Source organism: Cupriavidus neocaledonicus (genome assembly GCF_000372525.1).
Lineage (GTDB): Bacteria > Pseudomonadota > Gammaproteobacteria > Burkholderiales > Burkholderiaceae > Cupriavidus > Cupriavidus neocaledonicus.
In genome coordinates this window covers 170,820-227,675 of sequence record NZ_AQUR01000102.1, presented here as the reverse complement: position 1 = coordinate 227,675, position 56,856 = coordinate 170,820, and the positions used below count along the sequence as shown (strand labels likewise).

General features: G+C 69.3%; 47 protein-coding genes (2 of these 47 running past the window's edge). 17 read left to right on the top strand and 30 right to left on the bottom strand.

The genetic code is table 11. The features are described 5' to 3' along the window. From A3AG_RS0121140 to A3AG_RS0121125, 4 genes are all read right to left on the bottom strand, one after another. Positions 1-3,390 carry the start of an LWXIA domain-containing protein gene (locus A3AG_RS0121140; protein ID WP_018007350.1) on the bottom strand. It extends 7,296 nt beyond the left edge of the window, so 3,390 of the gene's 10,686 nt are visible here — the first part of the coding sequence; it begins with the start codon at positions 3,388-3,390; its stop codon lies off the left edge, out of view. A gap of 180 nt (positions 3,391-3,570) precedes the next feature. Beyond that, on the bottom strand, positions 3,571-4,374 hold the full coding sequence (locus A3AG_RS0121135; protein ID WP_018007349.1) for a putative hydro-lyase: 804 nt from the start codon (positions 4,372-4,374) through the stop codon (positions 3,571-3,573). A gap of 119 nt (positions 4,375-4,493) precedes the next feature. After that, complete coding sequence (locus A3AG_RS0121130) at positions 4,494-5,453, bottom strand: LysR family transcriptional regulator (RefSeq protein ID WP_018007348.1); 960 nt, start codon at positions 5,451-5,453, stop codon at positions 4,494-4,496. A gap of 141 nt (positions 5,454-5,594) precedes the next feature. Beyond that, entirely contained in the window at positions 5,595-6,200 is a 606-nt protein-coding gene (locus tag A3AG_RS0121125; RefSeq protein WP_018007347.1) for an SRPBCC family protein, read from the bottom strand. A gap of 542 nt (positions 6,201-6,742) precedes the next feature. Between A3AG_RS0121125 and A3AG_RS0121120 the strand changes: the two genes are divergently transcribed. Together A3AG_RS0121120 and A3AG_RS0121115 are read left to right on the top strand one after the other, a co-directional pair. After that, complete coding sequence (locus A3AG_RS0121120) at positions 6,743-8,035, top strand: MFS transporter (RefSeq protein ID WP_026164357.1); 1,293 nt, start codon at positions 6,743-6,745, stop codon at positions 8,033-8,035. Between the two features lie 383 nt (positions 8,036-8,418). Beyond that, positions 8,419-9,405, top strand: a complete 987-nt coding sequence (locus tag A3AG_RS0121115; protein ID WP_018007345.1) for a helix-turn-helix transcriptional regulator — start codon at positions 8,419-8,421, stop codon at positions 9,403-9,405. A 241-nt stretch (positions 9,406-9,646) separates the two neighbouring features. Here A3AG_RS0121115 and A3AG_RS0121110 read toward each other — a convergent pair whose 3' ends face one another. From A3AG_RS0121110 to sctV, 13 genes are all read right to left on the bottom strand, one after another. Then, positions 9,647-10,681, bottom strand: coding sequence for an EscU/YscU/HrcU family type III secretion system export apparatus switch protein (locus A3AG_RS0121110; protein ID WP_018007344.1), 1,035 nt, complete (start codon positions 10,679-10,681; stop codon positions 9,647-9,649). 26 nt (positions 10,682-10,707) lie between these two features. Further along, entirely contained in the window at positions 10,708-11,583 is an 876-nt protein-coding gene (gene sctT, locus A3AG_RS0121105; protein WP_018007343.1) for a type III secretion system export apparatus subunit SctT, read from the bottom strand. Continuing rightward, positions 11,516-12,028 carry a hypothetical protein gene (locus A3AG_RS0121100; protein ID WP_018007342.1) on the bottom strand — a complete coding sequence of 171 codons (513 nt, stop codon included), beginning with the start codon at positions 12,026-12,028 and terminating at the stop codon, positions 11,516-11,518. The genes sctT and A3AG_RS0121100 overlap by 68 nt, the downstream gene beginning before the upstream one ends. After that, on the bottom strand, positions 12,025-13,407 hold the full coding sequence (locus A3AG_RS0121095) for a FliI/YscN family ATPase (RefSeq protein WP_018007341.1): 1,383 nt from the start codon (positions 13,405-13,407) through the stop codon (positions 12,025-12,027). The genes A3AG_RS0121100 and A3AG_RS0121095 overlap by 4 nt, the downstream gene beginning before the upstream one ends. Before the next feature lie 17 nt (positions 13,408-13,424). Beyond that, entirely contained in the window at positions 13,425-14,033 is a 609-nt protein-coding gene (gene sctL, locus A3AG_RS0121090) for a type III secretion system stator protein SctL (RefSeq protein WP_018007340.1), read from the bottom strand. After that, complete coding sequence (locus A3AG_RS0121085) at positions 14,015-14,881, bottom strand: hypothetical protein (protein ID WP_035849371.1); 867 nt, start codon at positions 14,879-14,881, stop codon at positions 14,015-14,017. The genes sctL and A3AG_RS0121085 overlap by 19 nt, the downstream gene beginning before the upstream one ends. Next, positions 14,878-15,675: a type III secretion system inner membrane ring lipoprotein SctJ gene (gene sctJ / locus A3AG_RS0121080; protein WP_018007338.1), complete on the bottom strand. Its 798-nt coding sequence runs from the start codon at positions 15,673-15,675 to the stop codon at positions 14,878-14,880. Before sctJ ends, A3AG_RS0121085 begins: the two co-directional genes overlap by 4 nt. Further along, positions 15,672-16,148 (bottom strand): hypothetical protein, encoded by a 477-nt coding sequence (locus A3AG_RS0121075; RefSeq protein ID WP_018007337.1) that lies wholly within the window; start codon positions 16,146-16,148, stop codon positions 15,672-15,674. Before A3AG_RS0121075 ends, sctJ begins: the two co-directional genes overlap by 4 nt. A 58-nt stretch (positions 16,149-16,206) precedes the next feature. Next, positions 16,207-16,407: a hypothetical protein gene (locus A3AG_RS0121070; RefSeq protein WP_018007336.1), complete on the bottom strand. Its 201-nt coding sequence runs from the start codon at positions 16,405-16,407 to the stop codon at positions 16,207-16,209. 105 nt (positions 16,408-16,512) lie between these two features. After that, complete coding sequence (locus A3AG_RS0121065) at positions 16,513-17,649, bottom strand: hypothetical protein (RefSeq protein ID WP_018007335.1); 1,137 nt, start codon at positions 17,647-17,649, stop codon at positions 16,513-16,515. Then, positions 17,649-19,421 (bottom strand): type III secretion system outer membrane ring subunit SctC, encoded by a 1,773-nt coding sequence (gene sctC / locus A3AG_RS0121060; RefSeq protein WP_018007334.1) that lies wholly within the window; start codon positions 19,419-19,421, stop codon positions 17,649-17,651. The genes A3AG_RS0121065 and sctC overlap by 1 nt, the downstream gene beginning before the upstream one ends. 53 nt (positions 19,422-19,474) lie before the next feature. Further along, positions 19,475-19,741: an EscS/YscS/HrcS family type III secretion system export apparatus protein gene (locus tag A3AG_RS0121055; protein ID WP_018007333.1), complete on the bottom strand. Its 267-nt coding sequence runs from the start codon at positions 19,739-19,741 to the stop codon at positions 19,475-19,477. 1 nt (position 19,742) lies between these two features. After that, a complete protein-coding gene (sctV, locus tag A3AG_RS0121050; protein ID WP_018007332.1) occupies positions 19,743-21,911 on the bottom strand; it encodes a type III secretion system export apparatus subunit SctV in 2,169 nt (722 codons plus the stop codon). Positions 21,912-22,114: 203 nt separating this feature from the next. On the opposite strand from sctV, the gene sctQ reads away from it, so the two are divergent. After that, positions 22,115-23,308 carry a type III secretion system cytoplasmic ring protein SctQ gene (gene sctQ / locus A3AG_RS0121045; protein ID WP_018007331.1) on the top strand — a complete coding sequence of 398 codons (1,194 nt, stop codon included), beginning with the start codon at positions 22,115-22,117 and terminating at the stop codon, positions 23,306-23,308. Between the two features lie 43 nt (positions 23,309-23,351). Next, a complete protein-coding gene (sctR, locus tag A3AG_RS0121040) occupies positions 23,352-24,011 on the top strand; it encodes a type III secretion system export apparatus subunit SctR (RefSeq protein ID WP_012356083.1) in 660 nt (219 codons plus the stop codon). Positions 24,012-24,116: 105 nt separating this feature from the next. On the opposite strand, the gene A3AG_RS0121035 is transcribed toward sctR, so the two are convergent. From A3AG_RS0121035 to A3AG_RS31840, 4 genes are all read right to left on the bottom strand, one after another. Then, complete coding sequence (locus A3AG_RS0121035) at positions 24,117-25,694, bottom strand: DUF1254 domain-containing protein (protein WP_240619909.1); 1,578 nt, start codon at positions 25,692-25,694, stop codon at positions 24,117-24,119. A gap of 18 nt (positions 25,695-25,712) precedes the next feature. Further along, a complete protein-coding gene (locus tag A3AG_RS0121030) occupies positions 25,713-27,239 on the bottom strand; it encodes a DUF1254 domain-containing protein (RefSeq protein WP_018007329.1) in 1,527 nt (508 codons plus the stop codon). Between the two features lie 269 nt (positions 27,240-27,508). Continuing rightward, on the bottom strand, positions 27,509-28,027 hold the full coding sequence (locus tag A3AG_RS0121025; RefSeq protein ID WP_018007328.1) for a GNAT family N-acetyltransferase: 519 nt from the start codon (positions 28,025-28,027) through the stop codon (positions 27,509-27,511). A gap of 65 nt (positions 28,028-28,092) precedes the next feature. After that, positions 28,093-28,743, bottom strand: coding sequence for a TetR/AcrR family transcriptional regulator (locus A3AG_RS31840; protein ID WP_018007327.1), 651 nt, complete (start codon positions 28,741-28,743; stop codon positions 28,093-28,095). A gap of 33 nt (positions 28,744-28,776) precedes the next feature. Here A3AG_RS31840 and A3AG_RS0121015 point away from each other — a divergent pair, with 33 nt between their 5' ends. Then, positions 28,777-30,288: a phytoene desaturase family protein gene (locus A3AG_RS0121015; RefSeq protein WP_240619908.1), complete on the top strand. Its 1,512-nt coding sequence runs from the start codon at positions 28,777-28,779 to the stop codon at positions 30,286-30,288. A gap of 133 nt (positions 30,289-30,421) precedes the next feature. On the opposite strand, the gene pgaD is transcribed toward A3AG_RS0121015, so the two are convergent. The 6 genes from pgaD to A3AG_RS0120985 form a co-directional block, all read right to left on the bottom strand. Further along, on the bottom strand, positions 30,422-30,856 hold the full coding sequence (gene pgaD, locus A3AG_RS0121010; RefSeq protein ID WP_018007325.1) for a poly-beta-1,6-N-acetyl-D-glucosamine biosynthesis protein PgaD: 435 nt from the start codon (positions 30,854-30,856) through the stop codon (positions 30,422-30,424). Continuing rightward, the gene (gene pgaC / locus A3AG_RS0121005) at positions 30,856-32,190 is read right to left on the bottom strand and encodes a poly-beta-1,6-N-acetyl-D-glucosamine synthase (RefSeq protein WP_018007324.1); all 1,335 of its coding nucleotides are present in this window, start codon (positions 32,188-32,190) and stop codon (positions 30,856-30,858) included. Before pgaC ends, pgaD begins: the two co-directional genes overlap by 1 nt. Further along, positions 32,187-34,205, bottom strand: coding sequence for a poly-beta-1,6-N-acetyl-D-glucosamine N-deacetylase PgaB (gene pgaB, locus A3AG_RS0121000; protein WP_018007323.1), 2,019 nt, complete (start codon positions 34,203-34,205; stop codon positions 32,187-32,189). Before pgaB ends, pgaC begins: the two co-directional genes overlap by 4 nt. A gap of 15 nt (positions 34,206-34,220) precedes the next feature. After that, positions 34,221-36,728, bottom strand: a complete 2,508-nt coding sequence (gene pgaA / locus A3AG_RS0120995) for a poly-beta-1,6 N-acetyl-D-glucosamine export porin PgaA (RefSeq protein ID WP_240619907.1) — start codon at positions 36,726-36,728, stop codon at positions 34,221-34,223. 774 nt (positions 36,729-37,502) lie between these two features. Then, positions 37,503-38,813, bottom strand: coding sequence for a sensor histidine kinase (locus A3AG_RS0120990; protein ID WP_018007321.1), 1,311 nt, complete (start codon positions 38,811-38,813; stop codon positions 37,503-37,505). Next, on the bottom strand, positions 38,810-39,550 hold the full coding sequence (locus A3AG_RS0120985) for a response regulator (protein WP_018007320.1): 741 nt from the start codon (positions 39,548-39,550) through the stop codon (positions 38,810-38,812). Before A3AG_RS0120985 ends, A3AG_RS0120990 begins: the two co-directional genes overlap by 4 nt. Before the next feature lie 236 nt (positions 39,551-39,786). Between A3AG_RS0120985 and A3AG_RS0120980 the strand changes: the two genes are divergently transcribed. The 3 genes from A3AG_RS0120980 to A3AG_RS0120970 all read left to right on the top strand — a co-directional run bounded on the left by A3AG_RS0120980 (position 39,787) and on the right by A3AG_RS0120970 (position 42,638). After that, positions 39,787-40,500 carry a cytochrome c biogenesis CcdA family protein gene (locus tag A3AG_RS0120980; protein ID WP_018007319.1) on the top strand — a complete coding sequence of 238 codons (714 nt, stop codon included), beginning with the start codon at positions 39,787-39,789 and terminating at the stop codon, positions 40,498-40,500. A gap of 3 nt (positions 40,501-40,503) precedes the next feature. Further along, entirely contained in the window at positions 40,504-41,034 is a 531-nt protein-coding gene (locus tag A3AG_RS0120975; RefSeq protein WP_018007318.1) for a thioredoxin family protein, read from the top strand. Between the two features lie 272 nt (positions 41,035-41,306). Beyond that, positions 41,307-42,638 carry a nucleobase:cation symporter-2 family protein gene (locus A3AG_RS0120970; RefSeq protein WP_018007317.1) on the top strand — a complete coding sequence of 444 codons (1,332 nt, stop codon included), beginning with the start codon at positions 41,307-41,309 and terminating at the stop codon, positions 42,636-42,638. Positions 42,639-42,658: 20 nt separating this feature from the next. Here A3AG_RS0120970 and A3AG_RS0120965 read toward each other — a convergent pair whose 3' ends face one another. Next, the gene (locus tag A3AG_RS0120965; RefSeq protein ID WP_026164353.1) at positions 42,659-43,234 is read right to left on the bottom strand and encodes a M23 family metallopeptidase; all 576 of its coding nucleotides are present in this window, start codon (positions 43,232-43,234) and stop codon (positions 42,659-42,661) included. 147 nt (positions 43,235-43,381) lie between these two features. Between A3AG_RS0120965 and A3AG_RS0120960 the strand changes: the two genes are divergently transcribed. Next, entirely contained in the window at positions 43,382-43,699 is a 318-nt protein-coding gene (locus A3AG_RS0120960; protein WP_018007315.1) for a TFIIB-type zinc ribbon-containing protein, read from the top strand. A 59-nt stretch (positions 43,700-43,758) separates the two neighbouring features. Here A3AG_RS0120960 and ggt read toward each other — a convergent pair whose 3' ends face one another. Beyond that, complete coding sequence (ggt, locus tag A3AG_RS0120955; RefSeq protein ID WP_026164352.1) at positions 43,759-45,375, bottom strand: gamma-glutamyltransferase; 1,617 nt, start codon at positions 45,373-45,375, stop codon at positions 43,759-43,761. Positions 45,376-45,754: 379 nt separating this feature from the next. Between ggt and A3AG_RS0120950 the strand changes: the two genes are divergently transcribed. Further along, positions 45,755-46,552: an AraC family transcriptional regulator gene (locus A3AG_RS0120950; protein ID WP_018007313.1), complete on the top strand. Its 798-nt coding sequence runs from the start codon at positions 45,755-45,757 to the stop codon at positions 46,550-46,552. Positions 46,553-46,561: 9 nt separating this feature from the next. On the opposite strand, the gene A3AG_RS0120945 is transcribed toward A3AG_RS0120950, so the two are convergent. Beyond that, positions 46,562-48,199 carry a hypothetical protein gene (locus tag A3AG_RS0120945; protein ID WP_018007312.1) on the bottom strand — a complete coding sequence of 546 codons (1,638 nt, stop codon included), beginning with the start codon at positions 48,197-48,199 and terminating at the stop codon, positions 46,562-46,564. A 146-nt stretch (positions 48,200-48,345) separates the two neighbouring features. On the opposite strand from A3AG_RS0120945, the gene blaOXA reads away from it, so the two are divergent. The 7 genes from blaOXA to pgi all read left to right on the top strand — a co-directional run. Further along, positions 48,346-49,185 (top strand): OXA-1206 family carbapenem-hydrolyzing class D beta-lactamase, encoded by an 840-nt coding sequence (blaOXA, locus tag A3AG_RS0120940; protein WP_018007311.1) that lies wholly within the window; start codon positions 48,346-48,348, stop codon positions 49,183-49,185. Positions 49,186-49,453: 268 nt separating this feature from the next. Further along, on the top strand, positions 49,454-50,722 hold the full coding sequence (locus tag A3AG_RS0120935) for an ROK family protein (protein ID WP_018007310.1): 1,269 nt from the start codon (positions 49,454-49,456) through the stop codon (positions 50,720-50,722). A 127-nt stretch (positions 50,723-50,849) separates the two neighbouring features. Then, positions 50,850-52,313, top strand: coding sequence for a sugar ABC transporter ATP-binding protein (locus tag A3AG_RS0120930; RefSeq protein WP_240619914.1), 1,464 nt, complete (start codon positions 50,850-50,852; stop codon positions 52,311-52,313). 79 nt (positions 52,314-52,392) lie between these two features. Then, positions 52,393-53,406: an ABC transporter permease subunit gene (locus A3AG_RS0120925; RefSeq protein ID WP_018007308.1), complete on the top strand. Its 1,014-nt coding sequence runs from the start codon at positions 52,393-52,395 to the stop codon at positions 53,404-53,406. Between the two features lie 92 nt (positions 53,407-53,498). Then, a complete protein-coding gene (locus A3AG_RS0120920; RefSeq protein WP_026164350.1) occupies positions 53,499-54,434 on the top strand; it encodes an ABC transporter substrate-binding protein in 936 nt (311 codons plus the stop codon). 55 nt (positions 54,435-54,489) lie between these two features. Continuing rightward, a complete protein-coding gene (gene zwf, locus A3AG_RS0120915) occupies positions 54,490-55,986 on the top strand; it encodes a glucose-6-phosphate dehydrogenase (RefSeq protein WP_018007306.1) in 1,497 nt (498 codons plus the stop codon). Positions 55,987-56,009: 23 nt separating this feature from the next. Then, positions 56,010-56,856: the 5' portion of a glucose-6-phosphate isomerase gene (gene pgi, locus A3AG_RS0120910; RefSeq protein WP_026164348.1), read on the top strand. The gene runs 800 nt beyond the window's last position; the window shows 847 of its 1,647 coding nt (coding positions 1-847); its start codon is at positions 56,010-56,012; the stop codon falls past the right edge of the window.

Genomic DNA, 56,856 nt, shown 5'->3' with positions numbered 1-56,856 from the left:
CACGCTCATCTCGCTGCCATGCTCGGCGAACATGGCGGCCTGCTGCAGGGTCTGCACGCCGCCGATGCCGAAGCCCACGCCGTTGAGCACGCGGCTGGCGCTGCCGTAGTGGCCGGCGCTGTGGGTCAGCATGCCGCCCGCCATCTGGCGCAGCGGGTTGGTGCTGCCGGCCAGCCGGGTGCCGGCGTTCATCGCCAGCGCGCCGGTCTTGGCCAGGCCCATGCCGCCCATGCCCGCCAGCGAGCCGGCGACGTTGAGCCACTGCGCCATCGCTTCCTGGCTGGCAAAGGGATTGACCGAGCGGCCATGGTCCGAAATATTGTCCAGCGCGGCCCACGAGGTGCCGACGCCGTAGCCCATGCTGCCCACCATGCCGACCCACGCCGCGGCCACCAGGGGCGTCAGCGTGCCGCCCGAGGCCACCGCCAGCACTCCGCCGGCGACCGCGCCGACCGCGGCCACGCCCAGGTTGACCCAGCCCCACACCTTCTCGCTGGTGGTGACGATATGCGCGTCCATCGCGGCGTAGTCGACATGGCCGTCGCGGCCCAGGTCCAGGTTCTCGGCGAAGTAGACCGTGCCCTTGTCGGAGAGCAGGTTGTTCTCCTGGAAATCGCGCTTCGCGTCCAGTTCCTCCTTGCCGTAGACCGCACCCTGGTCGTCCACCCACAGGGTCTTGCCGTCCTTGCCCTCGAACTCGAACACCGCGGTCTGGTACGGCACCCCGCCGGGGCCGGCCACGTACATCGGGATCGCCCTGACCGTGGTGCCGGCCTTGGCGTCGGCGGCGATCTGCTCGCGGATCGCGCTGGCGTCGCCCTGCGGCGCGCCCAGGGCGATGGCTTCGGACAGTCCCTTCTCGTCCGAGGCCTTGGCGCTGAGTTCTTCCTTGCGCATCGCCAGGCTGTCGAAGGTCTGCCGCAGGATCTCGTCCTTGTCGAGCTCGAAGCGCTGGTTGGCTTCCTTTGCCTGGTCGGTGCCGGCGTAGTCCTCGCTGCCGCGCTGCACCGCATTGCGCAGGTAGACGTCGGACATCACCGGCGCCTCCTTGCTCGACTTCAGCGCCTGCTCGAACGCGGCCGACAGCCCGATATGGCCCTTGGCGGCCGCGTCCTGGGCGCCGCCGTAGATGCGTCCCTGGCGCGACGACCCGGCCTGGTTCGCCATCATCAGCATGCTGACCTCGTTGTCGCGATCGGTCAGCCAGCTGGCCGTGCTGGTCGCGGCCGGGGCCGTGCCGGGCTGGGCCTGCGGGTTGCGCGCGTAGTAGCCGGCATCGGCCGCATCGACCACCGCCGACAGGCCATGGTAGAAGTCGTCCCAGTCGTTGTACCCCGGCGACTGGCTGTTGTTGCGCCCGGTCCAGTCGTTGCTGTATTCGGCCTTCACCGTATCGAGCAGCGTGCCGGCGTCTTCCTCGATCAGGTGCGGCGCCACTTCCTGCAGGTAGACGCCGACCTTGTCGGCGTACATCTTCTCCTGGCCGATGATGGGCCGGCCCTCGTCGTCGTGGGTCTTGTTCTTCAGGTCCTTGTCCATCGACGCTTCGATCTGCGCCTTGAACAGGTCGTCGCTGAAGCGGTCGTCGTGCACGTCGACGTAAAGTTCGCGCTCCTCGGGCGTCTGCGCGGCATCGGCGCCGGCCTTGCGGATCTGCAGCGCGCCGGTGACGTCGCCGCTGTCCAGCTTCTGCGCGATGCCGCGGGTCATGGCGTCCACCCGCAGCGGTACCGAGCCCTCCATGTAGCCGAGCATCCGGTTCAGGCCGTTGGCCGCCTGGTCGCGCTCGGCCTGGCTGAGCTTGGGATCCTCGCTGCGCGCCTTGAGCTGCTCGACGGTATAGCCGAGCAGGCCTTTCTCGGCGACGCCCTTGTCGTAGGCGATCCGGGCCGGATCGGTCGCTGGCAGGTCGGCGGCCGGAACCAGGCCGTCCGCGCCCAGCGCCTTGAACATGACGTAGCCGGCCGGGTTGTGTTCCATCAGCGCGCGCTCGGCCTGCGGCAGGTCGCGCGGCGTGGTGGCGTTGGGATCGGTCCTGGCCTGGGGATCCAGCGTCAGCCCCTGCGCCTGCGCCATCGCCAGCGTGGTCGGGTCGTTCTGCGCCAGCTTGCGCTCGAAGTCGGTGGATGGCGTGAGGTGCGCCATCTCGCCGGCGATGCGCCCGCGCAGGTCGACCCGGTCGATCAGCTGGCCCATGCCGCCCTCGGTGCCGTAGCGCGCCTTCAGGTCCTGCACCGCCTGCTGCCGATAGCTGTCCGGCACCTTGATGCCCTTTCCCGACGCCAGCGCCTGCAGCTGAGCGTCGGCGTCGCTGACCTTGCCGTTGGCCAGGGTCAGGTCGTACGAGCGGTCCGCCATCGAGAGGGTGCGGTCGTGCGGCTCGTTGCGCAGGTCCTTCAGCGCCTGGTCGGCGTCCTGCTTGTAGCCGTTCGCCGCGACCGTGTCGATCTCTTTCTGCATGGCGCCGAGGAAGGTCTCCTCGGCCTTTACCCGTTCCTGCTGGGCCTGCTCATGGGCGTCGCGCGCGGCGACGAGTTCGTCGTCGGCCTCGGGCTCGAAGCGCCGGATGCCGCCGGGAATCTTCAGGTACGCGGCCTGTTCCGCGTCGACCCTGGCGGCGGCCTGCTGCTCTTTTTCCTGCGCCAGCACCACGTTGAAGCGCGCGCCCTGGGTGTCGCGCGCCTGCTGCGTGCTTTCGTTCTTCAGGAATTGCGTCTTGGTCTCTTCGATATTCAGCGCGACGTTCGGATCGTCATAGCGCTTGCGGATCTCCTCGGCCTTGGCCTCGACCGCGGCCTTGACGTCCCCGCCGGTGGCCGCGGCGTTGTTGGCGGCCACGCGCAGCTCGTTCTGCGCGCCGCCCATCACGTTGCCGTACTTCAGTCCCAGCGGCTGCCACTCCTTGTCGGTCATGGCGCGGCCGTCGAGATCGGCCACCACCTTGTCATAGGCGTCCTGCGCTTGCTGCTGCCAGCCATCGGTCAGCGCCTTCGCATCGTTTTCCTTCTTCTTGCGCGCTGCCTCGGCGGGGTCGGTCTTGGGCTTCTCGGGCGCCGGCGCATCGACCTGCATGGCCTTGGGCGACTGCGCGCCGGTGGCATTGGCGGTGTAGAGCGCCGGCGTCACCACCACCGCCTGCGGCTTGTCAGGCTGGTCCGCAGGTCTGGCCTGCTGATTTTGTTGGGTTTGTTGCGACTGTTGCGCCTGCTGCGTGTTCTGGGTGTCTTGCTGGCGCTGGGTTTCGCGCGCCTCGGCGGCGCGCTGGGCGCGTTCGGCGGCTTCGCGGGCGGCCCGCTCGGCGGCCTCGCGCGCGGCTTCGGCGGCGGCACGGGCCGCGGCCTCGGCGGCCGCGCGCGCGGCAGCCCGGATGGCATCCATGAAATCCAGCATGACGCAAGTCTCCTGGCGACGCCGGCGCCTGCCGGCAGGTCAGACGGTTGCCGATGCCCTGGGTGGCCGGGGCCACGCGCAAGCAGCGGACAAGCCGCGGGCATCATGCGCGCCGATTCTGCGCGCGCCGGCGGCGCAGGCCAACTATGGGAATTCGTAGGGCCCGCAAGGACAGCCTGGCTACAGGCGGTTGTTGTCGAGGTCGGTCACCAGCATGCAGCCCGGCGCATGAGTGATGCAGATCGCGGGCCGTGCCTCGCGGATCACCGCCTGCGGCGTGACGCCGCAGGCCCAGAACACCGGGATTTCATCGGCGTCGAGCGGGACCGCATCGCCGTAGTCGGGCGATTCGATATCCTCGATGCCGATCAGCCGCGGGTCGCCGATATGCACGGGCGCGCCGTGCACATCGGGATAGCGCGCGGTGATCTCGGTGGCCAGGATCGCGTCGGCGGCCTTGAGCGGGCGCATCGATACCACCAGCTTGCCCGACAGCCGGCCCGCCGGGCGGGTCTCGATCGCGGTGCGGTACATGGCGACGTTGCGGCCCAGGTTGATGTGCTTGAGCGGCACATTGGCCGCCAGCAGCGCCTGCTCGAAGGAGAACGAGCAGCCGATCGCAAAGGCGACGAAGTCGTCGCGCCACAGCTCGGTGATGCCGGTGGTCTCGTGGTAGGCGTTGCCATCGCGGTAGACCCGGTACATCGGCACGTCGGTGCGGATGTCGACATCGCGACCGAGGTTGCGGAACACCGGGTCGCCCGGATCGGTCACGTCGATCAGCGGGCAGGCCTTGCGGTTGAGCGCGCAGAACTGCAGGAAGTCATAGGCCCAGTCGCGCGTCAGGATCACGATATTGGCCTGCACGTGGCCGCGCGCCAGGCCGCTGGTGTGACCGCGGTAGCGGCCCGCGCGGATCAGCTGGCGCAGTGCGGCGGGGTCTTCGGGCAGGAGCGAGGCGGCGTGCTGGAGCGGCTGGTTCATGGTCGGCAGGCGGGCGCCGGGCGGCGCGCAAAGTCGGGTTGACCTGCCGATTCTGGGCGCCCGCCGGCGCCGGCGTCCAACAAATCTTTCGGATCGAGCGCGATAAAGGAATCCGATGACTACGAGCCCGCGTGGGGTGCCGCCGACGCCGCCGCCGGCGGCTGCACCGGCACCGCCATGTCCTCGCCGACCTCGGCGCAGAATTCCGCCACCACGCCGGTGGCCAGCCCGACGATCGACTCGTTGACCTCCAGCCCCGCGCCGATGCGCCACGAGGCGACGATATCGAGCGCGGGCGGATGGTTCTCCACGTCCACCACCGACAGCGTGCCGTCGGCCAGCTCCTTGCGCACCAGTGCCGGCGGCACCGCGCCGATGCCGAAGCCGTCGCCGATCAGCCGTGTCATCGCCGCCACCGAGTTCACGCAGTTGATGCGCGGCGAGGCCACGCCGTTCAGGTGGAACAGGCTCAGTATGTCCTGGTGCGGGCGCGAATTCTTGACGAAGGTGATGACGCGCTCGGCGGCCAGTTCATCGAGCGAGGCATAGGGCCGGTCACAGGCGGAGCCGGTGGCGACGATCCAGCGGATCGGGTAGCGCGCCAGCTCGACATTGCGCACCGTTTCCAGCCGCAGCAGGTCGGTCTGGAAGATCACGTCGAGATAGCCCTTCTGCAGCTGGTCGCACAGGTTCAGCGCGGCATCGGCGGTCAGCTCGATTTCGAGCGCCGGATAGGCCTGCATGGCGCGCTTGACCACGGTCGACAGCCAGGTATGGATCACCGAGTCCATCGCGCCGATGCGCACCCGCCCCGCGATGGCGCGCGAACGGTCGAGCGACTGCCGCATATGGTGCATGGTGTTGACCATCTTCTCGGCATACTCCAGCACGCGCTGGCCCTCCGGCGTCAGCGTGACGCCGCGCGAATCGCGCAGGAACAGCTTGACCCCCAGGTCTTCCTCCAGCACGGCGATGCGGCTGGAAATCGAGGCCTGCGTGCTGAACAGCTTCTCCGCGGTCAGCCGGAAGCTGCGCAGGCGGGCCACCCAGACAAAGGTTTCGAGAAAGCGCAGGTTCATGGGCGATGGATGCGGGCCGGGCGCTGCGGCGTCGGCATGGTGAGCGACAGAATCTACGCGATCACACGGTGGCAAACAAGCGTTTGAAAGCGGCGCCCGGGCGCGTGCCCCGCCGCGGTGCGGCATCGGGACCCGCCGCGCTCACGCCCCCAGCGGCGACGGCTGCGACGGCGTCGGGGCCTGGCGCGGCGGGATCAGCGCCGGGCCGCGCGCGGCCGCTTCCTCGGCTTCTTGCTGCGCGGCTTCCGCCTGCGCCTTCATGCGCTGCAGCGCGGCAAGCAGGTCGTCGCCCAGCGCAGCCGGGTACTCCGCGCGCGCGCCGTCGGGCACCGCCGACGGGTCCAGCCACACCTGCCAGGTCACGCGCGTGGTGCCCACGTCCGGCCCCGGCGTGGCCTGCAGCCGCCCGCGCGTATGGCTGGAGAGCTTGCGGTAGCTGTAGGAGTACGGCCCCCTGTCGGTCAGCACGTCGACCGCCGGCAGGCCGCCGGCCCGGTGGGCCATGCGGCGCACCGTGCCCGGGCTGCCGCTGCCCAGCACCACGCGGCAGTCCTTGTAGACGGTGTCCCAGTCCGGCACCGCGCAGTAGCCGCCGGCCAGGTCCCAGACGCGTGCCGGATCCGCCTGCACCTCGACCGAGCGCTCCACCGGGATCAGCTGCGCGTGCGCAGGCGCCTGCCACGCGAGCAGCAGCGCAGGCACGGCGAGCCGGAGCGAGGACAAGGTCAGGCGGGCAAGGCTGGGCATCGGCAAGGCGGCTCGCGCAGGGTCGGGACAATGGCTGCAAGCCTAGCCGAGCGCGGCGGCGTATGCCATTACCGAAGGCTCGTAGCCGCCGTGCGCGCGCGGCCCGCCCTACGGGTTTCCGTAGGCCCGCGGCCAACCCGCATGCGCTGGCGCGCCGTATGCTTATGCCCTCGCGGGTGCGGCCCGCGCGCCGCCGCCGCATCGGGGAAAACCCGCGGGCCGTGGCGATGGCGCCACGGGCCAGGCCCGCGCCAGCCGCGCATTGACGGGCTTTCAGCACAGGAATCAATTTTTCTTATCGGCCGCCGCCCGAAAAACTAGTTGGACGCGGGCTGCCGTGCCTTTCAAGAATGCAGTCAGCGGGCGCACCGCAGGAGGCGCTGCAACCGCGTGCCGCCGCGCCATCGATACCCGCCATCGATATGCGCCAGCGGTAGCCGGCAACGCATGCCGGCACCACAAGGCAAGCGCCGCGCAGCGCGCGCTGCCAGGCCGAGCCAGACATCGCACGAGAGGAATGCATGGAAACGCAGATCGGCAGTATCCAGAGCCCCCAGCCATCGTCACCCGCCAGCAGCGAGGCCGCCCCTTCGCGCGGCTTCTTCTCCTGGTACCGCGACATCAGCGCCAATGAGCGCCGCACCTTCTGGAGCTGCAAGGTCGGCTACGCGCTCGACGCCATGGACACGCAGTTCCTGAGCTTCGTCATCCCCACGCTGATCGCCACCTGGGGCATCAGCCGCGCCGACGCGGGCTTTATCGGCACCGCCACGCTGCTGACCTCGGCCGCGGGCGGCTGGGTCGCCGGCATCCTGTCCGACCGCATCGGCCGCGTGCGCACGCTGCAGCTGACCATCCTGTGGTTTGCCTTCTTCACCTTCCTGTGCGGGCTGGCGCAGAACTATGAACAGCTGCTGGTGGCGCGCGCGCTGATGGGCTTCGGCTTCGGCGGCGAATGGACCGCCGGCGCGGTGCTGATCGGCGAAGCCATCCGCGCGCAGGACCGCGGCAAGGCCGTGGGCATGGTGCAGGCCGGCTGGGCCGTGGGCTGGGGGCTGGCGGCGCTGCTCTACGCGCTGGTGTTCTCGCTGCTGCCCGCCGAGACCGCGTGGCGCGTGCTGTTCCTGATCGGGCTGCTGCCGGCGCTGTTCGTGATGGTGCTGCGCCGCCTGGTCAAGGAGCCCGAGGTCTATACCGAGCACAAGGCCCGCGAAGCCCAGGCCAGCGAAAAGACCTCGTTCGCCGCGATCTTCTCGCCGCGCCTGCTCAGCATCACGCTGCGCGCGGCGCTGCTGACCACCGGCGCCCAGGGCGGCTACTACGCCATCACCACCTGGCTGCCGACCTTCCTCAAGACCGAGCGCGGCCTGACCGTGCTGGGCACCGGCGGCTACCTGGCGATGGTGATCGTCGGCTCCTATATCGGCTATGTCACCAGCGCCTACCTGACCGACCGCATCGGGCGCAAGCGCAACTTCATCCTGTTCGCGCTGGGCTCGATGACGATCGCGCTGGCCTACACGCACATCCCCGTCAACGACACCGTGATGCTGCTGCTGGGCTTTCCGCTGGGCTTCTTCGCCTCGGGCATCTTCGCCGGCATGGGCGCGTTCCTGACCGAGCTGTTCCCGACCAGCGTGCGCGGCTCTGGCCAGGGCTTCTGCTACAACGTGGGCCGTGCCATCGGCGCGTTCTTCCCGTTCCTGATCGGCCATGTCAGCCAGCAGATGTCGCTGGGCCACGCCATCGGCATCTTCGCCGCGGCCGCGTATGGCGTGCTGATCCTGGCCGCGCTGACGTTGCCGGAAACGCGCGGCAAGGCGCTGGAAGCTTAGCGACGGCAAAAACCCTACGCGCGGCAGGGATGCCGCCGCCGGAAATCGACAGAAGCCGGCGACAACTGCCAGCATGACATCGCCGCGGTCCGGCGCCGCGGCGCGCAAAAACAACAACAATCAAGGCGGCCCCACGCGGGCACGCCAGTCCTTCCGACGGGATTCGGGTCAGCAGTATGTCGGGCTTGCCAGCTCGACGGCAATGCAGCGCAGCCGCGATACGCGCTGGCGATGGCCGGCCGCCGTGCAGCATCGGCGGACCGCCACGACCGGCACGACGCGCCGCGCCCCGCAGTGCCGCCGCGCAGGCCAGCCCCGTTTGCGCGCGTGGACCGGCTCACAAGGCCGTGGTCGCACGCCAAGACTCGTTGTCGGAGGCCTACATGATCAAAGATGTGGAAGTCGTGCCGTACCGTGACGCGGGGGCGTCCGGGCATGGCACCGCAGCAACCACCGCACGCCCCACGGCCCGCCCGGCCCCCGCTCCCGGCATCGCGCCGGCGCTGGTGGCCAACAACGGCATCAAGGTATTCGGCGAGCGCCACCTGGTGCCGGTCAGGCAGCGCGTGCGCCACGGCGCCACCCCCGGCCTGGTGACTGCGCTGCAGGCCGAGCCCACCCACGAAGGCCGCAGCGCCGTGATGCAGTCCGCCATCCGCGCGATCGGCTTCGACTGGCTGGGCTACGCCACCGCCGCCCATGTCGGCGGCCAGCTGCAGCCGCGCACGTTCTTTGAAAGCTATTCCCCGCCGGGCTGGCGCGAGCGCTATTTCCGCGAGCGCTACTACGAGATCGACCCGCGCACGCCGCAGCCGGGCACGTTCTGCCTGCCCACCGTGTGGGATGCCGACGACCTGGCGCAGACGCCGCTGGGCAACGTGCCGCCGCTGCGCCGTCGCCGCTTCCTGGAGGACCTGCGCGATGCCGGCGTGCGCAGCGGCATCTTCCTCAACCTGCCGATGCCGGGCAACAGCGAGTTCGTGCTGATCAGCTTTATGTCAGGCATCGAAAGCCGGCGCTGGATCGGCGATTCGGTGGTGGGGCAGGCGCTGGCGATGGGGCTGGCGCTGCATGAGTTCCTGACCTGCCACGTCGAGATCCCCGCATTTGCCGGCCGCCATCGCGAAGGCCTGTCCGACGTGCAGCGCGATATCCTCGCCTGCCTGGCGCAGGGCCTGTCGGACAAGGAGATCGCGCGGCGCATGGACATGTCGATCTTCAACGTGGATTACCACATGCGCCGGCTGCGCAGCCACTTCGGCGTGCGCAACCGCGTGCAGCTGGCCAGCGCGGCAACGCTGCTGCGGCCGCCGGGGGTACCGCTGTCAGTGGACAGGGAGAAGGATGCGGCGGGGGTGATTGCGGCTTAGTTTGATGGTTTTGGCTTGAGTTTTGGCCGAACTTTGGCTATCGCCTTAGCCTTGGCTCGACCGACTGCGTACCCCCTCTCCCGCTTGCGGGAGAGGGTTGGGGTGAGGGCCGGAGCATCAACGAAGTGAAGGCCGTCGCTATTGCCAACGCCCGCCCTCACCCCCGCCCCTCTCCCGCAAGCGGGAGAGGGGAGAAAACCCGCAGCGTGGACATGCCCGATCCACCCCAACCCACCCCAACTCACTCCCCCTTCGCCCACCGCATCAACTCCGCCACCCGCTCGAACAAGGTCCGGTCGATAAACCGGTCCAGCGGCACGTTCAGGTACAGCCGCTGCGCCAGGTCCGAATCGAACGCCGACGGCACCAGGTAGTCCGCCGCGGCCTGACGAATGCGTGCCGCCACCTGGCCGCTGCCCTTGGCCACCACCCGCGGCAGCGTACCGGGCCCGTCGTAGCGCAGCGCCACCGCGTACTGGGTGGAATACACCACCGCGGTCGACACCCGCACCCGTTCGCTGACGCCGAAGAACGCGGCCTCGAAGAACGCCGCGCGGCGGCGCCCGGCCATGATCGGGTCGCCCTGGGTCTCCTTGTATTCGCGGCGGTACTCCTCGACGCTCATGCGCTGGCGCTTCATGAACTGGTGGCGCTCGTGCACGTAGTCCACCACCGCCATCACCAGGTAGATCACGGCGGCCCAGCAACACATGCGCAGGATGATGTAGGCGACCAGCAGCAGGATTTCCGCCGGGCGGGCATAGCCGGTGCGCACCCCATCCTCGATCGCGCCCAGTGCCAGCACATAGACCAGCCCGGCCAGCAGCAGGATCTTGACCAGGATCTTGGCCAGGTTCACCAGGTTGCGCACGGCGAACATGCGCTTCAGGCCCTCGGCCGGGTTCAGCCGCGCCAGGTCCGGCTTGATCTGCTCGAACGCCACCAGCGGTCCCACCTGCAGGAACGCGCCGACGATGCCGCACACCAGCGCCAGCGCCACGATCGGCAGCACGCCCATCAGCAGCAAGCGCGCCGCGGCCTCGCCCAGCACCAGCATCTGCTGGTCGGCCAGGTGCTGCGGCACGCTGCCCATGGCGCTGTGCCACAAGGCCTGGAACAGCCGCACGAAATACCGGCCCAGCAGCCACAGCCCCGCCAGCACGCCGAGAAACACCACCGCCGAGGTGACGTCGCTGCTGCGCGGCACCTCGCCGCGCTTGCGCGCCTCGTCCAGCTTGCGCCGGGTCGCCTCGAGGTTCTTTTCGCTGTCGCTCATTGGGTCTGGATATGCCGCCGCCTATGCTAGCGTGCCGCGCCCCGGCGCAGCATCTCGATCAGGATATTGTCCGGGCGCAGGAAGCCCTGCAGCGTATCGACCATCACCGCCAGCATCAGCACCAGCATCAGGAACGCCACCGAGATCTTGACCGGCTGCGCGAACTGGAACACGTCGAACTGCGGCACGAAGCGCGCGATCAGCGCAAAGCCAAGCTCGACGATCACCAGCAGCAGGAGGATCGGCGCGGCCAGCTTGACTACCCACGAGAACAGCGTGCCGGCGTAGAGGTTGGCAAAGCCCATCGACGCCAGCGACATCTCCGGCCCGAACGACATCACCGGCCAGAACGCGAACGACTCGACGGTCACCCCGGCCATGGCGATAAAGCCGCCCAGCGCCGCAAACAGCGCGATGCCGAAGTGCGACAGCAGGTTCTCCATGGGCCCGTCCTCCTGCTGCGTCACCGGGTCGAAGAAGGTGGCATTGCCCGAGCCGGTCTGGAAGTCGATCAGCTCGCCGATCATCTGCAGCGCGACGAAGAACAGCCCGAACGCCATGCCCAGCAGCAGCCCGATAAAGGCCTCCTTGAAGATCAGCACCAGCCACAGGCCACCGGCGACGGCGTCCAGGTCGATGCGCGCCCCCGGCGACACGAACAGCGCGATCGCCAGCACGATGCCGTTGCGCGCTACCCCGGGGATGGCCTGCTGCGACAGGAACGGCAGCACCGTAAACGCCGTCAGCAGGCGCGGCATCACCATCACGATGGGCATGATGACCTCGCGTCCCCACTGGAACAGCAAGGCAGGATCGAGCAGTTCGGCCTGCATCTCAGGCGTGCCGCGCGTCGTGCCGGCCAGCGTGCCAGGCGCGCGCCGCGGCTTCGTCGATGGCTTCATCCTCGCGCCGCCCGGCGCCGGCGCGCAGCGCGCGGCGCTCGCGCAGCGCCAGTTCGCGCGCGCCGTCCAGCCGCGCCTGCGCGCGCAGCAGTGCGTGGCGGGCCTGGTCGAAGGCGGCACGCCGCCGGGCCACCTCGTCGAGCACCGTGGCCAGGTTGGCATTGGCGCGGGCGATGCGGGCGTCGAAGGCGTTCTGCCAGCCCTGCGCATCGAGCAGCCCCGACACCGACACCCCGCCCTGCGAGGCGCCCTGCCGCAGGCGTTCGATGAACGCCGCGCGCTCGGCCAGCGCGCCTTGCACCGCCTGCTGCGCGGCCTCGGCCTGCCGCAGCCCGGCCATCACCTGCGCGCGGTGCTGCTGCAGCGCGCGCAGCGCCTCTTCGTGGCGGCGCTGGCGCACCGCCTCGAGCTGGCCCAGGCGCGGGTCGGCGCCGCCGGCCGTCATCGCGCGGCTCCGGCAAGCGGTGCGGGCTGGCGCACGCGCAGCGCCTGCGCCAGCTTGTCGACGGCGCCGGCAAAGGTGTCGAGCCGCGCCGCCGGCTGCGCCAGGTAGGCGCGGATATCCGGCATCGCCGCCACCGCCGCGTCGGCGACGGCATCGGCGCCGGGCCGGTATTCGCCGATCTGCAGCAGCATCTCCAGCTCCTGGTACCGGGCCAGCAGCTGGCGCAGCCGCGCCGCGTCGCGCGCGTGCGCGCCGGCCGCCACCTGCGGCATCACCCGGCTGACCGACTGCAGCACGTCCACCGGCGGATACTGGCCGGCACTGGCGAGCTTGCGCGACAGCACGATATGACCGTCGAGGATCGAGCGCACCTCTTCGGCGATCGGGTCGCTGTCGTCCTCGCCTTCGGTCAGCACGGTGTATGCCGCGGTGATCGAGCCCTGCACGCCGGTGCCGGCGCGCTCCAGCAGCTGCGGCAGCATCGAGAACACCGAGGGCGGATAGCTGCGCCGCGTCGGCGGTTCGCCGCTGGCCAGGCCGATCTCGCGCTGCGCGCGCGCCAGCCGCGTCAGCGAGTCGACCAGCAGCAGCACGCGCCGGCCCTGGTCGCGGAAGTGTTCGGCAATCGCGGTGGCGGTATAGGCGCAGCGCACGCGCTCCATTGGCGAGCGGTCCGAGGTGGCAACCACCAGCACCGTGCGCGCCATGCCGTCGGGACCCAGGTTGTATTCGATGAACTCGCGCACCTCGCGGCCGCGCTCGCCCACCAGCGCGACCACGTTGACATCGCTGGACGCGCCGCGCGCCAGCATCCCCAGCAAGGTGCTCTTGCCCACGCCCGGCGGCGCGAAGATGCCCACGCGCTGGCCCTCGCCCAGCGTCAGCAGCCCGTCGATGGCGCGCACACCGGTGGCCAGCGGCTCGCGGATCAGCCGGCGCGTGAGCGGGTCGGGCGGCTCGTTGTCGACCGGCACGCGCGCCACGCCATCGAGCGCGCCCTTGCCGTCGATGGGCTCGCCCAGCGCGTCGAGCACGCGGCCCAGCAGCGCGGCGCCGGCCGGGCACTGGTGGCCGTGGGCGGTGGGGATGACCTCGGTCAGCGCCGACACGCCGGTGGTGCGCCCCAGCGGCGTGAGCAGCGCGGTCTGCTGCACGAAGCCGACCACCTCGGCCAGCAGCGGCGGCTCGCCCGGCGTGACCAGCTGGCACAGCTCGCCCACATGGGCCTGGATGCCGGTGGCGTTGATCAGCATGCCCACCGCCTTGCTGACGCGCCCGCGCATCGCCACCGGCGTGAAATGCTCGAACGCGCGTTCCAGGTCGGCGGCGGCATGCTGCAGCGCGGCTTCGATATCGGTGGCAGGGAGTTCTGTGGACATGTCGTCGGCCTCGGGAATCAGCCCGCCCTCAACCGGCGTGCAAACGCTTCGAGCTGGGCCTGCAGGCCCACTTCCATGGTGCCCGAGGGGGTCTGGATGCGGCAGGCATCGGGTTCCAGCCCCGGCTCGACCACCACGTTGGCGCGGCGCGGCCACTCCTGGGTCTCGGCCAGGCGGTCGAGCAGGCTGCGCACGGCCTGCTCGCGCCCCAGCGGGATCTGGATGGTGATGAAGGGCTCGGCCCGCACCAGCGCCTCGACGCGCTGCAGCGCCACCTCCAGGATGATGTCGGGGTCAAGCTCGCCGGCAATCTGCTGCACCGCCTTCATCACGATCTCGGCCATGGTGCGGCGCATCGCGCCGAGCTGCCGTTCGGCCTCGGCGGCGGTGCTGACCTGCGCCGCGGCGTGGTCGGCGTGGGCGCGCGCCCAGCCTTCGCGGTAGCCGTGCTGGCGCCGCTCCTCGGCCTCGCGCTGGGCTTCCGTGCGGATCCGCATGGCCTCGCTGCGCGCCGACTCGATCACCGCGGCGGCGTCGAGCAAGGCGGCATACTCGGCCTCCTTGAGCACCTTGCGCTCGGACAGCAGCTGCAGGTTTTCGCTGGTGATCAGAAAAGCCAGTGCCATGCCGGGAACCGTTCGGGGATCAGGTTGAGCAGCAGCAGTTCGCGCAGCTGCGCGGACTGCGCCGGGGCCAGCGGAGCCGGCGACAACGCCGCCAGGCGCCGGGGAAACTTGCGCCGCAGCGCCTGCAGCAGCGGCGCCGCATGCTCCGGGTGCGGCGCCTCGACGGCCAGCACGCCGCACAGCAGCCCGCACAGCAGCCGGTAGCCGCGCTCGGCCATCAGGCGGCCGGCGCCGGCCGGGTGCTCTCGCAGCGGCGCCAGGTTCATCGGCAACGCCGGCAACGCCGGCACGCGCTTCAGGATAAAAGCCACGGCGTGGCGGTCGAGCCGGCGCGCGGCACGGCGCATCGCCCGCGGCGTGCTGCCGATCAGCGGCGCCGCCAGGGCACCGGGCAGCGGCGCGATGCTGTCGGCCAGCTGCGCCGGCAGCATGCGGCGCTCGCTGGCAAAGCCGGCCTGGTGCACCGCCAGGCCGAGCCACCACGCCAGCAGCCGCAGGTCGCTGCGCGGCATCAGCACCAGCCGCGCCAGCGAGGGCGGCCCCTCCAGCAGGCGCAGGATCGCGGCGTCACGCTCGCCCTCCGCGCCGGCCAGGCCCAGCGGCTGCGCCAGCACGTCGGCGGCGGCGGGGCCGAAGCGGTCCGCGCGGAGCCACGCCAGCGGCCAGTCCGCCGGCAGCCAGCTGGGATGCAGATGCGCCAGCGGCCGCTGCATGAAGTCCGCCACCGCGCGCGCCAGCGCCGGGTCCGGCAATGCCGGCGCACGAGGCGCCAACGCGGCGGCCAGCGCGCCGGGCAGGTAGGCGCCGGTCGCCGACTCGGCGGCGGCAACGGTGGACAGCGGCGTCAATTCGCGCTCCGCGGCGCGCCACGGCGCTGCGGCCAGCGCAGCACGCCGCGCTGCCATGCCACCACCGCCGCCACGGCCAGTGCAAGCGCCACCGCCGCGCCGACCGCGATCGCGGCGAAGCGCCCGAGGGCAAAGCCGGCCGCCGGCCCCGCCGCGCCCGCCTGCGGCGCGAACGGGCGCGCCTCGACCAGCGACAGCGACACGTTGTCGTGGGTCACGCCTTCGATGCTGTGCGCCACCATGTCCTTGACGGTCGGCACCAGCAGGCGCAGGTCGGTATCGGCGCGGTGCTTGATGAACACCGCCGCCGACGACGGCCGGATCTTGTCCGAGAGCGGATCGGTGGCGGGGATCACCACATGCACGCGCGCGGTGACCACGCCGTCGATATTGCGCAGCGTCTCCGACAGCTCCTGCGACAGCGCAAAGATGTAGCGCATGCGCTCTTCGGTCGGCGTCGCCACCAGCCCCTGCTTCTGGAACACCTGCCCCAGCGAGGCAAAGCGTTCGCCCGGCAGGCCCTCGCTGCGCAGGATCTCCAGCGCGGCGGGCAGTTGCGATTCCTCGACGCGCACGCGCCACTGGCCCTCGCCGGTGCCGCCGCTGGTGTCGGCGCGCGCCTTCTCCGCGTCGATGCCCTCGGCGGTCAGCGCGGCCAGCACCTGGTTGGCCTCGGGTTCGTTCAGCGACGCGTACAGGTCGACCTTGCACGCGGCCAGCGCCAGCGCCATCAGCGCCGGTGCCAGCCGGGCCGCGCGCGAAAGGCGCCGGCACAGCGGTGGCTTGGACATCATTGCTGGTTCTTCAGCAGGCTGTTGAACAGGTTGGTACCGGCGCTGCCGATGCTGGAGGTCACGTGGATCGACGAGAACAGCTCCAGCGACTGCGTCTGCAGCAGCATGGCCTGGTACACCACCTCGCTGGTGCTGCCCTCGTAGATCGACGCGAACATGCCGTCGCGCAGCTCCTGCAGGCGCGCGGCCTGGCGCGCCGATTCCTCGCCGGCCGAGACATAGCTGGCGCGGATGGCGTTGCCGAGCGTGGTCGAAGTCGGGTCTGCCGCCTGGGTCGCGTGCGCGGCGCGCGAGCCGTCGGCGGCGCGGCCCTGCTGGACCATTTGCGCGAACTGCCGCGCATCGGCCGGGTCGGCCTGCGCGGCCGGGGCCGCGGGCGGCGACTGGTGCGCGGCGACGGTGGCGCTGTCGGGCGCTGCGCCCGCGGCAGTCGTGGCATTGGCGGCGGCAATGGCGGCGGTCGGGTCCATCATGGCTCTCCTTGCAAAGCGTTGGGCGCCCCGGCATGCCGGGGCGCGTGGCGGCGTGCCGTCAGTTGGTGCGCGAGGTCTGCTTGACGTCCTGCATCGCGCCCTGCACCAGGTTGGCCTTCTGCGTGTTGTGGGCCATCTCGCTGCTGACCACCGCGTTCTGGCGCGTCAGCGTGTCCTGCAGGCCCAGGATGTTCACCGAGAACTCCTGCGCTTTCTGCTGGATTTCCTGCATCTTGGCATTGAGGTCGACTTCAGCCATGACAATCTCCTTCAGGTAGGTTGGCGTCATACACCTGCCCTCCGGGGGCAAGCGGCATTTGCGCCCGCAGGCGCAAATCCTGTGGCACGGCGCGCGCGTGCGCCGTCATCGCCGTGCCTGCGGCGGCACCGGGCTGTCCTTCAGCACCACGCCGTCCGCGTCGATCCGTTCGATCTCGGCGCCGTTCTTCAGCACCGCCCCTTCGAAATAGCGCGCGCCGTTGGCCAGCTGAACCGAGCGCGTGCCGTTGCCGTCCTCGGTAATGCTGACCACGCGCGCGGGGAACACGCCCTGCCAGTTCTCCATGTGGCCGTCGCGCACCTGCCGGCGCCGGCTGTCGGCGCTCTCGCGGTAATCGATCTTGTCGGACACCAGCACGCCCGGGTGCAGGTCCTCGATCACGCGCCGCACCTTGTCGCGCCCGTGCACCGGGTCGGCGGTGCCGCTCAGCAGCACGCGGCCCTGGCCCTGGTAGGCAATGCCCACGCCGGGCTCGTCCAGGTAGCGCTGGATATGCTCGATCAGGTCGTCGGCCGAGCGCACCTGCTGCTGCACGCCGCGGCCGAACGGCGCCAGCGCCTGCACGATGCGCTGCCGGTCCACGCGCGAATTGACGAAGCCCTTGACCGTGACCGTGCCGTTGGGCAGCGACACCACCTCCAGCTCCGGATACGCCGCCACGGTCTTGCGTACCGCCGCGGGGTCCGCCTGCTGCGTGCGCGGCGCCAGCCCGCCGTTGGCATAGGTGGCCGCAAGCCAGCCGGCGCCGACCAGCCCCACCACGCCGGCCACGCCCAGCGCCGCCAGCAGCGCGCGCCCGGGCCGGCGCCCGCCCTGCTGCTGCGCGTCGGCGTCGCGCGCGGCGCGCCGGCCGGATTCGGCCCAGGCGAAGAGCGTGTCGGTCGCCTCCGACATCCCCGGCTGCGCGCGCAGCAACTCGACGTCGAGCGCGCCGATGGTGAGGATGTCGCCGCCCGCCAGCGCGAACGCGCGCTGCGTGGTGGCGCGGCCGTTGACGTTGACGGCGGCCTCGCCGACGCGCTCGGCCGAAACCGCCAGCTCGCCCACGTTCAGCACCAGGTGGCGTGGCTGCACCTCGGCGCCGGGCACGCTGATGTCCACGTCCGCCGCGGTGCCGAGCACGTTGGCGCCGCGCCGCAGCGTGACCTGGCGGCCGTAGACGTCGCCGCCGAGAAAGCGCAGCGTCCAGCCGGAAGCGTGAGAGTCGCGCAGCTCGGCCATCAGCTCATCCCCGGGATCACCAGGCGCGGCGTCAGCAGGTAGAAGCGTTCCATGTTGTTCTGGCGCTTCTCCTGGTACTTGAACAGGCTGCCGATGATCGGCACGTCCTGCAGCAGCGGCACGCCGGACGAGGCGTTGATCTTCTCTTCGGTGGTGTAGCCGGCGATCAGCAGGCTCTTGCCTTCTTCCACCATCGCCTGCGTGGTGATCGAGCGGCGCCGCACCACCGGGATGCGGTCGACGGTCTCGCCGGACAGGTTGCCGTCGGCGATATCGATGGTCAGCATCACCGCGCGGTTCTGCTGCTCGTCGACCACCAGCGGGGTCACGCGCACGGCCGTGCCGGCGGTGACGTTGAACAGCCCCGCATCCTGGAAGCCGTCGACGCGCACATAGAATTCCTGCAGGTTCTCCAGCGCGGCTTCGGTGTTGTCGAGCGTCAGCACCTTGGGCCGCGCCACGAAATTGGCCTGGCCGCGCTCGGCCAGCGCCTTGACGCGCGTGAGCAGGTAGCGGGTGACATCGTTGCCGATGGCGCCGGTAAACTGCAGCCCGCTGCCGATCGTCGCCGCGGTGGTGCCGGCTTCATTGGCGAGATTGCCGAAGCTGAGCCCGGCGTTGCCGTTGCCGCCACCCAGCTGCAGGTCGACATGGGGCGTATGCAGGCGCCAGTCGACGCCCAGGCTGTCCAGGTCGGCCTGGCTGATGTCCATGATGGTGACTTCGATCTCCACCAGGCGCGGCTTGACATCGAGCGATTCGATCAGGCGCCGGTACTGCGCCATCTTGTCCGGGGTGTCGCGCACGATCACCGCGTTGAGCCGGGTATCGGCCTGGAACTGCGGCAACTGGCCGCTGCCCCAGTTGTTCTGCAGGCCCGGCCCGACGCCACCGCCGCCCATGGCATCGAGCATCTGCGACGGCTCGGCGCTGGGGATGCCCATGCCGCCCCCGCCGCCCTCGCCCATGCGCAGCTTGGCCTGGCGCGTGGCGCCACGACTGGTGCCCAGGCTGGGGCCGGTTCCGGTGGCCGGCGCGCGGTTGCGGCCATACAGGTTGCGCAGCACCGTGACCACGCCGGGCACGGTCATCTCCTTGCCGGCGCGGTTGATGCGAAAGTCCGAGGCCCACGAGTACTTGAGCGGGAACAGCTGGATCTCGGCACGCTCGTCGGCGATGGAGCGGTCGTCGACCGCGCGCACCGCGGCGCGCACGGTCTCGACGTAACGCTTGGGGCCCGCCACCATCAGCGTGCCTTCCGCATCGTTGATGGTGATGGGGTAGCGCGAGTCGGGCACCTGCATCCGTTCCAGCGAATCGCGCAGGCGCGCGCCGGAGCCCCGCGCGATCGGCAGCACCTCGCTGCGCGCCTCGCTGGCGACATCGATATAGAGCAGCGAGCCGTCGTAGTAGTAGGTCAGCCCGAACATCGAGCACACGCTCTTGAGCACGTGCTGCGCGGATTCATTGAACTTGCCGCTGATGGTTCCTTCGACCTTGGGATCGATCACCGCGGTGGTGCCCTGCGAGGCCGTCAGCTCGCGCAGGAAGTCGGCCAGCCGCTTGTCGCTGGCCGAGGCCTGGAACGGCTTGTTGGGCCAGCGCAGGTCCGCCGCGCGCGCCGGCTGCGTGGCGCCCAGCAGCGCCCCCGCCAGGCACAGCAGCGCCGCCGCGGCGCGCCATGGCCGCCGTGGTGGCGTGCCCTGGCGCCATGCCGGCAGGCGCGTGGCGCGGCCAGTCGATCCGTGTTCCCCGTGGTGCCCCAGCGTCATGTCAGTTTGCTTGTCCGTTGTTCCTGCGTGGTTGCCTGCGCATCGATTTCTCCTTACAGGAAGGTCAGCATGGTCTGCAGCGCGCGCTGCGCAAAGCGCATCACCTCGCCGCCAAGCCAGCCGCCCAGCAGCACCAGCGACACCAGCACCGCGATCAGCCGCGCCGAGGTGCCGATGCTCTGGTCCTGGATCTGCGTCACCGCCTGCAGCACCGCCACCACCAGCGCCACCAGCGTGCCGATCAGCACCACCGGCAGCGTGACCCACAGCACCACCAGCAGCGCCTGGCGCGTGATGTCGAGGATGGTGTCGGCGCCCATCTCACTCTCCGGCCGGGTTCTGGATCCAGCCCACCGGCACCAGCGTCACGTCCTCGTCGACCTCCTGGTACGACAGCACCGGGATGCGCGGCGCGACCGGCTCGATCAGCCGCTTGATGTAGCGGCGCACGTCGACGCTGACCACCACCACCACGCGCGCGGCGCCGGCACCGCCCGCGGCGCCCGCGGCGCCTGCCGCACCGGCCTTCTCGGCGGCCTTCTCCAGCAGCACGCGCAGCTGCTCGCGGATATCGCGCGTGACGTCGTGGCTGAGCAGCAGCAGGTTGCCGCGCGCCGCCTTTTCGATCGCGCCCTGCACGCGCGCCTCCAGCGCGGGCTCGAACAGCACCGCGTCAAGCGAGCGGTTGGCGCCGACATGGCGGCTGGTGATCAGCCGGCCGAGGTCCACGCGCACCAGCTCGGTCAGCGCAATCGCATCGGTTTCCTTGGGCGCCCAGGTCACCAGGCTTTCGAAGATGGTGCGCAGGTTGCGGATCGGCACGCCTTCCTGCAGCAGCCGGCGCAGCACGTCGGTGATGCGCTGCAGCGGCACCACGCGCGCCAGCTCCATCACCAGGTCAGGCGCCTCGGCCTGGATCACGTGGATCATCGACTGCACGTCCTGGATGCCCAGCAGCGGCGCCGCATGCTGCTTGATCACCGCGCCCACGTGCACCGCCAGCACTTCCTCGCACGACAGCGTGCGCACGCCGTCGGCGGCGCCAGTCTCGGCCGGCACCCACACCACTTCCGGGAACGGGCCGAACGGCGCCCCGGCCTCGGCCACGCCCTGGTCCACGCGCGCCCGCGCACCGGGCTCCAGCAGCCGCTTGCCCGGGCGCAGCACGCCGCCGGAAGCGACCACGTCCTGCACGCGGATGGCATACGCATCGCGCTCGCCGAGCGCGCGGTGCTGAATGCGCAGCCGCGGGAACACCATGCCGAGCTCGGCTTCGACCTCGCCCTTGGCGGTGGTCATGCGCTGCTCGAACAGCCGCAGGTCGATGCGCCCGCGCAGCGCGTCGTCAAGCTCCAGCGCCAGTGCCGGCGCCACCGCCGCCTGGGTGCCGGCCGCCGCCGCGCCCGCGTCCGCATCGGCCATCTCGATCCAGGTGACGGTGCCGGTGCTGCGCTGCGCGCGGCGCAGCAGCAGGTAGCCGCCGCCGGCCACCACCAGCGCCATCAGTCCGAAGGTCCACTTGGGGAAGCCCGGCACCACCAGGAACACCGCAATCGCAAGCCCCGATACCACCAGCGCCTTGGGCTGGGCCAGGATCTGCTTGCCGATGACCTCGCCCAGGTTGGGCGCGCGGGCGCGCTCTTCATCGGACGAGACCCGGGTGATCACCACCCCGGCCGCGATCGAGACCAGCAGCGACGGGATCTGCGACACCATGCCGTCGCCGATGGTCAGGATGGCATAGCGCTGCAGTGCCTCGCCGATGCTCATGTCCTTCATCAGCGTGCCGATGGCGATGCCCGCCAGGATATTCACCAGCGCGATCACCACGCCGGCGATGGCGTCGCCCTTGACGAACTTCATCGCGCCGTCCATGGCGCCGTGCAGCTGGCATTCCTGCTCGAGCGCGCGGCGGCGCTCCTGCGCCTGGCCGGCGCTGATGGTGCCGGCGCGCACGTCGGCGTCGATGCTCATCTGCTTGCCGGGCATCGCGTCCAGCGCAAAGCGCGCGCCCACCTCGGCGACGCGCTCCGAACCCTTGGCGATCACGATGAACTGCACGATGGCGATGATCAGGAACACCACGCCGCCGACCACCACGTTGTTGCCGACGATCAGCTTGCCGAAGGTATCGATGATGTGGCCCGCGTCGGCGTGCAGCAGGATCAGCTTGGTCGAGGCGATGTTCAGCGACAGCCGGAACAGCGTGGTGAACAGCAGCAGCGACGGGAAGGTCGACAGCGACAGCGCCGACGGGATATAGGTGGCGACGATCAGCAGGGTCAGGCTCATGCCCAGGTTGATCGTCAGCAGCAGGTCCAGCAGGAAGGTCGGCAGCGGCAGCACGAACAGCGCGATCACGGCAAACAGCAGCAGCGTCAGCGCCAGGTCTGACTGGCGCGACGCCGCCGCCGCCATCTGCTGCAGCCCCGGCGCGCCCGGGCCGAGGCCGCGCGGGAACGCTGGGAGGTTTGCCGGGAGTTTCGCCATCGTCCTTGCCGGTGGGATCAGTGGGCGCAGTGTATGGCCGCCCCCGCACAGCGACCAGTACCGAGGATTCGTAGCGCACGCCGCACATCGCGCCTGCACCGCCCGCGCCGGGCGCTTGCCCGCGCCGGCCTACAAGGCCTCGTAGTGGACGTGGCTGCACCCGGCTGCTTATCGTTGCGTTTCGAGCAACCGAGCCGCCCAACATGTCCTTTGTCCTGCATCGCCCCGGCCGCGATCCGTCCGCCCAGGCGCCCGCCGCGGCCCTGCCCGGCAGCGCCGCGCGCGTGCTGGTGCACGGCGCGCAGGCGGCGGCACGGCTGGCCACGGCGGGGCTCGATGCCACGCCGGCGCTGCCGCATATGGAGCCTGAAACCGCGCGGCTGTCCGGCTGGCTGGCCTGCCGCGCGGCGCCCGTGCCGGTGCGCGCGGGCGGCCAGGACTGGCAACTGCGTTTTGTACCCGCCGAACCGGAAATCGCGGCGCGGTCCGGCTATGCCTTCACCCTTGGCGGCAGCCACGGCGTGGTGCGTTGGGATGTGGCCAGCGAACGCCTGCTGCTGGGGGCGCCCGGCGCCGCCGAGGCGCTGCCCGCGCTGCTGCGCCACGCGCTGATGGCCGACGCGCTGGCCGAAACGGTGGCGGCACTGGGACATGCCGTGCCCGATGCGTTCAGCTGGCAGCCCGACGGCGCCCGTGCGCCGGCATTGGCTTCGGCCCACGCCTTCGGCTTCGAACTGCGGCGCGTCGAACCCGTGGCGCGGCTGCGCGGCACGCTGCAGCTGGACCAGCCCGAGCGCCTCGCGGCGCTGCCCGCCGGGTCGCCGGCGCAGGCACCGGCGTGGATGGAGCGCCTGCCTGTGCCGATCGCGGTGCGCATCGGCACCACGCGGCTGGCGCTGGGCGAGATGCACGGCATCGAGCCGGGCGACATCGTCGGCATCGACGACTGGCATTCGCAGGGCAGCGCGCTGGTGGTGCGCTGTACCACCGGCCGCCACGGCCCGGGCTGGAATGCGCTGGCCGAGGGCCGGCGCCTGCTGGTGCAGGCGGGCGCCGATAGTACGGACAGTACGGACGTTTCAAACGGAGCGCACATGGAAGAGCAAGACCCCGCACGGCAGGCCCAGCCCATTCCCCATCCGGACGCGGCGCAGCCGCCGCTGTCGCGGCTGGACCAGCTGGAAGTGACGCTGCGCTTTGAAGTGGGCGACGTCGCGGTGCCGCTGGCCGAACTGCGTGCGGTGGCCCCGGGCTATGTGTTCGAGCTGCCGCAGCCGCTCAAGCAGAGCGAGGTGCGCATCGTCGCCAACGGCAATCGCATCGGCACCGGCACCCTGATCGCGGTCGGCAACCGCCTGGGGGTGCGCATCACCACCTTTGCCGGCGGCGACGCATGAGCCGCGGCAGGCCGCCCTCTCCCGTTCCGCCCGGGTGCATGCGATGAACAGCGGACTCTACAATCCGGTCCTGATCCTGACCATCATCCTGACGTTCGGCATTGCGCCCTTCGTCGCGCTGATGGTGACCAGCTACACCAAGCTGGTGATCGTGTTCGGCCTGCTGCGCGCCGCGCTGGGCCTGCAGCAGGTGCCGCCGAACATGGTTCTGAACGGCATCGCCATCATCCTGACCGCCTACATCATGGCGCCGATCGGCTCCGACGCCTTCGACGCCATCAAGCGCCGCGCCGACGCCAACGCCGCCTTCAACGTCAACGACGTGGTCACCGTCTACGACGCGGTCAGCGGCCCGCTCAAGGAATTCCTGGTCAAGCACACCGAGGAGCGCAACCGAACCTTCTTCGTCCAGTCCGCCAAGCGCATCTGGCCCGAAGGCCGCGCCGACGACCTCAAGTCCGACGACATGATGGTGCTGATCCCCAGCTTCACGCTGTCGGAGCTGACCCGTGCCTTCCAGATCGGCTTCGTGGTCTACCTGGTATTCGTGGTGGTGGACCTGATCGTCGCCGCCATCCTGCTGGCGCTGGGCATGTCGATGGTGGCGCCAACCACGATCTCGGTGCCGTTCAAGCTGCTGCTGTTCGTGATGCTGGAGGGGTGGACGCAGCTGATCCAGGGGCTGGTGCTGTCGTATCGGTGAGGGCCGCTGCCGTCGCCCTCATACCACTGCGAGGGCGGTCCGCGATGGACCCGAATCCGATCTCGCGCAACTCGCGGTAGTCGCTTCGGGTGTCCGGCCGGGCATTCACGCGACCTTGCGAATGGCAGGGGGCCGCCATGAGCCGTCCAGAATGCCCTGCTTGCCCCAGTAAGCGCGGATGTACAGCGAAAACGAGCCGCCGGGCGCGGGCAGCCAGTTCGGTTCTTTCCCGCCGCCGGGCGGCTTTGCGCTGGCGTACAACGTCAGCGAGCCATCGGCATTGCGCTTGAGGTTTTTGTTCTTGGTGCCGAGCGAATAGCGTTTGAGATCGTTCGGATGAAAGAGGTGCTTGTCATTGTAGAGGGTCAGCGACCAGAAGCCATCGACGGGTGGCTCCTGCCCCGGGGCAAAGACGATCTCGTAAGTACTCGTGCCATTGAGCTGGCCACCCGATGCATCAACGTCGGTATAGAAGTACTGCGTCTCGTTAGGCCGGTTGTCGAACATGTTCGACTTGGCCGTACCGGTGCGGTCAAAATAGTCGAGTCCGGTCTGCGCGTTGTTAGTGGACCGGTTCCATCCATTGCCGGCGGGAAGACCGTTGCGGCGCCATTCGAAGAATGGCCCGATCACATCGCGTTCCGTATCGGCAGCAATCGCCGCAATCGCCTTCTTCACTTCCGGATCCCGTTTCGCCGCCTCCATCATGGAGCGAAATTGCCCGTATAGCGCCTCCTCGCCGGGCAGCGGCGGCACGGTGTCGAGAACCTGTTCGAATTGGTCGAAGAACTGCTCCGGAATCACCCATTTGGTTTCACCGCCGCCGCTGTCCGACTTCGGTCCCTGAATGGCAGGCGCGCTGGCCCAGTCGATCGTCTTCATGCGGCCATCGAATTGCTTCAGCGGATAGAAGACGATCTGGTTGATCACTGACTGGATCGCCTTCCGGTCCTCCGGCGTATCGTTCATGAAGACCCGCGGGATGGCATTGGCAAGGGCCGTGGGGCAGCGGACGATCTCGGTGATGCCCGCAGGCTTGTTGCCTTTCCAGTTCGGCCCGACGAGCAGGTAGAAGCCCCGGCGCGTCTTGTACGGCTTGCCGACATGGCCGAACTGGTTGGTTCGGGCGTCATACAACGCATAGACCCAGAACCGGTCGCCAAAGTCAGGCACTTGCGCGACCACCGGCTCTTCGTCGAGCGAGAAGAAGCCGAGCCCATAGACCACGTCCTGGTTCGGACAGGTCACGAAGGTCTCTGCCGGGTCGATATAGTCGTGAAGCATCCCCACCTGGCCGCGGGGGGCGGCGGGCAGCACGCCGTTCAACAGGCCGGGATGCGGCGCCTGCGTGATGCGTGCATTCCGGTTCAGCATGTTGACCATCGGCCATGCCCACACGTAGGCCATGCGGGCAATGACCTGCGCATAGGCCGGATGCATCTGCAGTCCCGACGGTGGCAGTGTGGATCCTGTCGCCGCCCGGGCGGCCGCACCGTCAGGCTTCCGGCCATTGCCCTTGGACTCGGCGGCAGCCACCGCGCGCGGCATCGCCGTCAGCGACGCACTGGCAGCCAGGGGCATCGCGCCGCCCAGCATCGTCAGCATCCTCCGTGTCATGTTCACATCGTCTTCGTTTGCCATTACACGCCTCGCGCTTTCGACTGTCGCTTTGATCGATTCCATGCCGATGCCTCGCACATGTCATTTGGACTTTTCAATGTCGCCGGGCTTCCAGGCCTGATCGAAGAACGCCTGCTGCGGCGAATACAGGCGGAGGATCACGAAGTAACCTTTGCCGGGCAATGTGCGGAGCCAGTTCTTCTCCTTGCCGGCAGGGGCGGTCGGGCCGAAATACAGCTCCGTGGAACCATCGGCGTTCTGCACCGGCTTGTCCATCTGGTTCAGCGACGGGTGGTCCTGGCCGTTGTCGAGGCCGGAGGCGCTCGTCGCGTCATAGACCGTGGCTGACCAGAAGTTCTTTGCCGGGATGTTCGGTGGCAGGTACAGCTTGTACGACTGTCCGCCATCGAGGAAATGACCATCCTTGTCGCGGAACGTGACCGGATATTTCGCGCCGGCGTCGACGAGGTTCTTCACCATGCCCGGACTGGCCGAATAGGCGCTGGTGAAATAGGCGGAGCGCTGTTCAAGATTGGTGTAGGTGCGGGCGGACTGGAACGATGTGTCCTCGCCGGCGAACACATTGACCCATTGGCGATCCGGATAGTACTTTCCGCCCGGCTCGTGCGGGAGCATTTCGCCGATCACGACCTTGCTCATCTTGAACGCGGACTTCGCGGCGCGATCGAGCAGCGTCCGCATTTCCGGCGTCGGCGAGAACGGCTTGCCCTTTTCGATGCCGATCGTATGGAGGAAGCCGCGCATGTCCAGGTCGGACGGGTCGACATACTCGCTGTCAATGAACCGCGACAGCATGTCGAAATAGGCGCCGTCGCGCGGAAACAGCAGGTCGGCCGGCTTGCCGTTGCCATCGGGAAACTGCATCGGCCTGGCGCTCGCCTTTTGTCCGAGCGGGTAGATGCGCGTGGCCGCAATCTGCGCGTTCGGCTTCGCCAGGTCGCGCGGGTCGCTGAAGAACGTGCGCCAGAACAGGAACACGTTATAAGTACGGGAACGATAGACGAAGGCGTCCTTCGGAATGCTGCCCTTCGGCGGCTCGCCCTTGTAGTCCGGCGGCAGCAGCACGTAAATGCCACCCTTGCCCTTGTCCGGCCCCGCCAGGCCGACGTCTCCGCTCCAGGTGCGCCCGTCCACGGTCGGACCCACCAGCGGGCGCTGGAAGAAGTCGTCCAGGATACCCTGGACGCCGGCAGGGGCCTCGACCACAAGCGGCCCGTCCTTCCTGAGGTCCAGGTATCCCATTGCATAGACCACGTCGGAGTTGGGGGTGGTCACCAGCGTCGACGCCCGGATCCGTTCCTTCCATGTGGGCAGCACGTGGTAGCCGGCACCGAACACTTTCTCCGAGCCCTCCTTCATCGCCCACAGATTCATGGCAGGCAGCGCCCACAGATAAGCCTGCACGGCGCGCTGGAAGATCAGTTCATCGCGCAGCAGGCTGGTTGCGGTCGGCGTCGGATAGTCCTTCTCGAACGGCGCATTGACGAGCGCGTCATAGCGCGCAGTCTGTGCTGGCGCCGCACTGGAACAGAACGATACGGCCACCGCGACGGCGACCCGAGTGAAGGCCTGAAAGTGGGGCTCCATGACTGCGACTCCTTGCTGGCGTTTCTGGCTGCGTTGCCGTGGGCACAGGCCAGCGGATACGGCAGCCGACCCTCACTGGGCCGAGTTTCGGGCAGTCGCGGTGCCAAGCGGAAGTGAATCTTTTGGAGTGGTGACTTAAGAAAAGTACCCAAATGGCCATAACCCTGAACGGAGCCAGCCGGCCGGGCACGACATGGGTGCTGGCTCAGGAATCCATCCAGACCGTGTGCTCGTGCCCCAATCCTCGTGACCCCAATCCTGCTCCGGAGCTAGCCTTTTACGTCAAATGACTCGTGATACCTGACGACACCCGAGGGCACGTGCGGGCCGAACGCAAGGGCCTGAAAGTACTCTGCCGGAACCCCGGGGAGTACGAGCGTCGACTGTGCCGAGAATCCAAAGCGGGAATAGTAGGCCGGCTCCCCGAGTACTACGCAGCCTTGCGCGCCGGACTGTTTCAGGCGATCCAGGGCCGCACGTATCAGCTGCGAGCCTGCGCCCATGCCCTGATGAGCAGGCAGCACCGATACCGGACCAAGTCCGTACCATTGCGCACTTCCGTCTGAGATGTCGACCGGGGAAATGGCGACATGGCCGACAACCTGGCCAGACAGTTCCGCGACAAGCGAGATCTCCAACTGTCCCGCCTCCCTCAGGGACGTGATGATCAGTTGTTCCGTGCCACTGGAGTGGGTGGCGACCGCGAAGGCGGCCTGTGTCACCTGGGAAATTGCGTGGGCGTCGTCCGGACGCTCGCTCCTGATCAGGAGCGCATCAAACGTGGTCATTCAGTTTCCTGGAATCGATACGCAGGGAAGCCCAATCGACAGGCACTGGGTGTTGTGCTGAACGTCTATCGCCTTCGCGATCCCGCTGCATGCGGCCTGGTACCGGGCGCAGTGTCATCAGCATGGGCGGCGCCCTGCATGAAGAAATCCAGGGCTTTGCCAAGCTCGTCCTCCAGGTGCACGTCCGGGCCGCTCAACCAGGTCATGACGGCACTCAGATACAGGAAATGCAGATAGTGCGCCAGGCGCTCGGCCGCCGTATCAGGCCGGATCTCTGCGGCCTGTTGTGCCTGGTCGATAAGCTGCACATACAAGGGAAGCATGTCCGAACTGGTCTGCTGTTCCATGCCATCGCGCACTTGCTGGAAGCGGAAGCGGATATACGGCGCCGCATACTGGCGATGGTGTTCCCACCAGTTGGCCGAGCCATGCCACAGCGTTGCCACCCGTGCGACGAAGGACTCACGACTCAGAACGTAGTCCGCCACCGCCGCTTGCAGGTCTTCCTCGAGTTCGTTGTGCATCCAGTGCACCAGCACCGCTTCTTTGACGGGGAAGTGGTTGTAGAGCGTTCCTCTTGCAACATCCGCCTCTGCCGCGATCTGTTCCATCGTGACCCCTTCATAGCCGTCGCGTTCAAATAACGTGTGCGCGGCGGCGGCGATGCGGTCACGCGTCTGCTTTCTTTTGCGGGCCATCCGATCGTCTTCGCTCATTGCAGTTGCGGTTGAATTGGACATTGTCTAGTATTGTACATTGTCTATTCTCGCAAGGGGAAGTCGTTGATGCGCGCAAGGAGAGAATTGCCCACGGTGGTGATCGGGGCCGGGCTGTCAGGATTGGCCGCTGCGCTTTCGCTGTCTCGTCGTGGCCTCCCGGTGATGGTGGTGGAGGCGCAGCAGAGCGCGGGCGGATGCTGTTCGACCGACGTATTGGACGGATATACCTTCAACAATGGCGCGGTATACGTGGCCGTGCCTTCATTGCTTCGTGCTGCCTTCGGGCGCCTGGGCCTGAGCTTCGATGACGAAGTCGAGCTCGTCGGCATAGCAAAGCCCCATGCGACTTATCTGGACAATGGCACCGCAGTGCACCTTTCAACCGCGGAGCACTCGTGCGTGGACGGGGCCGACCACCACCGCCGGACGCAGGCGCTGCGAGACGGGCTGGCCAGGCTTCGGGCCGATTGGCGTCCGATCTACGGAACCCTGGTTCGCGACGTGCTTCCGGAAGAACCGTCGCTGCTACGTACGATCGGCAAACTCTGGCGGCACCTGCCGCGAATGGGAGGGCACGTCAACGGCCTGATCGCGTCCTATTTTCCGGACGGGGATCTGCAAGCTGCCGTCGCGTCGACGTTGCTCTACACGGGCCTCGCACCCGACCGGCTCCCCGCGACACAGATCATCGGCTTGCTGGCTTTGCTGGAGGAAGGCTTTCACCTGCCGCGCGGCGGCATGGGAGCCATTAGTGCTGCGCTGCTGCGTGCGCTGCAGAGTCGATTCGTGCCGGTGCGTTTTGGTACCACGGTCAAGGAAATCCTCGTCAGGGACGGTCAGGTGCATGGCGTTGTGCTAACCGACGCAGAACACATCCCAGCCTCGCACGTCGTCGCCACGTGTTCGGGATTGGGTGTTGTGAAGGACCTGCTGCGTGCCGGCGAGGTCCCGCGAAGCCTGGCCGCAAAGGCAGATAAGGCCCCGTTGTCGCACAGGGCCATCTCCATCCAGATCGGATATTCCGGTGCGGCGGCAGCCGAAGCGTTCATCGTCAACCATGTACCGGCGATGGAAAGACAAGGCGCCATGCACGTGCGCAGACCCGGCGTCCCCCAATGGATTTCGTACACGCAGCCTACGCGAATTCTCCCGGAACTGGCACCTGAGGGCAGGCATATCATCGAGTTGTACGCACCCGCCAGCGATATCCCGTCGGTATCCGAATGGAATCCGGCATGGCGCGATTCGGCACTGGAGAGATACCTGGACGCGTTGCAGAAACGGGTCCCCGGCATAACCATCGAAACAACCCGCGTGCTCGATCCGCAGGACTTTGCCCGGGAACGACACTTGCATGAAGGTGCGCTGTATGGAATTGCCCCGGGCTCTCCACCCCATCGATTCCTCCCGCATCGGACACCGATCCAGGGGTTATACCTGGGCGGACAAACGACGTTCCCAGGCTATGGCGTGCCTTCGGCAATCCTGTCTGGCATACAGTCCGCGGCGTCGCTATTTGCGGACTTGTCCCGGTCGAACTGACTTCATTGTCCAGGGTACGCCGGGTGGCAGCAGCCTGGCAGAAGCCGAGGACTGCGATGTTTGGGCCGGAGCGAGCGGCCGGAGCGTTCGCAGCGGCTCGGCGAGCGCCACCGGCCAACCCACTTCAATCCCCTCACGACACCGCCCTCACCTCCGCCACGTCCCCCTCGTGTGTATGGTCCACCACCGCCACCTTGGCCAGCTGCAGCGACCGCACGCGCTGCCCGGGCAGGCCGAAGCTGCGCGCCAGCTCGTCGATGCGCAGCGCGGGCAGCGGCCTGCGGCGGTCCAGGCCGGCGAAGCGGTACTGGTTGTAGAGCGCCCATGACAGCAGCACGATGCCGTTGAACAGCCCCACCAGCACGTAAACCGTGAGCGTGCCCATGGTCGGCAGCAGCGCGGCCCAGAACGGTACGCCGGGGCCGGCGGACGCTTGCTGCAGGATGGCGCGGATGCCGCTCGCGCCCAGATAGAAGAAGCCAACCCAGGCCAGCGCGGTGAGCACGGCGTCGAACAGCCAGCGCAGGCGCGAGCCGCGGGTACGGATGATCATGGATTCGGGTTTCATCACGGCCTCATGGTGTGGATGCCCCGGTCGGGGCTGGTCCAGCGCGCGCGCTGGCGCCGGGTCTTGAGCATGACCTTGGGAAAGGCCAGCAGCGTGGTCAGCATCCCGACCATCCAGTACGCCAGCGGATACCAGATGATCCAGTACAGCGTGCGCGCCAGGCGCGGCTCGTAGCGGCGGTCGATCAGCACGCTCAATCCGAACTGCAGCAGGCACACGGCGGCCAGCACCATGCCGGTAAAGCCGGGCGGCATCAGCTTCTGGATGCGGATATTGGGCGGCAGCTCGATGAAATGCCCCAGCGCCCACAGCAGCAGCGACATCGCGAAGGCAAAGGCCCAGCCCGCCGACAGGCAGTATTCCGCCATCAGCGGCCACAGCCTGCGGTGGCGCCAGATCCAGATCGAGCGCACGTTCTTCATGAACACCTCGGCGCCGCCCTGGGCCCAGCGCAGGCGCTGCTTGAGCAGGCCGCGCACGGTCTCGGGCATCAGGATCCAGCACAGCGCGCGCGGCTCGTAGAAGATCGACCAGTGGTCGCGCTGCAGCTTCCAGCTGATGTCGATGTCCTCGGTGATCATGTCCAGGCTCCAGTAGCCCACGCGGTCCAGCGCGCGGCGCCGGAACGCCGCGACCACGCCCGAGACGGTGAAGACCTGGCCGTAGACGCGCTGGGTGCGCTTGATCAGGCCGATGATGGACGAGAACTCGCCTACCTGGATCCGCCCCACCAGGGTCGAGCGGGTACGGATGCGCGGGTTGCCGGTGACCGCGCCGACGCGCGGGTTGGCCACCATCGGCGCGACCAGGTAGGCGGCCGCGTCGGGGTCCAGCGCGGCGTCCCCGTCGATGCAGACCAGGTATTCGCCGCGCGCGGCCAGCGCGCCCATGCGCAGCGCCATGGCCTTGCCCTGGTTGTGCGCCAGGTGCACCACGCGCAGCCGCGGATGCCGCGCCGCCAGCGCGTCGAGCAAGGCGCCGGTGCCGTCGCGCGAGCCGTCGTTGATGGCGATCACCTCGAAGTCCGGATAGCGCTGCGCCAGCGCCGCCAGCACGGTTTCCTCGCCGTTCTTTTCCTCGTTGTAGCACGGCACCAGGATCGAGATAAACGGCTCGCCGGGCACCGCGGGCGCCTCGCGTCCGGCGCCCCGGCGCCAGTGGCGCTCCCAGTGCCACCAGAAGTACAGCCCGCCGGCGATCCACAGGCCGGACATGAACAGCGGATAGAAGAACACAAAGGCAAGCAGCAGGTCACCGGTGGCAAGGGCGGCCAGCGCGAACGGCAGCGCCAGCGCAAGGCACAGGATGACCAGGGCAAACAGTCGTTCGATCATGGTGCGGGGTACCAGGCGTTGGACAGCGCCGGCCGGATCACCTCGAGCCGGGGCTGGTTGTTGTGGAAGTCGTCCGGGTAATAGCCGAAATTGCGCGCGCCGCGGCGCTGCAGCCGCTGCATCCAGCCGGCCAGCACCGCGCTGTCGACCGCACGGGCCGAGGGGGCGCGCCAGTCGCGCGCCTGCAGCTCGAACACGGTGCGCCGCAGCGCGCCCGGGCGCTGCGCAATGGTGTCGACCATGCGGTCGAGCCACGCGTTCTCCTGGCCGGCGGGCACCTGCTCCATGTACGGCATCGCCATCGGCGCGGTCCAGTCGTAGGCGGCGAGGAAGTCGTCCAGGTTCTGCGCGAACCACGCTTCGCTGTGCGGCTGCAGCACCGGCAGCGCGAAGATGTTGCGCGCGGTCTTGATGGCGGGCCCGCGCACCTCGCGCACGCGCGCGGTCAGTTCGTGGGTGAAGTCCACCAGCGCCCGGCTCTTCATGCGGGTCCAGCGCTGCATCTGTTCGGGGCTGGCGCGCAGCTCGGCGATCGAACCGGGCAGGCCCGCGGCGCGGTATGCGGCCAGCGCCGGCGCGCTGGCATCCTCGAAATCGCCCAGCAAGGCGTCGTCGTGGAACAGGATGCCGTCGAAGAAGGCGTGGCGCGCCAGGTCTTCATACAGGTCGCCGATGCGCGCCCGGGCCACCGGATCGAACGGCGACAGGCGCCGGTACTGCTTCGGGTCGACCGCCGCGGCGCCGGTGGCGGGGTCCCAGCGCGCCACGCGCGCCAGCGACGGGTCGAGGTTGAAGCTGAGCACCGGCATCCATGCATACACCTTCACGTTGGCGCGGTTGTCGAGCTGCCACGCGACCCGGTTGAACAGGTCGGCGCGCACCGGCAGCCAGCGGTTGGGGAAGTACACCGAGCTGACCAGCCCGTCGCCGTCGTCGTCGGAAAACGCCTGCAGGAACACGGTGTCGATCTTCAGGTCGGCGATGCGCTGCACCAGCAGGCCCAGGTTGCGCTCGACCTGGGCGGGATCGGGGTCATAGACATAGTCGAGGTCTACGTGCGCGACGCGCATGCCGCCGGGCTCTTCCATCGCGACCACCGAGCGCGCGAAGCTGCGCAGGCCGGGATCGTCGCTGAGCAGCAGGCGCGCGCCCGACATCATGCGGTCCACCGTGGCCAGGCCGTCTTCCAGCGTCAGCGCCATCTGGTAGCCGTTCTCGGCGACGATGCGCAGCGCCGCGCCGCCCTCGGCGCCGTACGGCCAGATCCACACGCGCACAGGCTTGCCGGTGACGGCGCGCACCTTGGCGGTGATGCGGGCCACGTCGGCACGCAAGCGCGCCTGCTGCGCGGCATCGCTTTCATAGCGGCCGGTGCCGGCATCGAAGGCGCGCACCGCCGCGGCCGGCTCGGTATTGCCCTGCGGGTTGGCGCGCACGCCGTAGTGCAAGGCATCGGTATGCGCACCGATTTCCACCAGGCCCGACGCCGCGATCTCGCGCACCTGCTGCCAGTCGAGCAGGCGCTCGCGCGCCGTTGGCGCGCCGCCGAAATCGACCGGCTGCCCCGGCGGGGTATCGAGCCAGGCGCCCACCGGCGCCAGCACGGCCGGCCAGCGGTAGGCCTTCAGGACCGGCAGCACGCGCGTGTAGAAACTGCGGTAGCCGTCGTCGAAGGTCAGCAGCACGGCGCGCTCGGGCAGCGGCGGCCCGCCGCGGCGCGCCGCCAGCACCTGGTCGACCGAGACCGCGCGATAGCCGTTCTCGCGCAGCCACGCCAGCTGGCCGACCAGGTGGTCGGTGCGCACGCTCAGGTAGGCCTGGTCGGGGTCCTTGTCTTCGACGTCGTGATAGGCCAGCACCACCACATGGTTGCGCGGCCACGGCTGCTCGGCGGCCGCGGCCGGGCGCTGGGCCGGCGGCGTGAACACCGGGATGTCCCTGGCGCAGGCGGCCAGCAGGCATGCGGCCAGCACCAGCCAGAGCAGGCGGCAGGCGCGCCGCAGGGTTGCGTTCATGGCTTGCATTCCTGTTCAGAAGCGGTAGGTCATGTCGAAGACGATGCGCAGCTCGCGCTCGCGCTGGCCGTCATAGGGGCGGCTGGTGCCGGTCATGGTGGCGCCGACCTCGAACACGTCGTTGGTGCGGAAGCGCTGGCCGTAGCCCACCAGCAGGATCGCCCCGGTGCCGAAGCCGCGCTGGCTGTAGGCGCCGGTGCCGGCCAGGAACTGCTGCTCCCAGACGGTCTCGTAGCGCCGGTACAGCGTGTGCGTCAGCCGCACCGACGGCAGCACGGTCAGGTCCGAGCGCGGGTTGTAGTACGGCGTGTCGGCGCGGCTATTGCGCGACGCCCACAGGTCGACCAGCAGGTCGGCCTTCAGGTGCGGCGCGGTATAGAAGCGCTGGACGCCGGACACGCCCGCTTCGAGCCGGTCGTTGCCGTCGCTGAAACGCGACGGCGCCACCGTCAGCATCCATTCGCTGGCCTCGCTGCGGCGCCAGCGCGCGTAGGCCTGCACGGTGTCGGCATAGATGCCGTGCTTGAGCGCCTGCAGCGGCGTGCCGGTCGAGCGCAGCGCCGCCGACGCGCCCACGCGCCAGCGATCGTCGAGGTCGTAGTCCGCGGCGATGCGCCCGCCCTGGCGCGTGCCCTGGCCATAGCCGTGCAGCGACAGCTCGCCCTCGACGGTCAGGTCGCGCACGCGCCATTGCGCGCCGGCACGCGCCCAGCGGTAATCCACGCGGCCTTCGTCGAAGCGGCCGGTGGCATAGCCGATGCCGCCGAAGGCGCGCCAGTCATAGTTGACCGGCGGGGTGTACAGCACCGCTTCGATGCCGAAATTGCCGTTACCGACCACGGCGCTGTCGTTGGCCAGCCCGCGGTAGCCTTCGATGCGCAGCTCGGCCTTGTTGTGAACCTGCCATTCGCGGTCCAGGCGCCGCGCGGTAAGGTCCTCGGGAAAGCGCGCCAGGGTATCGTCGCGCAGCAGCTCGGCCTGGTGCCACTCCTGCAGGTCCAGCGCCGCATGGCCCTGCTGCACCTCCACTGCCAGGCTGCGCGGGGTCAGGGTCTCGGCCAGCTTCAGCTCGCCCTCTGCCGCGCGCGGCCAGCCGCGGGCGCGGTACACGTCCGCCAGCGCGGCGCGCAGGCCGGAATGGCCCGGCGCCTTGCGCACCAGGTCTTCCAGCTTCTGCTGCGCCGACTCGGTGGCGTCGGCCTGCAGGTCGGCGCGCGTGGCGGTCTGCTGTGCCTGCAGCCACAGGTCGTTGGGCTGACGCATGGGCTGGCCCCGCACCCAGCGCCAGCGCGGCTGCTCGGCGCTGGCCTGCGCCACCGCCTGCACGGCGGGATCGAAGGCCTCGGCCTCGGCGTGCGCGTAGTAGAGGCCGGTCTGGGCCTTGAGCCGGGTCTCGGCATCCAGGCCCTGTGGGTAGGCGTCGCGCACCTGGCGGAACAGCGGCGCGGCCTGCTCCGGCTGGCGCAGGTACAGGTAGGCGGCGGCGACATCGCCCAAGGCATACGCCGGCACCTCGATGCCCTCGGCGCGCAGCGCCTCGTATTCATGCACCACGTCCTGCATCCGCGCTCGCGCATGCAGCGCGGCGAGGCGGTCGATGCGTGCGCGGCGCAGTTGCGGCGCGGCTTGCGGCCCCAGTGCCTGCAGCGCGGGCAGCAATGCGTCATAGCGCGCCAGCGCGCGGTCGGCAATGGCAAAGCGCTCGGCCTCGGTGCGCGTCGGCAGGTCAGCCAGGCGCACCAGTTCGGCCACGGCATCGAGCTCCAGCGCCAGGCGCGCGCGCTGGTCGAACCGTCCAGCATGTTCGCCCGCGACGCGCAACGCCGCCTCGGGCAGGCCAGCGCGCTGCAGCGCGCCGACATACTCGCGCACGACATCGGCGCGCTGCGGCGCGCGCAGGTAAGCCTGGTCGGCCTCGAACAAGGCCGCATACGGCTCGCCGGCGCGTGCCTGCGCGTAGGCCAGTGCCAGGCGGCTGTCGACCGCGGCGGGCTCTCGCTGCACCAGCGCCTGCCCCAGCGCCACCGCCTCGGCGGCGTGGCCGCTGTCGGCCAGCACCTTCACCTCGCCCAGCGCGAATACCGCGTGCGTGGGAAAGCGTTGCCGGCCCTCGCGATAGCGCGCCAGCGCCTCGTCCCAGCGGCGCTCGTCGCGCAAGGCACCGGCCACGGCCGCCAGCACCTCGGGCGGCAGCGCGCGGGTCTGGCCCAGGTTGCCATAGGCTTCCAGCACTTCGCCCGGTCGTCCCGCCCAGCCGGCGATGACGATGCGGTCCCACGCCGCGCGCTGGTCCGAGGGTGCGCGTGCCACGCGCTCGCGCAGCATCGCCAGCGCGGGCGCATAGTCGCCGGCACGGGCGCGCCGGATCAGAGCGTCATAGTCGGAATCCGCTTGCGCGTGTGCCGGCAGCCAGCACATTGCCGCCAGCCCCGCGGCGAGTCCGCTCGCCAGCGCGACCGGCGCGCGCCGACGCCTCCCTTGCCGCCGCAGCGCCCCGTCGCGGGTACGCTCACGGCGCTTCATCAGTGAATCCATGGGATCCGCAGCCTGTCTCTGTGTTGCCCAAGCTGGCGCCGCGCACCGATGACACAGGCGCGCACGGGCTTGAGCTCCGTTATCGGCTTATCGCATGGCGGCACGAGGACACGGAACCCGACCGGGCCGGGCCGGTTGCGAACACCGGCAGAACAGGCCTACGGGATCCGGCGCGGCACCGAGGAACTGCGCCGGATGGCCATTCGCAGCGGGAATGGCGTCGTGCAACCGCAGCGGCCGAGGAATCGGGCTGCGTTGCCGCAATGCGAAGGCGATTGTAAGGAGGGTACCGCGATGAGATTGTTAATTTTCGCAAACGGATGTGTGACTGGATAAAGGAATTCAATCACTAATTCGTCTGTGTCGCGCTCGATTTATCCGGATCCGGTTGCGGGACTGGAACCTGGCTGCGGTGTGCGATCCGGCGCGGATCCCAGCGCAATCAACCTTTCACGGAAATCAAGGCATTCCTCTTTGGCTTTGTCATTTCAACAGGTGCCCGCGAATTTTCATCCAATAAATCAATCCGGTCATGCGAACCGATCCAGCGATAATTGATTATGATTTTTATAACATAACCCGAATAGGCCAAAAGGAATTTATCCCCCGATCAGGGGATGATATGGGATTTTTCCCTAACGGATTTGGGAAACTGGGCCGCCGCGAGGACGGAGTGTGAATTTCTTCAGGGCTGACTTCGTGGGGCGCCCGCTCTCCCCGCCCCTCTCCAGCAGGCGGGAGAGGGAGAGAAAAAACAGGCAATCAGGCGGGCAGGCGCAGTGTGGCCTGCAGGCCGCCGCCTTCGCGATTGGCCAGCTGCAGCGTGCCACCCAGGGCCTGCGTCAGTTGCTGCGCGATCGCCAGGCCCAGGCCGGTGCCGCCGGTGCCGCGGTTGCGCGAGGTTTCGAGACGGTAGTACGGCTGCATCACGCGCTCCAGTTCGGCCTCCGGAATGCCGGGGCCGCGGTCCTGCACGGCGATCTGCAGCCAGCCATCGTCCTGCCGTGCCACCGCCAGCGTGACCTCGGCGCCGAACTTCAGCGCGTTGTCGATCAGGTTGGTCAGGATGCGCCGCAGCGCCTGCGGACGCGTCAGCAGCGGCGCGCCGGCCTGCCCTTCGATGGCGATGGTGTGGCCGGCATCGAGGTAGTCACCGGCGAGGCTGTCGAGCAGCGCATCGGCATCGATGCGGGCCGGCGTCTCGGTGCCGCCCTGTAGGGTGCGCGCATAGGCCACGCCTTCGCGCACCAGGTGTTCCATCTCGCGCAGGTCGTGGTAGAGCTTCTGCTGCGTCGGCGAGTCTTCCATCAGGTCCACGCGCAGGCGCATGCGCGTGATCGGCGTCTGCAGGTCGTGCGAGATCGCCGCCAGGATCTGCATGCGCTCATCCAGGTAGCCGGCAATGCGGGCCTGCATGGCGTTGAACGCGGCGGCGGCGTGGGCCACCTCGGTCGGCCCGGTTTCGGGCACGCGCTGCGCCTTCAGGTCTGGCCCCAGGTTCTCGGCGGCGCTGGCCAGCTGGCTGAGCGGGCGCGTGACCACGCGCACCGCCAGCCAGGCACAGGCCACCAGCAGCGCCAGCTGCGCCGCCAGCATCGCCAGCAGCCACGGCGATACCAGCGATCGCCTGGGCTGCACGTCGATGGTCAGCGGGCTGCCGTCGTGCAGCCGCAGGTGTACCTGGAAACCGCCGCCCGGCTGGCTGCTGGCCGAGACCGGATAGCGGCCCTGCAGCGCCTCGGCAATGGTGTCGACGGCCTTGCGCGCGAGCGGCGCGCGCGGCGGCTCGCCCGGCGTGCCGGCATCGAGACGGTAGCTGTAGTTGTCGCGCCGCACCCGTTCCAGCCAGGCCGCGCGCTGGTCCGCCGGCAGCATGTCGAGCATCGCCACCGAGCTGGCCACGTCGCGCTCCAGGTTGCCCAGCATCAGCCGGTCGGCCGCGTTCCTGCGCTCCATCATCACCAGGCTGTACGACAGGCTCTGCGCCAGCACCAGCCCCACCAGCAGGATCACCATCAGCCGCGCGAACAGCGTGCGCGGCCATGCCAGCCCCTTGCGCGCGCGCCCGTTCATGCGCGCTCCTGGCGGATTTCGACGGCGGCGCTGAAGACATAGCCGCCGTTGCGCACGGTCTTGATGTAGCGCGGCTCGCGCGCATCGTCGCGCAGGCGCTGGCGCAGGCGGCTCACCAGCAGGTCGATCGAGCGCTCGAACAGCTCGGCGTCGCGGCCCTGGGTCAGGTTCAGCAGCTGGTCGCGCGTCAGCACCCGCTGCGGGTGGTCGACGAAAACGCGCAGCAGCCGGTATTCCGCGCCGCTGAGCGCGACGATCACGTCCTGCTCGTCGATCAGGTGGCGCGCGTTGGTGTCGAGCCGCCACGGGCCGAACGCCAGCACGCTGGCGGCCTCGGTGACCTGCAGGTTGGGCGGCAGCATGCGCGTGCGCCGCAGCACCGAGCGGATCCGCGCCAGCAGTTCGCGCGCGGCGAAGGGCTTGACCAGGTAGTCGTCGGCGCCCATCTCCAGCCCCAGGATGCGGTCGGCTTCCTCGTTGCGCGCGGTCAGCATCAGCACCGGCAGGTTGCGCCGCTCGCCCGCGCGCAGGTCGCGGCACAGCGCCAGGCCGTCTTCGCCGGGCAGCATCAGGTCCAGCACCACCAGGTCGACCGAGCCCTTGTCCAGCGCCGCGCGCATCTCGCGCCCGTTGGCGGCCAGGGACACGCGCATGCCGCTGCGCTCGAGGTAGGCGGCAACCAGTTCGCGGATTTCGCGATCGTCGTCGACGATAAGGATATGGTCCTGCGGGGTCATGGCGGGTCCCGGAATCGAAGAAAAAGAAGAAGGAGAAAGGGCGCGGCCGGCGCTCGCAAAAGTAGCTCTGGCCTGGCCCGGTGCCGCCATTATGCGGCGTCGGCGGCGCGCTTTGTATCGCTGTGTATCCGGGCCGGGTCCGGACAAGAAACATTGCACAGCGGGTCGGATGCGGAAACACCGCGGATACGCCGGGGCGGTGCAATGCAGCCATACCAATCCGGGAGTCCACCGCCATGATCGATGCCTACCTTGCCTTTGCCGCCGGCGTGCTGACGATTGCGTCACCGTGCGTGCTGCCCGTGCTGCCCATGCTGCTGGGCGCTTCGCTGGGCGAAACCAGCCGCCTGCGTCCGCTCGCGATCGCGCTGGGTTTCATCTCCGCCTTTTCCGCGCTGGGCATCGTCTTCGGCGCACTCTCGAGCGCCTTCAGCGACGCCCCGGGCGTGGTGCGCAACGTCGCCATCGCCATCCTGTTCGCCGCCGGCCTGGCACGGCTGTGGCCGGCCGGCTTCGGACGTCTCACGGCACCTTTCGCCGCGCCATTTGCCGCGCTCACCGACCGCGCCGCCGGCGCCGGCAGCCGGGCCGGCAATGGCCTCGCCGGCGGCTTCGTGCTGGGCATGACGCTGGGCGCGGTATGGACCCCGTGCGCGGGCCCGGTGCTGGCCTCGATCCTGGCGCTGGTGGCCAAGGCGCAGGACCTGCACCGCGCCGCCGGCCTGCTGGCGCTGTTTGCCGCCGGCGCCGCCGTGCCGATGCTTGGCATCGCCTACGGCGGCCAGTTCGCCACCACCCATGTGCGCCGGCTGGCGCGCCATACGCCGCGGCTGCAGCAAGCCTTCGGCGTGCTGGTGGTAGCCACCGCCGTCGCCATGTACTTCCAGTACGACACCCTTGCCGTCGCCTGGCTGACCTCGCTTTTCCCCGCAACCCAACCTGGAGCCTGAACCATGCCCCGCATCCTTCGCACCCTGTTTGCCGCGGCCGCCTTTGCCGTCGCCCCGCTCGCCATCCACCCCGCCGCCGCCGCCCCCGCCGATTACGGCAAGGCGCCCGAATTCACGGGCATCGGCAAGTGGCTCAACTCCGAACCGCTGACCGTTGCCGGGCTGCGCGGCAAGGTCGTGCTGGTCGACTTCTGGACCTACAGCTGCATCAATTGCATCAATACCCTGCCCCATGTGCGCAAGTGGTACGACAAATACCGCGACCAGGGCCTGGTCGTGGTGGGCGTGCACACGCCGGAGTATGCGTTCGAGCGCTCCACCAGCAACGTCCAGGCCGCGCTCAAGCGTTTCGACATCCGCTACCCGGTGGCGCAGGACAACGCCTATGCCACCTGGAACGCCTGGCGCAACCAGTACTGGCCCGCGCTGTACCTGGTCGATGCCAACGGCAACGTGGTCTACAAGCACTTCGGCGAAGGCCAGTACGCCGAGACCGAGGCGGCGATCCAGAAGGCGCTGGCGCAGCGCCGCTGAGCCTAAAAGCCGCCCTGCAGGCGGGTTGCCGGTCGACCGCCTTGTCTTCCGGCGCATGGGAGTTGATACAAATTGTATGCAATCTTTGTATCACGGTTCGCTGATCCCTGTTATTCTTGCACGCCTGTTGAGGCGGGATGCAGGTCCTGCCCGCCTCGCTCGCGGAACAGCCGCCTCTGGCCCGCGAGCGTGCACGAGGGCGCCGGGTTCCCCGCCCGGCGCCAGAAGAACAAGACAGCCCGCAATATCCGGGCAGACGACAGGAGACTCGAATGGCGCCCTTGCTATTCCAGGTGGAAGACCGCCCCCCACGGTTGACGACGTTCTTGCTGGCGCTCCAGCACCTGCTGGCCGCGCTGGGCGGCATCATTGCGGTGCCGCTGGTGATCGGCGGCGCGCTGCGCCTGCCCTCCGACCAGGTCGTGGCGCTGGTCAATGCCGCGCTGCTGGGCTCGGGCATCGTCACCATCATCCAGTGCAAGGGCGTGGGCCCGGTCGGCATCCGCATGCCGTGCGTGATGGGCACCAGCTTTGCCTTCGTTGGCGCGGCCATCAGCGTGGGTGTGGAGCACGGCGTGGCCGGCATCCTGGGCTCGGCGCTGGCGGGCTCGCTGGTGATGATCCTGGGCAGCTTCTTCATGCCGGCGATCCGCAAGCTGTTCCCGCATACCGTCACCAGCGTGGTCGTGACCATGATCGGCCTGTCGCTGATCCCGGTGGCGATCGACTGGGCCGCCGGCGGCCAGGGCAGCAGCCGCTACGGCGCCCCCGGCAACCTGGCGATTGCCGTCGCCGTGCTGGCGCTGGTGGTGGCGGTGGTGCAGTGGGGCAAGGGCATGCTGTCGGCCTCGGCCATCGTGGTCGGCATTGCCGGGGGCTATCTGCTGTGCCTGGCGCTGGGCCTGGTCGACTTCACCCAGTTCCACCAGGCGCCGGTGTTCGCGGTGCCGCAGCCGCTGCACTTCGGCATGTCGTTCCCGATCTCGGGCATCGTCGCCATGTCGATCGCCTTCCTGGTCACCATCGTCGAATCGACCGGCACCTTCATGGCGCTGGGCTCGGCCACGCAGCGGCCGGTGTCGGGCAAATGCCTGTCGCGCGGGATCCTGTGCGACGGCTTTGGCTCGGCCTTCGCGGCGCTGGTATGCAGCCCGCCGCTGTCCACTTTTGCGCAGAACGTCGGCGTGGTGTCGCTGACCGGCGTGGCCAGCCGCCATGTGGTGGCGCTGACCGGCGTGATGCTGCTGCTGGCCGGGCTGTTCCCGGTGCTGGGCGCGCTGGTGGTGACGATTCCGCAGCCGGTGCTCGGCGGTGCCGGCCTGATGATGTTCGCGATGATCGTTTCCGGCGGCATCCAGATGCTCAGCACGGTACGCTTCACGCAGCGCAATACGTTGATTGTCGCGGTGTCGATCGGCTGCGGCCTGGCCGTGACCTTCCGGCCGGAACTGCTGGCGAAGCTGCCCGCCTTTGTCCACGAGGTGTTCGGCTCCGGCATCACGGTGGGCTCGCTGTCCGCGGTGATCCTGAACCTGCTGCTGCCCGGCGGCAAGGAAGCCGCCGCCGACGAAGCCGGGCACGAAACCGTCGGCGAGGCCGCCTGAATGCCATCACGCCGGCTGTGCTAGCGCGCGCCGGCGGCCGCGGATGGCCGCAGTAGCGGGTAGGGATTGATCGCCCCGCCCGCGGTGTAGATGCCATAGTGCAGGTGCGGCGGCGTGCCGCGCGCATTGCCGGTGGTGCCGACATACCCCAGCACGGTGCCGGCGACGATGATGTCGCCGGCGCGCACGCCGGCGTACCGGTCCAGGTGGGCGTAGTAGTGCAGCTGGCGCCCCGGACCCATCACCCACACCACGTTGCCGCCCAATTCGCTGGTTCCCACGCGCGTGACGATGCCTTCGGTGGCCGACACCACTTCGCGGCTGCGCGGCGCGAAGATGTCGATGCCCTCGTGCTTGCGCCCGCCGGAACGCACGCCGTGCCAGGTATCGCGCAGCGCCCTCGGGGCAACCCCGGCGACCGGCACCGGCAGCGTCGCCGGCGCGGGCCGGGCGGACAGGCGGGCCGCGTAGATGGCGCGCTCCAGCGGCGGCTGCAGCCACGGCCAGGCCAGCCAGCCCAGGCCGATCCAGAGCGCCAGCCATGCCAGCCGGCGCACCAGCGCAAGTAAAGGGGGAACGAGACGCGAGGCAGCCATATGCCTTCGACGGCAGCCTGGCGTGCGAATTCCCGCCCACGCACCCACCTTACGGGTCGCACACACCACTTCTGGCCCGGTGAGGGCCGAACCATCGGCGCCGCGGCCGGTCATAACTGGACCGTTTTGATTGCAACAGGAGAACCCATGGACTGTCCGGTGTGCCCGCAAACCCAACTCGTGATGTCCGAACGCCAGGGCATCGAGATCGATTACTGCCCCAAGTGCCGCGGCGTCTGGCTGGACCGGGGCGAGCTCGACAAGATCCTGGAGCGCTCGGCGGCGGCAGCCCCGGCGCAGCAAGCCCCCATGCAGCAACCCCCGCAGCCGCAGGCCCCGGTGCACAATGCACCGCCGCAGCAGGGCTACCAGCGCGGCTACGGCGACCGCGACCGTGACCGCTACTACGAGCGCGAGCAGAAGCACTATCGGAAGAAGAGCATCTGGCACGAGCTGTTCGACTGAGCCGGCCAGCGATGGAAGGAAAGGGCGACCGTGGTCGCCCTTTCATCGTTTACGTCCCCCTACAGCCCGGCGGCGAGACCGTCGCCGCGCGGATCGGCCGCGCCATACATCACGCCGGTGACCGGGTCGATCAGGATGGCGCCGGCATGGCCCATGGCGTCGGTGAAGGGCTGCACCCGCCTGACCGGATGCCCGCGCCGCGCCAGTTCGGCAGTCACCGCTTCCGGCACGCGGCCCTCGATCTTGAGATCGTTCGACGACACGCCCCAGTTGCGCCCATAGAGCAGGCGCGGCGCATTGACCGCGTCCTGCGGCGACATGCCGAAATCGACGATGCGCGTCACCAGCGCGGCCTGGGTCTGCGGCTGCCCCTCGCCGCCCATGGTGCCGTAGACCAGGAACGGCTTGCCGTCCTTCAGCAGCAGCGCGGGGTTCAGCGTATGGAAGGTGCGCTTGCCCGGCGCCAGGTGGTTCACATGCGCGGGATCGAGCGAGAAGAACGCACCGCGGTTCTGCAACAGGACACCGGTGCCCCTGGGCACGATGCCCGAGCCGAAGTCGTGATAGACGCTCTGGATCATCGACACCACGTTGCCGTCCTTGTCGGCGGTACCGAACCATACCGTATCGCCGTGCGGATCCATCGGCTTCACGTCAGCGCCGGCGCGCAGCATGCTGATGCGCCCGGACTGGGCCTGCCCGTGCCGCGACGACAGCAGCCGTTCCAGCGGGATCTGCACGAAGTCCGGATCGGCGAGGTAGCGGTCGCGATCGGCGAACGCCTGCTTGGTCGCCTCCACCAGCACGTGGTAGTAGTCCGCCGTGCCCTCGCCCAGCGCGCGCACGTCGCGCTTGTCGAGGATGTTCAGGATCTCCAGCGAGGCAAAGCCTTGGGTGTTGGGCGGAACGTTGACGGCCTGGTAGCCGCGGTACTTCACCGAGATCGGCTGGACCCAGTCGGCGCGGTGGCGGGCAAAGTCGGCCTGGGTCAGCACGCCGCCGTGCGCCTGCAGGTCGGCCACGATCTTGCGCGCGATCTCGCCCTGGTAGAACGCGGCGGCGCCACCCGACGCAATCTGGCGCAGCGTGCCCGCCAGATCGGGCTGGCGCAGCGTTTCGCCCATCCGGTAGGCCGACCCATCCGGTTTCAGAAAGGTCTGGCGAAAGCCGTCGAAGCGCTGCAAGGCGCGGAATTCGGTGTCGGCCGGGTCGAGATTGACGCGGCTCCACGATGCCAGCGACGCCGACACCGGGAACCCGCCCTCGGCATGGCGGATGGCATCGGCCATCAGCTCCGGCCATGGCAGGCTGCGCCCCATGCCCTGGCGCGCGTACTGGTACGCCGCTTCCCAGCCGGCGACGGTCCCGGGCACCGTGATCGCCGACAGGTAGCCGCGTGCGGGAACCCGGTCGAGTCCCTTGTCGCGGTAAAGCGCGATGGTCGCGCGTTCGCCGGCGCGCCCGCTGGCATTGAGCGCGCGCACCTCGCGCGTGCGGGCGTTGTAGATCAACCAGAAGGCGTCGCCGCCGATGGAATTCATGTGCGGGTACACCACCGCGATGGTCGAGGCCACCGCGATGGCGGCATCGACCGCATTGCCGCCGCGCTCCAGTACGCGCAGCCCGGCCTGCGTCGCCAGGCGGTTGGAAGAGGTCACCATGCCGCCGGTGGCCATCGGGTTGATACAGGTGGACGGCGTGTCGCAGTACTTGCCGGCCTCGTCGACGGCCCATGCCGGCGCGGCGGCCAGCGTCAGTGCCGAGCACATGCCGGCCAGGCGCAGAGCGGTGAAGAATCTGGTGCGGTGCATCGCAGGCTCCCTGGGTAACACAGCGAAGTTGCATGCCGGAGCGGACGCAACCGGCACGAGCGGTAGAGCGGATTGCCCGGATTGTCTTGTGGGGCGAGCGCAAGTTAGCCTGCGCCAGACAATCTGGCTAACGGCAAAGTCGCATCCGGTGTCGGCAAACGGACATGAGCGGATATCGGCCGCGGCGCTGCCCGTGGCGCCAGCCCTCGTCCCCCACTACCTCCACCCCTAAACCGGACCACGCATGCCTGCCCATGATCCCGCCCTGCGCGCGCTCGCGCGGCTGCCTCGCCCGCTGTACGGCCACATCGAAGCCCTGCCCAACCGCGTGCTGGGCTATCGCCACCGGCATCCCTGGTGCCAGTTCGCCTATGCGCTGCAGGGCGTGCTGGAGGTATGGACCGACCGCGGGCGCTTTGTCGCGCCACCGCAATGGGCGGTATGGATTCCGGCCGGCGTGGCGCACCGCGTGCGCTGCGCCACGGGCACGCGCATCCGCAGCCTCTACCTGGACAACAGCGTGTGCGCGGCAGCGCGGGCCCGTTGCCGCGTGCTGACCGTCAGCCCGCTGCTGCGCGAACTGATTCGCGCCTTCAGCCACCTGCCGGCCGAATACGACGAGCGCGGCGCCGACGGACGCCTGGCGCGCGTGCTGATCGACCAGCTTGGCGCCGCGCCCGAAGTCGAATTCATGCTGCCGCTGCCGGCCGACCCGCGCGTGCGCCTGGTGTGCAATGGCCTGCAGCGCCATGCCGACCGCGACACCAGCCTGGCGGCGTGGAGCGCGCGGCTGGCAGTCTCGGGCAAGACCCTGACGCGGCTGTTCCAGCGCGAAACCGGACTGACCTTCCGCGCCTGGCGCCAGCGGCTGCGGCTGCTCGACGCGGTGCCCCGGCTGGAGCGCGGCGAAGCCGTGACCGAGGTGGCACTGGATTGCGGCTATGAGTCGCTGTCGGCGTTTATCGCGGCGTTCCGGCGGCTCTACAACATGACGCCGGGCGAGTTGTCGCGCGCCAACCGCGTCGTTCCCGCGGCCAGTTAGCGAATGCGGTCAGGCACGCTGGCGGTGGCGCCGCGCCGCTTCGGCGGCGGCGTCGCGCAACGCCGGCGGCAGCGCGCGCAGCTCGGCCGTGAAAAAGGCCCGTTCCGCCGGGCGCAGCGCGGGCAGCTGCCCGGCAAGCCGCTCCACCGCGGCGCATGCGGCCGAGGTGGCGCCCTGCTCATGGGTCAGGTACCAGGCCGATTCAAGAAGGAGGTTGGCCAGCTGCAGCGGTGCCAGCCTGACGTGGCCGGCGTCGTGGTCTTCCAGCGCGAAAGCGGCGACCGCCGACCAGCGCACGAAGCCCCGCGCCGGCGCAAACGGCGCATGGAACGGCCGCAGCGCCTCGACCGCGTCGGCCACCGAAAGCGGGCGCTGGCGGCGGAACACGGCCATGCTGTCGCTGGCGCTGGCCGGGCGGTCCAGCGGCGGCGCATCGGGGCCGCAGCTGCCGCGCGCGATGCGCAGCAGGAAGATCGCGTTCCACGCCGTGCCGCCGCCGACGCCGAAGCGGTCGCAGATCCATTCCGACAGCCCCAGCCAGCGCATCGCCTGCCGCTGCACGGCGCTGGCCGACAGGCTGCGCCCGGCATCGATCAGCCCATGGCGCCAGAACAGCCACAGGCTCAGCCCGATATTGGCCGCGGCATGCTGCACGGCATCGACCGAATCGGCCTCGTAAGCGGCCTGCAGCGCGCCCGCGAACGCGTCCAGCGCGCGCTGCGCCGCCGTGGCCGCGGCCGCATGCGCGGGGCGCATGGCATCGGCCTTGTGCAACAGCGCTTCGAGGTTCAGCACCTCGAAGCGCACGCGTGGGTTGTAGCGCACCACCAGGCGCAGCTCGGCATCGGCATGCAGGAGATCCAGCCCGGCGCGCGCACCCTCGCCGTCGCCGCGCGTGTAGCGCTCCCAGGCGCGCACCACCTGCGCCATGGCCTGGAACGCCGGCGTGGCCGCGCCCGCGTCGGCCGCCTGCACCAGCCGGTCGAAGCGCCGCAGCGCCGCGCGGCTTTGGTCCAGGCGCCCGCAGCGGCGCCAGGCCTGGCTTTCCTTCAGCAACGACAAGGCCCGCTGGAAGCCATCGCCGGCAAGCCGGCGCGCCGCGCCAAAGGACTCGGCCACGGCGAAGCCGTGGGCGCCGGCATGGCCGTCCTGCGCGCTGCGCATGGCCTGCGTCAGCTCGCTCCAGAAAGCCATGTCGCGCATGACGTAGCCGGTGCCATCCGCTTGCCCCGCCGGCACGGGTTGCGCGCCGGCAGGGAAACCGAAATGCCGTGCCAGCGCAACCGGGCCCAGCGTGCGGCCATTGGCAACGAAGCGCAGCCGGCGCGCGCTGGCCGCCGCCAGCCAGAACGGCCCGCGGCTGCGCTGCGCCGGGTTGGCCGCGGCCGGATCGCGGGCGCGGTCCGCGCCCCATCCCACCACGATGCCCCAGCGTGCGAAGTCTGCAAACGCGCGCGACACCAGCATGCGCAGGTTGGCCGCCGTGGGGAACGCGCTGCGTACCGCGGCGGCCGTGACTGCTCCCTCTGCGCTGCGCTGCGCATGCCACGCACGTGCGAGCAGCCAGACCGACTGGTAGCGCGCGGGCTGGCCATCGACCCGGTAGGGACTCGACACATCGACATGGATCAGGGCAGGCGCGGGCATCGATTTGGCAGCAGGCATCCGTGGCAATGCCCGCCATGTTACGCAAGTTACAGCGCACGCGGTTGGCGCTGCGCGAGCCCTCTCCTATGCTGCGCATCACGGTCCGGGCCCGGATTGTCATTCCCTCAAACTTCCCACGCATAACCATGAACAATCGTCTTGCCCGCCTGCTGACACCGGTGGCCTTCGGCCTCGGCCTGCTTGCCGCCCACCTGCCCGCCCTGGCCGCGCCCAAGGAAGCGCCGCTCGACATCGCGCCACTGTTCCGCCAGGCCGAGACCACCGGCACCATGGTGATCTACGACCTGCGGCGCGACCGCATGCTGACCTACAACCCGTCACGCGCCGCCACGCCGTATTCGCCGGCATCGACCTTCAAGATCATGAACTCGCTGATCGGCCTCGAGACCGGCGCGGTCGCCGACGTCGACCACGACAAGCTGCCCTGGGACGGCAAGGTCTGGCTGGTTGGCGGCAAGGCCGTGCTACCCGAGGCCTGCAACGCCGACGTGCCGCTGCGCGTGGCCCTGCCCAACTCCTGCGTGCCGGCCTACCAGGCGCTGGCGCGCCGGGTCGGCAGCGCCGCCTACCAGCGCTACCTGACCGCGTCGCACTACGGCAATGCCGACAGCTCCGGGCCGGTGGACCGCTTCTGGCTGAACGGCAAGCTGCAGATCACCGCCTACCAGCAGATCGATTTCCTCAAGGGACTGGTGCAGCGGACGCTGCCGTTCTCGCCCGCCACCTTCAACGCCGTCGACGACATCACGGTGCTGGAGCGCACCCCCGCTTACACCCTGCACGCCAAGACCGGCTGGGCCGACTCGGCCAAGCCGGCGGTGGGCTGGCTGGTGGGCTGGGTCGAGCGCGGCAAGGACGACTACCTGTTCGCGCTCAATTTGGACCTGCTGCGGCCGGAGCATGCCAGGGCGCGGATGGAGATTGCGCGCGCGGCGTTGCGGCAGGCGGGGGCGTTGCCGGAGTGAGGCATCCGCCTGGAGCCGGCGGGCCCTGTAACCGGCACTACTACGATCTCGCCATCAAGGCCGACAACCGGTCAGTGTCGTAGCGGGCCCGCAGTTCGCCGATGGCTCGAGCCCAACGGCGCGTCCCTTGCCGCTGTGAGGTGCAATAACCGCCATTCGGGTTTCTCCGTAGTGAGTTCTGTCTCCGCCTGTCATTTAATTCAACATGAATTAATTAATAGCGGCGCGTCCCCACGTGGGCGGGCAGCCAAAACAGCACGGAGACGAGATGACCGCATCCAAGGCGGGTCGTGGCGTGAATTCCGCCAGCCTGCGCCTCTACAACGAACGCGCGCTGCTGCTGGCGCTGCGCCGGGCCGGCGAGGCTTCCAAGGCCGACCTGGCGCGCATGGCGCAACTGACCAATACCGCAGTCGGCAGCATCGTCCAGACCTTGTCCGACGAAGGCCTGGTCGAGCAGGCGGGGCGCCGCACCGAAGGCCAGCGCGGGCAACCCGCCAGCCTGATCCGGCTGCAGGCAAAGGGTGCCTTCGGCATCGGCGTGCGGCTGGACCGGGCCAGCATCGAGGTAGTGATGGTGGATTTTGCCGGCCACATCCTGGCCAGCCGGGCCCACCAGCTGGTCCTGCCCCACCCCGACCAGGCGCTCGAACTGGTGCGGCAGGATATCGCCGCGCTGCGCGCCCAGCTTGCCCCGGACGAACAGAAGCGGCTGATGGGCATCGGCGTGGCGCAGCCCTATAACCTTGGCGCCTGGCTGCGCGAACTGGACGTACAGGGCGAAGCCTTCCAGGCGAGCTTCCGCGCCTGGGACCAGGCCGACTTCCCGGCGATGCTCAACGCCGCCACCGGCTTGCCGGTGTTCGGCGAAAACGACGGCACCGCCGCGGCAGTGGCGGAGCTGTTCTATGGGCGCCACCACGCCCAGCATTTCCTCTATGTGTTCCTGGGCCCCGCCATCGGCGGTGGCGTGGTACTCAACGGCGACTGCGTGCGCGGTGTTTCCGGAAATGCCGGGGATATCGCCATGATGCCGGTGCCACGCAGCACGCTGCCTTCCGCGCTGCCGGCCACAAACCATGGCAGGCGGGGCGATATCCTGATCTCGCGCGCTTCGCTCAACGCCCTGACGCGCCACCTGCGCCACCATGGCGTGATGGTCGACGGCCATGCCGACCTGCAACGCCAGGTCGAGCTGGGCCACCCGGCGGTTGAGGAGTGGGTGGCGGACTGCGTCGATGCGCTCGCGCCGGCGCTGCAGTCGGCACTGGCCGTGCTCGACGTGCCGCTGGTGATCTTCGATGCCGACATCGACGGCGGCCTGGTCGCCACGCTGATCGCGCGCCTGCAGCAGACACTCGCCGAAAGCGCGCCCGAGGCGCGCGCGCCCGCCACCGTGGTGCGGGGCTGCTTTGGCGCCAACGCCGGTGCGGTGGGCGCCGCGTCGCTGCCGATGTTCATGAACTTCTCGCCACGCGCCGAGCTGCTACGGGGTGCGTCGGCCATCGTGCCGGAGGCCCGCCATGCCATGGTCTGAAGCAACGCCTGCCCCGCCGACACCGGCGCCCCTGCATGGCGGCCAGGCGGGCCAGGGCGGCACCGCGCCGCTGCTCGAGCTGCACAACATCTCCAAGACCTTCCCCGGCGTGAAGGCCCTCAGCAGTATGGCGCTGACGGTCTACCCCGGCGAGGTCCATGCGCTGATGGGCGAGAATGGTGCCGGCAAGTCCACGCTGATGAAGATCCTGTCGGGGGCCTACGTCGCCGACCCTGGCGGCGAATGCCGCATTGCCGGCAAGCCGGTGACCATCGACGGCCCTGCCGCGGCGCGCGCCCACGGCGTGGCCGTGATCTACCAGGAACTGAGCCTCGCGCCGAACCTGAGCGTGGCCGAGAATATCTACCTGGGCCGCCACCTGCACCACCGCGGCATAGTCGACCGCGCCGCGATGGCGCGCGCGTGCGAGGCCACGCTGGCCCGGCTCGGTGCCGACTTCACCGCGCAGGCGCCGGTGCACACGCTGTCGATCGCCCAGCGCCAGCTGGTGGAGATTGCCCGGGCGGTGCACTTCGAGACCCGCATCCTGGTGATGGACGAGCCCACCACGCCGCTGTCCACCCGCGAGACCGAGCGCCTGTTTGCGCTAATCCGCCAGCTGCGCGCCGAAGGCATGGCCATCATCTACATCAGCCACCGCATGGCTGAGATTGACGAGCTCGCCGACCGCGTCACCGTGCTGCGCGACGGCCGCCTGGTGGGCACGCTCACGCGTGACCAGCTGACGCAGGCGGCACTGGTCAAGATGATGGTCGGGCGCGACCTGTCCGGCTTCTACACCAAGACCCATGGCGAGACCGCGCCCGGAGCGATCATGCTGTCGGTGCGCAATATGTCCGACGGCCGGCGCGTGCGCGGCTGCAGCTTCGACCTGCGCGCCGGCGAGGTGCTGGGGCTGGCCGGACTGGTCGGTGCCGGCCGCACCGAACTGGCGCGGCTGGTGTTCGGCGCCGATGCGCGCACCGACGGCGCGGTGTTCGTCGCCGGCACGCCGCTGGCGGTCAGCAGCCCGCGCCAGGCGATCGATGCCGGCATCGCCTACCTGACCGAAGACCGCAAGCTGCAGGGGCTGTTCCTGGACCAGAGCGTGCACGAGAACATCAACCTGATCGTGGCCGCGCGCGATGCCCTGCGCGGCGGCCGGCTGAACCGCGCCAGCGCGCGCCAGCGCACCGCCGCGGCGATCCGCGCGCTCGGCATCCGGGTCGCGCACCCGCAGGTCAGCGTGGGTGCGCTGTCGGGCGGCAACCAGCAGAAGGTCATGCTGTCGCGGCTTCTGGAAACCCGCCCGCGCGTGCTGATCCTGGACGAGCCCACGCGCGGCGTCGATATCGGCGCCAAGGCCGAGATCTACCGGCTGATCAATGCGCTGGCGCGCTCCGGCGTGGCGGTGCTGCTGATCTCCAGCGAACTGCCCGAGGTGGTGGGCCTGTGCGACCGCGTGCTGGTGATGCGCGCAGGCCTGCTGGTTGGCGAAGTGCCAGGCTGTGCCGATGCCGCCGCCATGCAGGAGCGGATCATCGCGCTGGCCACTGGTGCCGGCGAACCCGCCCCTGCGGTCCTGCATTGACCTCATGAATCCCCGTACAAGCCGGCCACGAACGGTTGAGCGCGGGCGGCCTGCCGCCTCGCCGCAACAGGAGACACTGATGCCCAATCCCAGCAATCCCACTTCCCCCACGGCCCACGCCGCCCCGCCGGCGCGCACCGCCGCACGCGCCTCCACGCAGGAACGCCTGCGTGCCCTTGGCATGCTGCCGGTGCTGGTGCTGCTGTGCATGGGCTTCACGCTGCTGACCGAAAACTTCGCCAGCCTGCAAAACCTGTCGATCATCGCCCAGCAGGCTTCGATCAACCTGGTGCTTGCCGCAGGCATGACTTTCGTCATCCTGACCGGCGGCATCGACCTGTCGGTGGGATCGATCCTGTCGGTATCGGCGGTGGTGGCGATGCTGGTTTCGCTGATGCCGCAGCTTGCCGCGCTGAGCGTACCGGCGGCGCTGCTGTGCGGGCTGCTGTTCGGCCTGCTCAACGGCGCGCTGATCGCATTCATGAAGCTGCCGCCGTTCATCGTGACGCTGGGCAGCCTGACCGCGGTGCGCGGGCTGGCGCGGCTGGTCGGCAACGACAGCACGGTCTACAACCCGGAGATCCCGTTCGCCTTCATTGGCAACGGCAACCTGCTCGGCGTGCCCTGGCTGGTGGTGATCGCGGGTGCGGTGGTGGCGCTGTCATGGCTGGTGCTGCGGCGCACCGTGCTGGGACTGCAGATCTACGCGGTCGGCGGCAATGCCGAGGCGGCGCGCCTGTCGGGCATCAAGGTCTGGGTGGTGCTGCTGTTCGTCTATGCGGTGTCTGGCCTGCTGTCGGGACTGGGCGGCGTGATGTCGGCGTCGCGGCTGTACGCCGCCAACGGGCTGCAGCTGGGGCAGTCCTATGAACTGGACGCGATCGCCGCGGTGATCCTGGGCGGCACCAGCTTTGTCGGCGGGGTCGGATCGATCGCCGGCACGCTGGTGGGCGCGCTGATCATCGCGGTGCTGTCGAACGGGCTGATCCTGCTGGGCGTGTCGGATATCTGGCAATACATCATCAAGGGGCTGGTGATCATCGGCGCGGTCGCGCTGGATCGCTATCGCCAGAAGGGCTCGGCCCGTACCTGACCTGCTGCCGCAACCGGAGACTGACCGTGACTGACCTCATCCTCAGGGCCCTGGCCGCCGGCGCGCTGGCTGCGCTGTGCGCGGTGCCGGCCATGGCGCAGGGACCCGCACCGGGCACGCCCGCCGCCGCCGCTGCCGCTGCGCCCGCGTCCGCCACGCCTCGCCCGCTCAAGAAAGTCGGCGTCACGCTGGGCTCACTGGGCAACCCGTACTTCGTCGCGCTGGCCCGCGGCGCCGAGGCCGCCGCCCGGCAGGTGAACCCGAACGTCAAGGTGACCGTGCTGTCGGCCGACTATGACCTGAACAAGCAGTTCACCCATATCGACAGCTTTATCGTCGCCGGCGTCGACCTGATCCTGATCAACGCCGCTGACGCGCGCGCCATCGAGCCGGCAGTGCGCAAGGCGCGCAAGGCGGGCATCGTGGTGGTGGCGGTCGACGTGGCCGCGGCCGGGGCCGACGCCACCGTGCAGACCGACAACACGCAGGCCGGCGAACTGGCCTGTGGATTTATTGCCGACCGGCTCAACGGTCGCGGCAACGTCATCATCCAGAACGGGCCACCGGTGTCCGCGGTGCTGGACCGGGTCAAGGGCTGCAAGGCGGTGCTGGCGCGCCACCCCGCGATCCGCATCCTGTCCGACGACCAGGACGCCAAGGGCTCGCGCGAAGGCGGCCTCAACGTGATGCAGCTATACCTGACGCGCTTTCCCAGCGTGGATGCGGTCTTCACCATCAATGACCCGCAAGCGGTGGGCGCTGACCTCGCCGCGCGCCAGCTCAACCGCCGCGGCATCGTGATTGCCTCGGTCGACGGCGCGCCCGACATCGAGGCCGCGCTCAAGGCCGACACCCTGGTGCAGGCTTCGGCCAGCCAGGACCCCTGGGCCATTGCGCGCACCGCGGTGCGGCTGGGCGTGGGCATGATGAACGGCCAGCGCCCGGCCAACCCGACCGTGCTGCTGCCGTCCACGCTGGTCACGCGGGCCAATGTCGGCCAGTACAAGGGCTGGGCCACGCCACGCTGAGCGGCATGGCCGTGCCCTGCCCCCTCCTGCCTTCTTTCCTGATATCTGCTGACCCATGATGGCTAGCCACCCTGCCGGCGCTGCGGCGCATGACGCTGCCCCGGCGTTCGATTTCGTGTTGTTCGGCGCCACCGGCGACCTGGCCCGGCGCAAGCTGCTGCCGGCGCTGTTCGACGCCCATGCCGCCGGCTCGCTGCATCCGGCCGGTCGCATCCTGGCGCTGGGCAGCCAGCCGCTGACACACCAGGCCTACCTGGACATGCTGCAGGACGAAGTGCTGCCAGCGCTGGCGGGCGATGCCGCGGCGGCCGCGTGGCCGGCCTTTCTGGAGCGCATCCTGTACCTGCAGGTGGATGCCAACGCCGCTGCCGGCTTCGATGCTTTGGCGGAACTGGTCAACGCGCGCGCGGCACCGGTGGTGGTGTTCTACCTGGCCACGGCGCCGCACCTGTTCGTCACGGTCTGCGGGCAACTGGCGCGCGTGGGCCTGACCGGCCCGCGCAGCCGCATCGTGCTGGAAAAGCCGCTCGGCCACGACCTGGCATCGTCCGAGTCCATCAATGCCGAGGTGGCGCGCCATTTCGCCGAGGACCAGATCTACCGGATCGACCACTACCTGGGCAAGGAGTCGGTGCAGAACCTGATGGCGGTGCGCTTCGGCAACGTGCTGTTCGAACCGCTGTGGCGGCGCGAATGGGTGCGCCAGGTGCAGATCACCATCGCCGAAGAACTCGGCGTCGAGCGCCGCGGCAACTTCTACGACGGCATCGGCGCGCTGCGCGACATGGTGCAGAACCACCTGCTGCAGCTGCTGTGCATGGTGGCGATGGAGCCGCCTGCCAGCCTGTCGGAAGATGCCATCCGCGACGAGAAGCTGAAGATCCTGAAGGCACTGCGGCCGATCCGCCCCGAGGACGTGGCCGAGACCGTGGTGCGCGGCCAGTATGCGCGCGGCGCCGTCGGCGGCGACCCGGTGCCCGGCTATGCCAGCGAGCCCGGCATCGCGCCTGACAGCCGCACCGAGACCTTTGTCGCAATCCGTGCCGAGATTGCCAACTGGCGCTGGGCCGGCGTGCCGTTCTACCTGCGCACCGGCAAGCGCATGCAGGCGCGCGTGGCGGAGATCGTGATCCACTTCCACGACGTGCCCCACCCGCTGTTTCCGCATCCGCCAGGGGTCTTCTCCGGCAACCGGCTGGTGATCACGCTGCAGCCGCAAGAGAGCATCCGGCTGTATTTCCTGACCAAGCAGCCGGGCGATACGCAGGCGCTGACTCCGGCCTCGCTGGACCTGCAACTGACCAGCGCCGCGCCACGCGTGCGGCGCGTGGGCGCCTACGAGCGCCTGCTGCTCGACGTGATCCGCGGCCGGCTGGGACTGTTCGTGCGGCGCGACGAACAGGTGCAGGCGTGGCGCTGGGTCGCGCCCATCCTGAAGACATGGGAGACCTCGCCCACGCCGCCCAAGCCATACACCGCCGGCACCTGGGGGCCGGCGGCCTCCAGCGCCCTGCTGTCGCGCGACGGCATGGCCTGGCATGAAGAGATGTAGTCAACGTATCGCGGAGCACCGAGATTTCCACTTCCCTACCCGCCTGGAAAGCCCTGCGCGCGCATGCCGACTCGCTGCGCGGCACCCATATGCGCGACTGGTTCGACGGCCCGCACGGCGCGGCGCGGGCCGAGCGCTTCACCGCCGAGGCCTGCGGCCTGACCCTGGACTACGCCAAGAACCGCATTACCGACGAGACCCTCGCGCTGCTGTTCGCCCTGGCCGCGCAGGCGCGCGTGGCCGAGCGGCGCGACAGCATGTACGCCGGCGAGCCGGTCAACGTCACCGAGCACCGCGCCGCGCTGCATATCGCGCTGCGTGCATACCCGGAGGACGGCTATCGCGCGCTGGGCGTTCCGGTCGGCGCGCAGGTCGCTGAAGTGCTGGCGCAGATGGCACGCTTTGCCGAGGCAGTGCGCAGCGGCGCCTGGACCGGCTTCGACGGCCGCGCGATCACCGACGTCGTCAATATCGGCATCGGCGGTTCGGACCTGGGCCCGCGCATGGTTTGCCGTGCGCTGGCGACAGCGCAGGCCGGCACGCACAACACCGGGCCGCGCATGCACTTCGTCGCCAATGTCGACGGCAGCGACCTGGCGCGCACGCTCTCCGGGCTGGATGCCGCCGCCACGCTGGTCATCGTCTGCTCGAAGACCTTCACCACGCTGGAGACCATGGCCAACGCCCGCACCGCGCGCGACTGGTTCCTGCACCAGGGCGTGAGCCGCGCCGGCCTGGCGCGCCACTTCGTCGCGGTCTCGACCAACCGCGAGGCGGTGGCCGGGTTCGGAATCGACCCGGCCAATATGTTCCCGTTCTGGGACTGGGTGGGCGGGCGCTTTTCGCTGTGGTCGGCGGTGGGCCTGTCGA

Excerpts from the sequence above, each read along its gene's own strand:
- A3AG_RS0121135 (WP_018007349.1), bottom strand. The coding sequence starts at position 4,374 with ATGAACCAGCCGCTCCAGCACGCCGCCTCGCTCCTGCCCGAAGACCCC.
- A3AG_RS0121130 (WP_018007348.1), bottom strand. The coding sequence starts at position 5,453 with ATGAACCTGCGCTTTCTCGAAACCTTTGTCTGGGTGGCCCGCCTGCGC.
- A3AG_RS0121125 (WP_018007347.1), bottom strand. The coding sequence starts at position 6,200 with ATGCCCAGCCTTGCCCGCCTGACCTTGTCCTCGCTCCGGCTCGCCGTG.
- A3AG_RS0121115 (WP_018007345.1), top strand. The coding sequence starts at position 8,419 with ATGATCAAAGATGTGGAAGTCGTGCCGTACCGTGACGCGGGGGCGTCC.
- A3AG_RS0121110 (WP_018007344.1), bottom strand. The coding sequence starts at position 10,681 with ATGAGCGACAGCGAAAAGAACCTCGAGGCGACCCGGCGCAAGCTGGAC.
- sctT (WP_018007343.1), bottom strand. The coding sequence starts at position 11,583 with ATGAAGCCATCGACGAAGCCGCGGCGCGCGCCTGGCACGCTGGCCGGC.
- A3AG_RS0121100 (WP_018007342.1), bottom strand. The coding sequence starts at position 12,028 with ATGACGGCCGGCGGCGCCGACCCGCGCCTGGGCCAGCTCGAGGCGGTG.
- A3AG_RS0121095 (WP_018007341.1), bottom strand. The coding sequence starts at position 13,407 with ATGTCCACAGAACTCCCTGCCACCGATATCGAAGCCGCGCTGCAGCAT.
- sctL (WP_018007340.1), bottom strand. The coding sequence starts at position 14,033 with ATGGCACTGGCTTTTCTGATCACCAGCGAAAACCTGCAGCTGCTGTCC.
- sctJ (WP_018007338.1), bottom strand. The coding sequence starts at position 15,675 with ATGATGTCCAAGCCACCGCTGTGCCGGCGCCTTTCGCGCGCGGCCCGG.
- A3AG_RS0121075 (WP_018007337.1), bottom strand. The coding sequence starts at position 16,148 with ATGATGGACCCGACCGCCGCCATTGCCGCCGCCAATGCCACGACTGCC.
- A3AG_RS0121070 (WP_018007336.1), bottom strand. The coding sequence starts at position 16,407 with ATGGCTGAAGTCGACCTCAATGCCAAGATGCAGGAAATCCAGCAGAAA.
- A3AG_RS0121065 (WP_018007335.1), bottom strand. The coding sequence starts at position 17,649 with ATGGCCGAGCTGCGCGACTCTCACGCTTCCGGCTGGACGCTGCGCTTT.
- sctC (WP_018007334.1), bottom strand. The coding sequence starts at position 19,421 with ATGACGCTGGGGCACCACGGGGAACACGGATCGACTGGCCGCGCCACG.
- A3AG_RS0121055 (WP_018007333.1), bottom strand. The coding sequence starts at position 19,741 with ATGGGCGCCGACACCATCCTCGACATCACGCGCCAGGCGCTGCTGGTG.
- sctV (WP_018007332.1), bottom strand. The coding sequence starts at position 21,911 with ATGGCGAAACTCCCGGCAAACCTCCCAGCGTTCCCGCGCGGCCTCGGC.
- sctQ (WP_018007331.1), top strand. The coding sequence starts at position 22,115 with ATGTCCTTTGTCCTGCATCGCCCCGGCCGCGATCCGTCCGCCCAGGCG.
- sctR (WP_012356083.1), top strand. The coding sequence starts at position 23,352 with ATGAACAGCGGACTCTACAATCCGGTCCTGATCCTGACCATCATCCTG.
- A3AG_RS0121035 (WP_240619909.1), bottom strand. The coding sequence starts at position 25,694 with ATGGAATCGATCAAAGCGACAGTCGAAAGCGCGAGGCGTGTAATGGCA.
- A3AG_RS0121030 (WP_018007329.1), bottom strand. The coding sequence starts at position 27,239 with ATGGAGCCCCACTTTCAGGCCTTCACTCGGGTCGCCGTCGCGGTGGCC.
- A3AG_RS0121025 (WP_018007328.1), bottom strand. The coding sequence starts at position 28,027 with ATGACCACGTTTGATGCGCTCCTGATCAGGAGCGAGCGTCCGGACGAC.
- A3AG_RS31840 (WP_018007327.1), bottom strand. The coding sequence starts at position 28,743 with ATGAGCGAAGACGATCGGATGGCCCGCAAAAGAAAGCAGACGCGTGAC.
- pgaD (WP_018007325.1), bottom strand. The coding sequence starts at position 30,856 with ATGAAACCCGAATCCATGATCATCCGTACCCGCGGCTCGCGCCTGCGC.
- pgaC (WP_018007324.1), bottom strand. The coding sequence starts at position 32,190 with ATGATCGAACGACTGTTTGCCCTGGTCATCCTGTGCCTTGCGCTGGCG.
- pgaB (WP_018007323.1), bottom strand. The coding sequence starts at position 34,205 with ATGAACGCAACCCTGCGGCGCGCCTGCCGCCTGCTCTGGCTGGTGCTG.
- pgaA (WP_240619907.1), bottom strand. The coding sequence starts at position 36,728 with ATGAAGCGCCGTGAGCGTACCCGCGACGGGGCGCTGCGGCGGCAAGGG.
- A3AG_RS0120990 (WP_018007321.1), bottom strand. The coding sequence starts at position 38,813 with ATGAACGGGCGCGCGCGCAAGGGGCTGGCATGGCCGCGCACGCTGTTC.
- A3AG_RS0120985 (WP_018007320.1), bottom strand. The coding sequence starts at position 39,550 with ATGACCCCGCAGGACCATATCCTTATCGTCGACGACGATCGCGAAATC.
- A3AG_RS0120980 (WP_018007319.1), top strand. The coding sequence starts at position 39,787 with ATGATCGATGCCTACCTTGCCTTTGCCGCCGGCGTGCTGACGATTGCG.
- A3AG_RS0120975 (WP_018007318.1), top strand. The coding sequence starts at position 40,504 with ATGCCCCGCATCCTTCGCACCCTGTTTGCCGCGGCCGCCTTTGCCGTC.
- A3AG_RS0120970 (WP_018007317.1), top strand. The coding sequence starts at position 41,307 with ATGGCGCCCTTGCTATTCCAGGTGGAAGACCGCCCCCCACGGTTGACG.
- A3AG_RS0120965 (WP_026164353.1), bottom strand. The coding sequence starts at position 43,234 with ATGGCTGCCTCGCGTCTCGTTCCCCCTTTACTTGCGCTGGTGCGCCGG.
- A3AG_RS0120960 (WP_018007315.1), top strand. The coding sequence starts at position 43,382 with ATGGACTGTCCGGTGTGCCCGCAAACCCAACTCGTGATGTCCGAACGC.
- ggt (WP_026164352.1), bottom strand. The coding sequence starts at position 45,375 with ATGGCCACCGGCGGCATGGTGACCTCTTCCAACCGCCTGGCGACGCAG.
- A3AG_RS0120950 (WP_018007313.1), top strand. The coding sequence starts at position 45,755 with ATGCCTGCCCATGATCCCGCCCTGCGCGCGCTCGCGCGGCTGCCTCGC.
- A3AG_RS0120945 (WP_018007312.1), bottom strand. The coding sequence starts at position 48,199 with ATGCCCGCGCCTGCCCTGATCCATGTCGATGTGTCGAGTCCCTACCGG.
- blaOXA (WP_018007311.1), top strand. The coding sequence starts at position 48,346 with ATGAACAATCGTCTTGCCCGCCTGCTGACACCGGTGGCCTTCGGCCTC.
- A3AG_RS0120935 (WP_018007310.1), top strand. The coding sequence starts at position 49,454 with ATGACCGCATCCAAGGCGGGTCGTGGCGTGAATTCCGCCAGCCTGCGC.
- A3AG_RS0120930 (WP_240619914.1), top strand. The coding sequence starts at position 50,850 with ATGGCGCTGACGGTCTACCCCGGCGAGGTCCATGCGCTGATGGGCGAG.
- A3AG_RS0120925 (WP_018007308.1), top strand. The coding sequence starts at position 52,393 with ATGCCCAATCCCAGCAATCCCACTTCCCCCACGGCCCACGCCGCCCCG.
- A3AG_RS0120920 (WP_026164350.1), top strand. The coding sequence starts at position 53,499 with ATGGCGCAGGGACCCGCACCGGGCACGCCCGCCGCCGCCGCTGCCGCT.
- zwf (WP_018007306.1), top strand. The coding sequence starts at position 54,490 with ATGATGGCTAGCCACCCTGCCGGCGCTGCGGCGCATGACGCTGCCCCG.